The 55,218-nt window shown below is 63.4% G+C and carries 54 protein-coding genes and 3 pseudogenes (2 of these 57 cut by a window edge); 38 read left to right on the forward strand and 19 right to left on the reverse strand.

All coding sequences use genetic code 11. From position 1 onward, the window contains the following. From AC07FD_RS06475 to AC07FD_RS06500, 6 genes are all read left to right on the forward strand, one after another. Positions 1–231 carry the 3' end of a DUF2062 domain-containing protein gene (locus AC07FD_RS06475; RefSeq protein ID WP_478349171.1) on the forward strand. The gene continues 369 nt to the left of window position 1, outside the view, so only the last 231 of its 600 coding nucleotides appear in the window; its start codon lies beyond the left edge, outside the window; the stop codon is at positions 229–231. Further along, entirely contained in the window at positions 228–641 is a 414-nt protein-coding gene (acpS, locus tag AC07FD_RS06480) for a holo-ACP synthase (RefSeq protein ID WP_478349172.1), read from the forward strand. The genes AC07FD_RS06475 and acpS overlap by 4 nt, the downstream gene beginning before the upstream one ends. A gap of 77 nt (positions 642–718) precedes the next feature. After that, positions 719–1,468, forward strand: coding sequence for a signal peptidase I (gene lepB / locus AC07FD_RS06485; protein WP_095086791.1), 750 nt, complete (start codon positions 719–721; stop codon positions 1,466–1,468). Further along, entirely contained in the window at positions 1,468–2,214 is a 747-nt protein-coding gene (gene rnc / locus AC07FD_RS06490; RefSeq protein ID WP_478349318.1) for a ribonuclease III, read from the forward strand. The genes lepB and rnc overlap by 1 nt, the downstream gene beginning before the upstream one ends. A gap of 171 nt (positions 2,215–2,385) precedes the next feature. Further along, entirely contained in the window at positions 2,386–3,318 is a 933-nt protein-coding gene (gene era, locus AC07FD_RS06495; RefSeq protein WP_379026024.1) for a GTPase Era, read from the forward strand. A 101-nt stretch (positions 3,319–3,419) separates the two neighbouring features. Further along, positions 3,420–4,313: an aminoglycoside phosphotransferase family protein gene (locus AC07FD_RS06500; protein WP_478349173.1), complete on the forward strand. Its 894-nt coding sequence runs from the start codon at positions 3,420–3,422 to the stop codon at positions 4,311–4,313. 110 nt (positions 4,314–4,423) lie between these two features. Here the strand turns inward: AC07FD_RS06500 and AC07FD_RS06505 are convergent, their stop codons facing one another. After that, the gene (locus AC07FD_RS06505; protein ID WP_478349174.1) at positions 4,424–5,227 is read right to left on the reverse strand and encodes a CPBP family intramembrane glutamic endopeptidase; all 804 of its coding nucleotides are present in this window, start codon (positions 5,225–5,227) and stop codon (positions 4,424–4,426) included. 800 nt (positions 5,228–6,027) lie between these two features. On the opposite strand from AC07FD_RS06505, the pseudogene AC07FD_RS06510 reads away from it, so the two are divergent. The 11 genes and pseudogenes from AC07FD_RS06510 to AC07FD_RS06560 all read left to right on the forward strand — a co-directional run bounded on the left by AC07FD_RS06510 (position 6,028) and on the right by AC07FD_RS06560 (position 16,694). Further along, positions 6,028–7,195: pseudogene (locus AC07FD_RS06510) on the forward strand (porin). Between the two features lie 137 nt (positions 7,196–7,332). Next, positions 7,333–8,094, forward strand: a complete 762-nt coding sequence (gene recO, locus AC07FD_RS06515; protein WP_477226246.1) for a DNA repair protein RecO — start codon at positions 7,333–7,335, stop codon at positions 8,092–8,094. Then, complete coding sequence (locus tag AC07FD_RS06520; RefSeq protein WP_477287380.1) at positions 8,091–8,609, forward strand: PaaI family thioesterase; 519 nt, start codon at positions 8,091–8,093, stop codon at positions 8,607–8,609. The genes recO and AC07FD_RS06520 overlap by 4 nt, the downstream gene beginning before the upstream one ends. A gap of 82 nt (positions 8,610–8,691) precedes the next feature. Beyond that, positions 8,692–11,442, forward strand: coding sequence for a DUF2339 domain-containing protein (locus AC07FD_RS06525; protein ID WP_478349175.1), 2,751 nt, complete (start codon positions 8,692–8,694; stop codon positions 11,440–11,442). A 61-nt stretch (positions 11,443–11,503) separates the two neighbouring features. Next, positions 11,504–11,746, forward strand: coding sequence for a type II toxin-antitoxin system VapB family antitoxin (locus AC07FD_RS06530; RefSeq protein WP_478349176.1), 243 nt, complete (start codon positions 11,504–11,506; stop codon positions 11,744–11,746). Continuing rightward, the gene (locus AC07FD_RS06535) at positions 11,746–12,162 is read left to right on the forward strand and encodes a type II toxin-antitoxin system VapC family toxin (RefSeq protein WP_478349177.1); all 417 of its coding nucleotides are present in this window, start codon (positions 11,746–11,748) and stop codon (positions 12,160–12,162) included. Before AC07FD_RS06530 ends, AC07FD_RS06535 begins: the two co-directional genes overlap by 1 nt. A 162-nt stretch (positions 12,163–12,324) precedes the next feature. Then, the gene (locus tag AC07FD_RS06540) at positions 12,325–12,843 is read left to right on the forward strand and encodes a sigma-70 family RNA polymerase sigma factor (RefSeq protein ID WP_477399491.1); all 519 of its coding nucleotides are present in this window, start codon (positions 12,325–12,327) and stop codon (positions 12,841–12,843) included. Continuing rightward, positions 12,840–13,631, forward strand: coding sequence for an anti-sigma factor family protein (locus AC07FD_RS06545; protein WP_478349178.1), 792 nt, complete (start codon positions 12,840–12,842; stop codon positions 13,629–13,631). The genes AC07FD_RS06540 and AC07FD_RS06545 overlap by 4 nt, the downstream gene beginning before the upstream one ends. 206 nt (positions 13,632–13,837) lie before the next feature. Then, on the forward strand, positions 13,838–14,944 hold the full coding sequence (locus AC07FD_RS06550) for a peptidase C39 family protein (RefSeq protein ID WP_478349179.1): 1,107 nt from the start codon (positions 13,838–13,840) through the stop codon (positions 14,942–14,944). Next, positions 14,941–16,404 carry a RimK family protein gene (locus tag AC07FD_RS06555; RefSeq protein ID WP_477226250.1) on the forward strand — a complete coding sequence of 488 codons (1,464 nt, stop codon included), beginning with the start codon at positions 14,941–14,943 and terminating at the stop codon, positions 16,402–16,404. The genes AC07FD_RS06550 and AC07FD_RS06555 overlap by 4 nt, the downstream gene beginning before the upstream one ends. 17 nt (positions 16,405–16,421) lie before the next feature. After that, complete coding sequence (locus AC07FD_RS06560; RefSeq protein WP_095086548.1) at positions 16,422–16,694, forward strand: DUF3303 domain-containing protein; 273 nt, start codon at positions 16,422–16,424, stop codon at positions 16,692–16,694. A 10-nt stretch (positions 16,695–16,704) separates the two neighbouring features. Here the strand turns inward: AC07FD_RS06560 and AC07FD_RS06565 are convergent, their stop codons facing one another. Next, a complete protein-coding gene (locus tag AC07FD_RS06565; RefSeq protein WP_478349180.1) occupies positions 16,705–17,637 on the reverse strand; it encodes a LysR substrate-binding domain-containing protein in 933 nt (310 codons plus the stop codon). A 112-nt stretch (positions 17,638–17,749) separates the two neighbouring features. Here AC07FD_RS06565 and AC07FD_RS06570 point away from each other — a divergent pair, with 112 nt between their 5' ends. Continuing rightward, positions 17,750–18,640 (forward strand): fatty acid desaturase family protein, encoded by an 891-nt coding sequence (locus AC07FD_RS06570; RefSeq protein WP_478349181.1) that lies wholly within the window; start codon positions 17,750–17,752, stop codon positions 18,638–18,640. Positions 18,641–18,653: 13 nt separating this feature from the next. Here AC07FD_RS06570 and AC07FD_RS06575 read toward each other — a convergent pair whose 3' ends face one another. The 3 genes from AC07FD_RS06575 to ygfZ all read right to left on the reverse strand — a co-directional run bounded on the left by AC07FD_RS06575 (position 18,654) and on the right by ygfZ (position 22,351). Further along, entirely contained in the window at positions 18,654–20,792 is a 2,139-nt protein-coding gene (locus tag AC07FD_RS06575; protein ID WP_478349182.1) for a putative bifunctional diguanylate cyclase/phosphodiesterase, read from the reverse strand. A 66-nt stretch (positions 20,793–20,858) separates the two neighbouring features. Then, the gene (locus tag AC07FD_RS06580; RefSeq protein ID WP_478349183.1) at positions 20,859–21,494 is read right to left on the reverse strand and encodes an HD domain-containing protein; all 636 of its coding nucleotides are present in this window, start codon (positions 21,492–21,494) and stop codon (positions 20,859–20,861) included. Continuing rightward, positions 21,494–22,351, reverse strand: coding sequence for a CAF17-like 4Fe-4S cluster assembly/insertion protein YgfZ (gene ygfZ / locus AC07FD_RS06585; RefSeq protein WP_478349184.1), 858 nt, complete (start codon positions 22,349–22,351; stop codon positions 21,494–21,496). The genes AC07FD_RS06580 and ygfZ overlap by 1 nt, the downstream gene beginning before the upstream one ends. A 73-nt stretch (positions 22,352–22,424) precedes the next feature. Here ygfZ and AC07FD_RS06590 point away from each other — a divergent pair, with 73 nt between their 5' ends. Continuing rightward, the gene (locus AC07FD_RS06590) at positions 22,425–23,756 is read left to right on the forward strand and encodes a dihydroorotase (protein WP_478349185.1); all 1,332 of its coding nucleotides are present in this window, start codon (positions 22,425–22,427) and stop codon (positions 23,754–23,756) included. 34 nt (positions 23,757–23,790) lie between these two features. Here the strand turns inward: AC07FD_RS06590 and AC07FD_RS06595 are convergent, their stop codons facing one another. The 4 genes from AC07FD_RS06595 to AC07FD_RS06610 form a co-directional block, all read right to left on the reverse strand. Further along, positions 23,791–24,576, reverse strand: a complete 786-nt coding sequence (locus AC07FD_RS06595; RefSeq protein ID WP_478349186.1) for a hypothetical protein — start codon at positions 24,574–24,576, stop codon at positions 23,791–23,793. A gap of 70 nt (positions 24,577–24,646) precedes the next feature. Continuing rightward, positions 24,647–24,904, reverse strand: coding sequence for a hypothetical protein (locus AC07FD_RS06600; RefSeq protein ID WP_008874920.1), 258 nt, complete (start codon positions 24,902–24,904; stop codon positions 24,647–24,649). 361 nt (positions 24,905–25,265) lie between these two features. Further along, positions 25,266–25,643: a TIGR02301 family protein gene (locus tag AC07FD_RS06605; RefSeq protein WP_478349187.1), complete on the reverse strand. Its 378-nt coding sequence runs from the start codon at positions 25,641–25,643 to the stop codon at positions 25,266–25,268. 65 nt (positions 25,644–25,708) lie between these two features. After that, positions 25,709–26,140 carry an NUDIX hydrolase gene (locus AC07FD_RS06610; protein ID WP_478349188.1) on the reverse strand — a complete coding sequence of 144 codons (432 nt, stop codon included), beginning with the start codon at positions 26,138–26,140 and terminating at the stop codon, positions 25,709–25,711. Between the two features lie 143 nt (positions 26,141–26,283). Here AC07FD_RS06610 and AC07FD_RS06615 point away from each other — a divergent pair. The 10 genes and pseudogenes from AC07FD_RS06615 to AC07FD_RS06660 all read left to right on the forward strand — a co-directional run. Then, a pseudogene (locus tag AC07FD_RS06615) lies at positions 26,284–27,042 on the forward strand (SOS response-associated peptidase); the annotation flags it as partial. A gap of 623 nt (positions 27,043–27,665) precedes the next feature. Next, entirely contained in the window at positions 27,666–29,099 is a 1,434-nt protein-coding gene (cysS, locus tag AC07FD_RS06620) for a cysteine--tRNA ligase (protein ID WP_478349189.1), read from the forward strand. A 179-nt stretch (positions 29,100–29,278) separates the two neighbouring features. Then, positions 29,279–29,685, forward strand: a pseudogene (locus AC07FD_RS06625) (endonuclease domain-containing protein). Further along, the gene (locus AC07FD_RS06630) at positions 29,682–30,068 is read left to right on the forward strand and encodes a VOC family protein (protein ID WP_478349190.1); all 387 of its coding nucleotides are present in this window, start codon (positions 29,682–29,684) and stop codon (positions 30,066–30,068) included. Before AC07FD_RS06625 ends, AC07FD_RS06630 begins: the two are co-directional and overlap by 4 nt. Positions 30,069–30,074: 6 nt before the next feature. Further along, complete coding sequence (locus tag AC07FD_RS06635; RefSeq protein WP_478349191.1) at positions 30,075–30,566, forward strand: GFA family protein; 492 nt, start codon at positions 30,075–30,077, stop codon at positions 30,564–30,566. Then, positions 30,563–31,039 (forward strand): GFA family protein, encoded by a 477-nt coding sequence (locus AC07FD_RS06640; RefSeq protein WP_478349192.1) that lies wholly within the window; start codon positions 30,563–30,565, stop codon positions 31,037–31,039. Before AC07FD_RS06635 ends, AC07FD_RS06640 begins: the two co-directional genes overlap by 4 nt. After that, positions 31,036–31,992 (forward strand): prolyl aminopeptidase, encoded by a 957-nt coding sequence (gene pip, locus AC07FD_RS06645; protein WP_478349193.1) that lies wholly within the window; start codon positions 31,036–31,038, stop codon positions 31,990–31,992. Before AC07FD_RS06640 ends, pip begins: the two co-directional genes overlap by 4 nt. After that, positions 31,989–33,611 (forward strand): citramalate synthase, encoded by a 1,623-nt coding sequence (cimA, locus tag AC07FD_RS06650; protein WP_478349194.1) that lies wholly within the window; start codon positions 31,989–31,991, stop codon positions 33,609–33,611. The genes pip and cimA overlap by 4 nt, the downstream gene beginning before the upstream one ends. A gap of 83 nt (positions 33,612–33,694) precedes the next feature. Continuing rightward, entirely contained in the window at positions 33,695–34,612 is a 918-nt protein-coding gene (gene rarD, locus AC07FD_RS06655; RefSeq protein WP_478349195.1) for an EamA family transporter RarD, read from the forward strand. A gap of 9 nt (positions 34,613–34,621) precedes the next feature. After that, positions 34,622–35,323 carry a glutathione S-transferase family protein gene (locus AC07FD_RS06660; protein ID WP_478349196.1) on the forward strand — a complete coding sequence of 234 codons (702 nt, stop codon included), beginning with the start codon at positions 34,622–34,624 and terminating at the stop codon, positions 35,321–35,323. Positions 35,324–35,341: 18 nt separating this feature from the next. Here AC07FD_RS06660 and AC07FD_RS06665 read toward each other — a convergent pair whose 3' ends face one another. The 3 genes from AC07FD_RS06665 to AC07FD_RS06675 form a co-directional block, all read right to left on the reverse strand. Then, positions 35,342–36,340 carry a transporter gene (locus tag AC07FD_RS06665; RefSeq protein WP_478349197.1) on the reverse strand — a complete coding sequence of 333 codons (999 nt, stop codon included), beginning with the start codon at positions 36,338–36,340 and terminating at the stop codon, positions 35,342–35,344. Between the two features lie 150 nt (positions 36,341–36,490). After that, on the reverse strand, positions 36,491–38,800 hold the full coding sequence (locus AC07FD_RS06670) for a glycosyltransferase family 2 protein (RefSeq protein ID WP_478349198.1): 2,310 nt from the start codon (positions 38,798–38,800) through the stop codon (positions 36,491–36,493). Positions 38,801–38,953: 153 nt separating this feature from the next. Then, on the reverse strand, positions 38,954–39,244 hold the full coding sequence (locus tag AC07FD_RS06675; RefSeq protein WP_478349199.1) for a muconolactone Delta-isomerase family protein: 291 nt from the start codon (positions 39,242–39,244) through the stop codon (positions 38,954–38,956). 112 nt (positions 39,245–39,356) lie between these two features. Here AC07FD_RS06675 and AC07FD_RS06680 point away from each other — a divergent pair, with 112 nt between their 5' ends. Then, positions 39,357–40,262 (forward strand): LysR substrate-binding domain-containing protein, encoded by a 906-nt coding sequence (locus tag AC07FD_RS06680; protein ID WP_478349200.1) that lies wholly within the window; start codon positions 39,357–39,359, stop codon positions 40,260–40,262. 62 nt (positions 40,263–40,324) lie between these two features. On the opposite strand, the gene AC07FD_RS06685 is transcribed toward AC07FD_RS06680, so the two are convergent. After that, the gene (locus AC07FD_RS06685; protein WP_184871179.1) at positions 40,325–40,936 is read right to left on the reverse strand and encodes an LOG family protein; all 612 of its coding nucleotides are present in this window, start codon (positions 40,934–40,936) and stop codon (positions 40,325–40,327) included. 114 nt (positions 40,937–41,050) lie between these two features. Here AC07FD_RS06685 and AC07FD_RS06690 point away from each other — a divergent pair, with 114 nt between their 5' ends. The 4 genes from AC07FD_RS06690 to AC07FD_RS06705 all read left to right on the forward strand — a co-directional run bounded on the left by AC07FD_RS06690 (position 41,051) and on the right by AC07FD_RS06705 (position 45,368). Next, on the forward strand, positions 41,051–42,508 hold the full coding sequence (locus AC07FD_RS06690) for a LysM peptidoglycan-binding domain-containing protein (RefSeq protein ID WP_478349201.1): 1,458 nt from the start codon (positions 41,051–41,053) through the stop codon (positions 42,506–42,508). Positions 42,509–42,633: 125 nt separating this feature from the next. Continuing rightward, complete coding sequence (locus AC07FD_RS06695) at positions 42,634–42,993, forward strand: ArsR/SmtB family transcription factor (protein ID WP_478349202.1); 360 nt, start codon at positions 42,634–42,636, stop codon at positions 42,991–42,993. A 22-nt stretch (positions 42,994–43,015) separates the two neighbouring features. Next, positions 43,016–44,896, forward strand: a complete 1,881-nt coding sequence (locus tag AC07FD_RS06700; RefSeq protein WP_478349203.1) for an ABCB family ABC transporter ATP-binding protein/permease — start codon at positions 43,016–43,018, stop codon at positions 44,894–44,896. A 124-nt stretch (positions 44,897–45,020) separates the two neighbouring features. Next, positions 45,021–45,368, forward strand: a complete 348-nt coding sequence (locus AC07FD_RS06705; RefSeq protein WP_478349204.1) for an antibiotic biosynthesis monooxygenase — start codon at positions 45,021–45,023, stop codon at positions 45,366–45,368. 187 nt (positions 45,369–45,555) lie between these two features. Here AC07FD_RS06705 and AC07FD_RS06710 read toward each other — a convergent pair whose 3' ends face one another. Both AC07FD_RS06710 and AC07FD_RS06715 read right to left on the reverse strand, forming a co-directional pair. Next, positions 45,556–46,239 (reverse strand): SMP-30/gluconolactonase/LRE family protein, encoded by a 684-nt coding sequence (locus AC07FD_RS06710; protein ID WP_478349205.1) that lies wholly within the window; start codon positions 46,237–46,239, stop codon positions 45,556–45,558. A gap of 98 nt (positions 46,240–46,337) precedes the next feature. After that, positions 46,338–47,018: a lysozyme inhibitor LprI family protein gene (locus AC07FD_RS06715; RefSeq protein ID WP_478349206.1), complete on the reverse strand. Its 681-nt coding sequence runs from the start codon at positions 47,016–47,018 to the stop codon at positions 46,338–46,340. Positions 47,019–47,263: 245 nt separating this feature from the next. On the opposite strand from AC07FD_RS06715, the gene AC07FD_RS06720 reads away from it, so the two are divergent. Continuing rightward, complete coding sequence (locus AC07FD_RS06720) at positions 47,264–47,962, forward strand: phosphatidylserine decarboxylase (protein ID WP_477287304.1); 699 nt, start codon at positions 47,264–47,266, stop codon at positions 47,960–47,962. A gap of 3 nt (positions 47,963–47,965) precedes the next feature. Further along, the gene (locus AC07FD_RS06725; protein WP_095086458.1) at positions 47,966–48,784 is read left to right on the forward strand and encodes a CDP-alcohol phosphatidyltransferase family protein; all 819 of its coding nucleotides are present in this window, start codon (positions 47,966–47,968) and stop codon (positions 48,782–48,784) included. 43 nt (positions 48,785–48,827) lie between these two features. Here the strand turns inward: AC07FD_RS06725 and AC07FD_RS06730 are convergent, their stop codons facing one another. Both AC07FD_RS06730 and AC07FD_RS06735 read right to left on the reverse strand, forming a co-directional pair. After that, the gene (locus tag AC07FD_RS06730) at positions 48,828–51,050 is read right to left on the reverse strand and encodes an AMP-binding protein (RefSeq protein ID WP_478349207.1); all 2,223 of its coding nucleotides are present in this window, start codon (positions 51,048–51,050) and stop codon (positions 48,828–48,830) included. Positions 51,051–51,192: 142 nt separating this feature from the next. After that, complete coding sequence (locus tag AC07FD_RS06735; RefSeq protein WP_478349208.1) at positions 51,193–51,600, reverse strand: tautomerase family protein; 408 nt, start codon at positions 51,598–51,600, stop codon at positions 51,193–51,195. A gap of 112 nt (positions 51,601–51,712) precedes the next feature. Here AC07FD_RS06735 and AC07FD_RS06740 point away from each other — a divergent pair, with 112 nt between their 5' ends. Then, positions 51,713–52,576 carry a LysR substrate-binding domain-containing protein gene (locus tag AC07FD_RS06740; protein WP_478349209.1) on the forward strand — a complete coding sequence of 288 codons (864 nt, stop codon included), beginning with the start codon at positions 51,713–51,715 and terminating at the stop codon, positions 52,574–52,576. 163 nt (positions 52,577–52,739) lie between these two features. Here the strand turns inward: AC07FD_RS06740 and AC07FD_RS06745 are convergent, their stop codons facing one another. Together AC07FD_RS06745 and AC07FD_RS06750 are read right to left on the reverse strand one after the other, a co-directional pair. Next, complete coding sequence (locus AC07FD_RS06745) at positions 52,740–53,648, reverse strand: DMT family transporter (RefSeq protein ID WP_478349210.1); 909 nt, start codon at positions 53,646–53,648, stop codon at positions 52,740–52,742. Between the two features lie 60 nt (positions 53,649–53,708). After that, positions 53,709–54,596 (reverse strand): DMT family transporter, encoded by an 888-nt coding sequence (locus AC07FD_RS06750; RefSeq protein WP_478349211.1) that lies wholly within the window; start codon positions 54,594–54,596, stop codon positions 53,709–53,711. Positions 54,597–54,821: 225 nt separating this feature from the next. Between AC07FD_RS06750 and AC07FD_RS06755 the strand changes: the two genes are divergently transcribed. Then, positions 54,822–55,218 carry the 5' portion of an OsmC family protein gene (locus AC07FD_RS06755; protein ID WP_478349212.1) on the forward strand. The gene runs 110 nt beyond the window's last position, so 397 of the gene's 507 nt are visible here — the first part of the coding sequence; it begins with the start codon at positions 54,822–54,824; the stop codon falls past the right edge of the window.

Genomic DNA, 55,218 nt, shown 5'->3' on the forward strand with positions numbered 1-55,218 from the left:
GGCGAGATGCTGCACAAGCTTTCCTTCGCGCAATTGTGGAAGCCTGTGCTCGAGCCGATGCTGATCGGCGCGGTCCCGCTCGGGCTGGTGTTCGGTCTCTTGTTCTATGGCGTCACACGCTGGGGCATGAACGCTTTCCGTGAGCAACGGCGCAAGCGCCTTGCCGAGCGCGCAAGCCGGCATGGGCAATCGTCTCATCCCGGCGGAACCATCGGTTCCGCCGCACGATGATCATCGGCATCGGCAGTGACCTGATCGATATCAGACGCATCGAAAAGTCGCTGGAGCGTCACGGCCAGCGCTTCATCCAGAGAATCTACACCGACCTCGAGCAGGCCCGCTCCGAGAACCGCCGCGCGCGTGCTGCGTCCTACGCCAAGCGCTTCGCCGCCAAGGAAGCCTGCGCCAAGGCGCTGGGCACGGGTCTGGCGCAGGGCGTGTTCTGGCGCGACATGGGTGTCGTCAACCTGCCCAGCGGCGCGCCGACCATGGCGCTGACGGGAGGGGCACAGGCGCGGCTGAACAAAATCCTGCCTAAGGGCCATCGGGCGGCAATCCACCTCACCATCACCGATGATTTCCCGCTCGCTCAAGCCTTTGTGATCATCGAGGCGTTGCCCGTCGAAGAAGCGCCACATTGATTGCATCTGACGACCGGCACGACGTTGCCCAGCGCGCGCCGAGACTCTATACCATCCAACGCACAATCGAGGACGACATGAGCGTGGTTGATAAATCTGAGAAGAAATCCGGCGGCCTTGGCGAGACCGTCAGCGTCATAGTGCAGGCGCTTTTGCTCGCCCTGGTCATCCGCACGCTGTTGTTCCAGCCTTTTTCGATCCCATCGGGATCGATGCGCCCGACGCTTCTGGAAGGCGACTATCTGTTCGTCACCAAATGGTCCTACGGCTATTCCCGTTACTCGCTGCCTTTCGGGCCCGACATCTTTTCGGGCCGCATCTGGGGCTCCGAGCCGAAGCGCGGCGACGTGGTGGTGTTCAAGTTCCCACCTGATCCGTCCGTCGACTACATCAAGCGCGTCGTCGGCCTGCCCGGCGACAAGATCCAGGTCAAGGACGGCCAGCTGTTCATCAACGACGTCGGCGTACCGCGCGTGAAAACCGGCCAGATCGACAATCCCGACATCACCGAAGAGCCTCGGCCGATCGACGTCTACCGGGAAACGCTGCCCAACGGCGTCAGCTATGACACGCTGGACATCTCGCCCAATTCGATCGGTGACAACACCCGCGAATGGAACGTGCCGCCCGGCCACTATTTCATGATGGGCGACAACCGTGACAATTCCTCGGACAGCCGCTTCACCGTCGGCTTCGTCCCGGCGGAAAATCTGGTTGGCCGCGCCAATCTTGTTTTCTTCTCGATCGCCGGCAAGGCGAGCCCGCTCGAAATCTGGAAATGGCCGACGCTGATGCGCGCTTCGCGCCTGTTCCACTTCGTCAATTGATGGCTTTGAAGCGCCCGACAGGCGAAACACTGGCCGGTTTGGTGAAGGCCAAGACCGGCCATGTCTTCAAGGATCTCCGCTTGCTCGAGACTGCCTTGACGCACTCCAGTGCGGTCAAGGCGGCCAGCAACAATCAGCGTCTCGAATTCCTTGGCGACCGCGTGCTAGGGCTTGTCGTCGCCGATATGCTTTTCGAAAAGTTTCCCGACGCGCCGGAAGGTGAAATCGCGCCACGCTTCAATGCGCTGGTCGATGCGAAAACATGCTCCGAGATCGGCATCGAAATGCAGCTGGAGGATCTGGTTCGGGCCGACGCTGCCTTGAAGACGCGGTCGCGTGGCTCGGGCGGAAACTATCTGGCAGATGCGGTCGAAGCCCTGATCGCGGCGGTCTATGTTGACGGTGGCATCGACGCCGCGCGGCGCTTCGTCCTGCGCTACTGGGAGCCGCGCTCGCGCACGGTTGTGGCAAAGCCGCTCAATCCGAAATCCGATTTGCAGGAATGGATTGCCAAGACCAGCGATGCGCGCCCCGAATATGTGATCGAAAAGCGCGAAGGGCCCGACCATCAGCCGGTCTTCACGGTGTCCTTGCAGGTCAGCGGCTTTGCGCCTTCCACCGGCACCGGCGGCTCCCGCAGGGCAGCGGAAGAAGCGGCGGCTTCGGCATTTCTTTTGCGTGAAGGCGTCTGGGCCGACGCATCGGCCCAAAAACCGGAGCCGTTTTTTGGAAAGCACGATGCGTAGAGTCAAAGTTTCAGAGCGTCCTTTGTGCGTCCAAGTAGACGCGCGGCGCTCTGGAGCAATTCCGGGAAAAGTGTATAGCGCTTTCCCTCAGGGAATTGCGTCAAAACAAGGAGATAGAGCGGTTCGGCGTTTCCGTGAAACGATGAACCGCTCTGATGAAGGGAGCGCGGCATGACCGCCACCGAAGACACCTCTCCGGCAACGGAGGTCGCCGCCACGCACTCCGGCTTTGTCGCGCTGATCGGCGCGCCCAATGCGGGCAAGTCGACACTGGTCAACCAGCTGGTCGGCGCCAAGGTGTCGATCGTCACCCACAAGGTGCAGACCACCCGGGCCATCGTGCGCGGCATCGCCACGCATGACAATGCGCAGATCGTCTTCGTCGACACGCCCGGCATCTTCAAACCCAAGCGGCGGCTCGACACGGCAATGGTGACCACCGCCTGGGGCGGCGCCAAGGATGCCGATATCGTGCTGCTTTTGATCGACGCCGAGCGCGGCATCCGGGGCGATGCCGACGCCATCCTCGAACGGCTGAAGGATGTTCGCCAGCCGATGGTGCTCATCCTCAACAAGGTCGACCGGGTCAAGCATGAGGCGCTGCTGGCCCTGTCGGCGGCAGCGAACGAGAAAGTGCCGTTCAAGCGCACCTTCATGGTCTCGGCGCTGACCGGTTCCGGCTGCAAGGACCTGCTCGATTATCTCGCCGAAGCCCTGCCGGCCGGCCCCTGGTACTATCCGGAAGATCAGATTTCGGACCTGCCGATGCGCCAGCTGGCGGCCGAGATCACCCGCGAAAAGCTTTATCTGAGGCTGCATCAGGAACTGCCCTATTCCTCCCATATCGAGACCGAGAAATGGGAAGAGAAGCCGGACGGCTCGGTGCGCATCGACCAGACCATCTATGTCGAGCGCGACAGTCAGAAGAAGATCGTCCTCGGCCACAAGGGCGAAACCATCCGCGCCATCGGGCAGGCGGCGCGCATGGAGATCGCTGGCATCCTCGAACAGAAGGTGCACCTGTTCCTGTTCGTCAAGGTGCGCGAGAACTGGGGTGACGACCCCGAGCGCTATCGCGAGATGGGGCTCGAATTCCCGCGCTAATTCCAGGAAAAGCGCGAAACGGTTTTCCGTCCGGAATTGCGTCGAGACAAAGAGATAGGGCGGTTCTGCGTTTCCTCGAACGATGAACAGCACTTGGATCCATGGACAGCAAGCCCAACATCGACGCAGCACTTGTCGGCCGGTTGATCGCGACGCAATTTTGCCAGTGGAAGGATCTAGCGGTCAGGCCGGTCGAGTTTGGCGGCTGGGACAATAGGACCTTCCATCTGGGCGGTGAGATGACCGTGCGGCTGCCGAGCGCTGCCGCCTATTCCCTGCAAGTGGAAAAGGAGCATCGCTGGTTGCCGAGGCTTGCGCCGCTGTTGCCGTTGCCGATCCCGGCGCCACTGGCGATGGGGGTACCCGCCGAAAACTATCCCTGGCATTGGTCCGTCTATGGCTGGATCGAAGGCGAGACGGCGAAGCAGAAGCGTATCGCCAGCCTGTCGCAATTCGCATCGGACCTGGCCGCGTTCCTGGTTGCCTTGCAGCGGATCGATGCCACCGGCGGACCGCCGCCGGGGCAACACAACTTCTTTCGCGGCGGGCCGCTCAGCGTCTATGACGGTGAAGCCCGGGACGCAATTGCAGCTCTCGCCGGCAAGATCGATACCGACGCCGCAAGCGCGGTGTGGCAGGCAGCGCTGGCAGCCACTTGGCACGGCGCGCCGGTCTGGTTCCACGGTGACGTCAGTTGGGGAAACCTGTTGGTCAGGCAGGGTCGGTTGAGCGCCGTGATCGACTTCGGGACTTCGGGGGTGGGCGATCCCGCCTGCGATCTGGCGATTGCGTGGACGCTGTTCGAAGGCAAAAGCCGGGAGATCTTTCGCGCCGGCCTTCCGGCCGACGAGACCATGTGGGCGCGCGGTCGCGGCTGGACGCTGTGGAAGGCGTTGATCACGGTCGCCGGCCATATCGGCGTCAACCCGGTCGAGGTCGAAAAATCCCGGCATGTGATTGATGAAGTGCTTGCCGACTACGCCCGGCGGGCGTGAGGTCGCCTGTATGGCGGTGTTGCCACCGCTGTCCGAGCGCCGGCAATACGCATCCGCGCCGCCGACTAAAAGCGCGGTGCCGGGTTTCGGACACCGCGCTCATTGCGCGCCTAGACAGCGCCAGCCACGGCAAGCTGCGTCCTTGGCCGGCGAACGAAGCTCTCGGTGCCGTAGTAGGCGACGATGGCGACGGCGATGATCGCCCAGATGGCCACGCCGATCCACTGCTGCTGCACATAGTCGGCGCCGATGAAGACCTTGCCGAGGAAGCGCACGCTGTTCTGGTGCGTCACGTGCATGATGAAGGCGAGCAGCACGCTGCCGGTGTTCTGATAGAGCCATGTGAAGACGATTCCCGCCAGCACGACGTTGATGGCGCTGTAGTGGCTGAGGTCGCCGACCAGGCCGAGCGGGAAGTGCCAGATCGCCCAGATCACGCCGAGGATCAGGCTGCCGGTCAGTGCTGAATGGCTGGCGAGAAGACGTGGCGTCGCAAAGCCGCGCCAGCCAGGCTCTTCCCCGAACGGGCCGCTGAAGACTGCGTACAGCGCTATGATCGGCAGCATCTCGGAGAGGGCCGGAATATTGCGCCAGGCCGGTGCTGCCGCGCCAATCAGCGGATTGATCAGGATCGAGATCAACTGTGTTCCGAGGGGCAGGCCGAATGCCACCAGGTACCAGAACGGGTGAACCCGCCATTTGACCGTCGAGGCGAGGATGGCCTTGAGCGAACCCCAGCCGCCGGACAGGGCCGCGACGATGAAGCCGGCGGCCATCGGACCGAAGGTGAACCAGGGAATGCTGTCGCCATTCGACAGCCAGAATGGGATGAACGCCAGCCAGGTCAGGCCAAGCGCGAGCGAAAAGAAGGCGGTCAGCTGGTGCCTTCGCACCATGCTCGGGACGGAAGTCATGTCGGGTCCTCTCGGCGGGCAGATTGGTCACGAGAGGTCGCCGGGCTGCCCGATCGGTCGACATGCATCTGGAGACGAGCCAGCCGAATTGTTCGGCAGGCCGTGCCGACCGCATCGGCCAACCCGTGTCTATTGGCACCGGCGCGGCCAAAAATCCCGAGCGGTTTCTGAAAGATTTCCGATATTTCCGCCGGACAGACATCGCTCGGCTGTCTTGTCGCTACAGGACGATCCGCATCATTGGCGCGCGACCAACTCACACAGAATCGTCTTGATCGGTTGGCTGCCGTCACAATCAGCGACGCGACAGCGCTCCGGCGGGTTCGATCGCCTCGGCAAAGCAAAACTGGCCGGGCAGGCGTCGCCCTGCATTTCGGCGCAGCGCCAGAGCGCAAGTGGCGGACGGATGCCATCGGATGGTCGGTGGGTGAAGAAATATCCAGCCGGTTTTCGCCGAAAACAGGCGCATATTTCGCATACAGGCGGCAATTGTAGAAAGTTGATGTCTCGAATAGATAATTAGCCGCGAAATTATCTGAAAATATATTTAATATATGACGTTGTTCCAATTGTGCTAACTACCAATATGGCAAGTGTTATTTGTGCAACACAGCATTAATCTGTTGATGGAATCGGATTTATTTCCGTAATCGTCATTGAAGGCAGGAGGTCGATGGGTATGTCCGCTGCGGAAAAGGGCGAGCGGTGCGCGCCTTTTTCGTTGTGGGGGTGAGGCGGGAAAACATTGCCGCCAGCCACAAATCCGAAGCCATTTAAAACTATGACTGGAGAGTCAGAAAATGAACATCAAGAGCCTCCTTCTCGGCTCAGCCGCGGCACTGATCGCGGTCAGTGGCGCGCGCGGCTGACGCTGTCGTCGTCGCCGAACCGGAACCGGCCGAATACGTCAAGATCTGCGACGTCTACGGCGCCGGCTACTTCTACATCCCGGGCACCGAAACCTGCCTGCGCATCGGCGGCTATGTCCGTTATGACATCGGCGTCGGCGATGCCGGCACGTTCGATGGCGTCAACCACGTTCCGGACCACCAGAGCGCCGGCGACACGCACTCGACCTACTACAAGAACACCCGCTTCACCCTGAAGACCTGGACCGGTCAGGAGACCGAGCTCGGTACCCTCAAGACCTACACCGAGACCCGCTTCAACTACGGCAACAGCAGCGGCGACTATCTCAACCAGGTCGCCTCCAATGCGGACGACTGGCAAGGCCGCAACAAGTCTACCTCGCTGCGTTTCGCTTGGATTCAGCTCGGCGGCCTGCGCGTCGGCAAGGACGATACGGCTTTCGATACGTTCATCGGCTATGCCGGCAACGTCATCCAGGATATGCTGGTTCCGTATGGCGGGCAGGAGAGCAACGTCGTTCAGTACTACTTCGACGCAGGCAACGGCCTCACGGGATTGGTCTCTCTCGAAGAAGGCGCCGGCAAGGGCGGCACCATCGACAGCTATGTTCCGCATGTCGTCGGCGGCTTGAAGTACAAGGGCGACTGGGGTGCGATCACTGGCGTCGTCGCCTATGACAGCAATTACGAGGAAGTGGCCGGCAAGGTTCGTTTGGACGTGAATGTCACCAAGGAACTGTCGCTGTTCATCATCGGCGGTTATGGCACGGACGACAACCTCAACGATCCGACCAATGCGATCAATGCCAAAGGTCGCGGCTTCTACAAGCAGTGGGGCGGCAATTGGGCAGTCTGGGGCGGCGGCACCTACAAGTTCAACGACAAGACCGCGTTCAACGCCCAGATCTCTTATGACGACTGGAAGAACCTCGGCGTCGCCGCCAACGTTGCCTACACCGTTGTGCCCGGCTTTACGGTCACGGCCGAAGTCGATTACCTCAATGCTGGAAAATTCGACGACGCCGACTTCAGCAACTGGACCAAGGCCAACAAGAAGAGCAGCGTCGGCGGCATTCTCCGCTTCCAGCGCTCGTTCTAACGGATCGATTGATCTCACCACCCGCCCGCAGCGTTATCGCTGCGGGCGGTTTTTTGTGCACTGTGCTGTACCGATCTGTCAGTTGAGCCAAACTCCATACCTTGATTTCGCCATCCAACCGGTGAAAAGCTCTGGAAATGGAATGGCGCGACGAGGGAATCATTCTCGGCACCCGCAAGCATGGCGAAACCAGCGCCATTCTCGAGGTGATGACACGCGCGCATGGCCGTCACCTCGGCCTGGTGCGTGGCGGCCGTTCGCGCAAGCAGCAGCCCGTCCTCCAACCCGGCAATCGCGTCGACCTGTTGTGGCGGGCGCGGCTTGACGAGCATCTCGGCACGTTCCAGGCCGAGGCGATCGAGATGAACGCCGCCCGGCTGATGGACAGCGCGGTGGCCGTCTATGGGCTGCAGACCATGGCCGCGCATCTGCGCCTGTTGCCCGAGCGCGACGCTCATGAAGGTCTCTACGAAACGCTTGCCGTGATGATCGTTCATCTCGACGATGCCGACGCTGCCGGCGAACTGGTGGCGCGCTTCGAGCTTCTGGTGTTGGACGAACTCGGCTTTGGCCTCGATCTCAGTCAATGCGCCGCCACTGGCACGCGGCAGGACCTTGCTTATGTCTCACCCAAATCCGGTCGCGCCGTGTCTCGTGAAGCCGGTGCACCCTGGCGCGACAAGATGCTGGCGCTGCCGGCCTTCCTGCAGCGCGGCTCAGGCCAGCGCGGCGATCCGGCGGCGGTCGACGACGCCTTCCGGCTGACCGGCTTCTTCTTCACCCGCCACGTCTATGAGCCGCGCGGCATCGAACCGCCGGACGCCCGCGCCGGCTTCCTTGCCGCACTGCGCAAACACCACGCGCGCAGCAAGACCATAGCCGGAGAGAACGCAGCATGAGCGAGGTCGAATTGTATCCGGGCTGGGTCTCGCCGCTCGGCCTCGGCACGATTCCGCATGCCGACATCCTGGAATACACCGGCCTGGACCTGCTGCAGCGTATCATCGACGGCAAGTATCCGGCGCCGCCGATCTCCTTCCAGCTCAACTTCGCGCTGACCGAAGTGTCGGAAGGCCGTGCGGTGTTCCGTGGCGTGCCCAACGAGCGCCACCTCAACCCGCTGGGCAGCGTGCATGGCGGCTGGGCGGCGACGTTGCTCGATTCGGCATTGGGTTGCGCTGTGCAGACGCTGCTCGAAAAGGGTGAGGCCTATACGACCGCGGAGTTCAAGGTGAATTTGACGCGGCCCATTACACCGAAGACCGGCGAGGTGATCTGCGAGGGCAAGGTCGTCCACAAGGGGCGTACGCTGGCGGTGTCTGAAGCGACGCTGAAGGATGCCGGCGGCAAGCTGCTGGCTTTTGGCACCGAAACATGCTCGATCTTTCCCGCGGCCAATCTGGCGGCGCGTTGACTTTCAGGCCGTTTGGCCGCCGCATTTGAATGTCAGTGAGACTGAACGTCAGTGAAAACTGGCCTGGTTTGGGGGAACCGCCATGTTTGAAAGCCTGATCGGCCTTGTCGCCATCATAGCCTTGTTCGTCATCATTTCGCGCCAGCAGAGCCGCATCGGTCTGATCGAGCGAGAGCTTGGCGCGCTGCGCAGCTTTGTCCTTTCGGGCGCCGCGCCGCCCGCGGCCAAGCGGTCCGAGCAGGCAGCGGCCGACAGCGCGCCGCCCGCCGATGTGGCTCCGGCCGTTGCGGCAGCGGCCGATATCGTCTTGCCGGCGGCGAGCGAGGCGGTCGCCGCGCAGGCACCGGTTGCCGAGGCGGAAGTCCCAACCGGCGAGGCCGTGTCCGGGCCATGGGCGCCAAGTGATGCGGCGCCCAAGGCAGCAGAACCTGCCGAGCCCGCCGCGGCAGCGAAAGCCGCCCGCCAGTCAGATGTCGAAACGGCACTCGGCACCCGCTGGGCGGTCTGGGTCGGCGGCATCGCGCTGGCGCTGGGTGGCCTGTTCCTGATCCGCTACACCATCGAGGCCGGCATTTTCGGCCCCGGCGTGCGGCTGACCATGGCCGCTGTTCTCGGCCTGGTGCTGGTCGCCGGCGGCGAGTTCATCCGCCGCACCGGCTTCAAGGTGCCGGTGCAAGGCGTTGCCGGCGCCTATATTCCAGCGATCCTGACAGCAGCCGGTGCCTTCATCCTGTTCGGCACCGTCTATGCCGCACATGGCATTTACGGCTTCATCGGCCCGGCGCTCGCCTTCACGCTGCTCGGCGCCATCGGCGTGGCGACCATTGCGGCAGCCCTGGTCCATGGCCAGGCGCTGGCCGGCATTGGCCTCGTCGGCGCCATGGTGACGCCGATGCTGGTTGCCTCGCAGGCGCCCAATCCCTGGGCGCTGTTCGGCTATCTCGCGATCGTGCTTGCCGCCACCGGCGTCATCGCGCGCATGCGCGACTGGACGTTGCTGACGGCGGCCGCCTTTTTCGGCACCGGTGTCTGGACCATCCTCTATATGACCGATGCGCCGGGCGCGAACCTCTCCACCATCCTGTTCATCGACGCCGTCACGCTGGCCGTGCTTGCGTTTGTCTGGCTCGGCCGTCGTGGCGACGAGGCCGGACCAGCCAGGGCTTTCGACTGGCCGTCCATCGTGCCTGGCCTGTTCGTCGCATTCTCGGCGCTCGGCCTGTCAGTCGACCCGGTCTTCGCCGCAGCCGGCGATGCCTTGCCGGGCGCCGTGCTGATCGCCGCAATGGTGGCCGTCGCGCTCTATCGCCCACTGGCGCTGCCACTCCTCTATGCCGCAGGACTGGTGACGGTGATGATCTATCTCGGCATCATCCCGCCGACTTCGATCGCCTCCGACTTTTCGGCCGGTGCTTTGGGCGTCGATGGCTTGCCCGTGGCCACGTCCAACGCTCTGACATTGCGTATCGGCATCGCGCTTGGCCTGGTCTTCATAGGCGCCGGCTTCTGGGCCGGCCGCAGGTTCGCCGCCGCGACACAGATCCGCGCGGCCTCATGGGCGGCGTGGGGCGTCATCGTGCCGCTGGTCGTCCTGCTGGCGCTCTGGTTCACCTTCGGCAATCTCGACCGCGACTTGGTCTACGCCGCCGCCGCAGCATTGCTGGTCGTGGTTTTCGCGGCCGGCAGCGAGTGGATCGCACGCAGCGAAGAGCCGCCTCTCACGGGCGGCGTGGCTGTGTCGTTTGCCCTGGGCGGTGCGGCCGTCGCCGGCCTCCTGATGCTGCATATGGCGTTCAATTCCGGCTGGACCACCATCCTGCTCGGCGCGGCGGCGATCGTGCCGGCGCTGGCGACGCGCTGGCGTTCCTATCCGTTGCTCGGCTGGATTTCGGTTGGCGCGGTGATCGCCGTGCTTGGCCGCGTCGCCTTTGACCCGACCATTGTCGGCGCCGAGTTCCTGTCGACGACGCCGGTCTTCAACTGGCTGCTGCCGGGCTACGGCGTGCCGGCGCTCGCCTTCGGTTTCGCCGCCTGGCAGCTTGCCCGCACCACCAACGGCCGCCCACGCCTCGCCATGGAAGCGGCGGCGGCACTGTTTGCGCTGCTCACGCTCGCCATGCTGGTGCGCCATGCCATGCATGGCGGCGTCATCGACACGGGTGCGATGACGCTCGCCGAGCAGGCAATCTACACGCTGATCGCCATTGGCGCCGGCGCCATCCTGGTCGCCATCGACATGCGCTCGCCAAGCTCTGTGCTGCGCTATGGCTCGATGGCGGCGGGCGTGGTTTCGGTGGCCTTCATCCTTATCCGGCATTTCGTGGTGCTGAACCCGTTGTTCACCGACGAATCGACAGGCCAGATCCCGGTCTTCAACCTGTTGTTCCTCGCCTATCTCCTGCCGGCCATCGCTGCCGGCGGACTAGCGCTCTATGCCAGGGACAAGCGACCGAAATGGTATGCGCAGATGCTGGCGCTGGTGGCGGCCGTGCTTGCCTTCGCCTACGCCACCCTGTCGGTGCGGCGTCTGTTCAAGGGCGAGTTCATTGGCCTGTGGAGCGGCCTCGGCCAGCTGGAAACCTACACCTATTCGGCGCTGTGGCTGGTGATCGGCGTGGCGTTGCTCACCGCCGGCGTCTGGCTGAAATCGCAGGTGCTGCGCATTGCCTCGGCCGTGCTGATCTCGGTCGCCGTGCTGAAGGTCTTTGTCTTCGACATGTCGGAACTGGAAGGCGTGTTGCGGGCGTTGTCCTTCATCGGCCTTGGCGCCGTGCTGATCGGCATCGGCCTGTTCTATCAGCGGCTTTTGACGCGGGCGGCAAAAGGGACATGAAGATGCTCCTTGAAAGAATATGCAAGATGGAATATTTGCATATCGCTTGAGAGATATTCAAATGCCGCTCTATATCCGTGACGACGAAGTGGATGCGCTGGCCGCCAAATTGCAGCGCGAGACGAACGCTCCGAGCAAGACGGAGGCGGTTAGGACCGCACTTGTACATGAACTCGAGCGCAATCGCGCCAAGGTGCCGCTGCTCGACCGGCTCGCGAGGCTGCAGGCGGAGGCGACCAAGATAGGGCTGCCGAATCCCGACTTCGACATGAAGAAGTTCACCGACGAGATGTGGGGAGACTAATGTTTGTCGATGCGTCGGTGATTGTCGCCATTCTCAACCGGGAACCGGGTTGGGAGGAATTGATCAAGCGGCTTTCCGGTTTTTCCAGCCTGTCCTACGTTTCTCCATTGGTGCGTTTTGAAGCGACACAGGCGCTGGCGCGCGCAGCCTCCGGCTCCCGTAAACCGACGGCTGAGGCCCTCCTCAAGGCTCGCGATCTGGTCGATCAATTCACCTTGGAAATTGGCGGAGAAAATGTGGTGATCGGCGAAGAGATCGGTCTCCACGCCATCAATGCCAGCGCTCGCTATGGCAAGGCCATTGGGCATCAAGCCGATCTGAATTTCGGTGACTGTTTCGCTTATGCTTGTGCGAAGACCCTCAATGTTCCGCTGCTCTACAAGGGCAACGATTTCTTGCTGACGGATTTAGGATAATTCGGCTTCTCCCCTGATTGGTGGGAATAAAACAGCCGGTCATCTCGTTATCTCATTGCTTGGGTGACCGGGGCGGCGGACCGCTTCGCGCTGGCCGCTTGCGCCGCGCCGAGAAGGCGCGTTCAATATCGGATCAACAAGGGCGACCCAGAACCAGCGGTCATGCACGAAAAGAAGGCAGCAATCCTTGGCGAAATACCGCGACTGCGCCGCTACGCACGCTCGCTTTTGCGCGACCGCGATGCTGCCGACGATCTCGTTCAGGATTGTCTCGAGCGGGCGCTTGTCCGGCTCGACAACTGGCAGACGGGAGAAAGCCCCAGGAGGTGGCTGTTTACGATCATGCATCATTTGTTCATCGACCAGATGCGCAAGGTGAACCGTCGCGGCGAGGCGACGATGCTTCCGCTGGAAGCAGGTGAGGCGGTGGCCCAGCCGGCCGAGCAGGTGGAGAGCATCGCTTCGCGCGAGATCATCGACGCATTGCAGGCGATCAGCCCCGACCGCCGTGCGGCTCTTGTCATGGTCGCCATCGAAGGGTTTTCCTATGCCGAAGCCGCCAACATTCTGGGCGTCCCTGCAGGCACGCTGATGTCGCGCATTGCGCGCGGGCGTGAGGAATTGCGCGGGCTGCTGGACGACACGGCGCGCCGTCGCGCAATAAGGATCGTCGAGAAATGATCCGCCGCGACTTCTCCGAACGTGACATCCACATGGCGATCGATGGCGAGCTGCCGGCAGACGAGCGCGCCGCCTATGATGCCTGGCTCGACGCCAATCCCGAGATGAAGGCCAGGAGCGCCCGTTTCACCGCCGATCGGACGGCATTGCGCGCCGCCTTTGCCGGCGTGCTGGACGAACCCGTCCCAGTGCGGTTGCGCAAGGTCGTGTTCGGCGAGACGCCGGTCAAGGCTGCGGCCTCACGCTCGCGCTGGTGGCTTGCCGCCGCGGCGGCCGTGCTTGTGGTCGCCGGCGGGCTTGGCGGCTACCTTGCCGGCATCGACCGCATCGGACAGGAGAATCCGGCCGAAGATCGACTAGCCGAACAGGCAATTGCGGCCCACGTCGTCTTCGCCGCCGAAAAGCGGCATGCGGTCGAGGTGCCGGCCAGCGACAAGGATCATCTCCAGACCTGGCTGTCCAACCGGGTCGGGCTGAAGCTGGTGGCGCCCGACCTGACGGCGAACGGCTTCCAACTGGTCGGTGGCCGGTTGCTGCCAGCCGGAGAAAGCAAGGCCGCGATGCTGCTCTACGAGGACGACAAGGGCGAGCGCATATCTCTGTTCGTCACGGCGCAATCGGCGCAGAATGCCAAGGGAACCTATGCATCGGCCCAAGACGGTCCCCAGGCCGTCTACTGGCTGGACAAGGGCTATGGCTGCGCCGTCGTCGGTTCGCTGCCAAGCGAGCAATTGGCCGTCGTGGCAAAGAGCGCCTATGGCCAGCTTCTGGCTGGCCTGGCCAGTTGAAAAGGCGCCGTCTTGATGGCGACGCCAGTCCATAAATAGTGATCCTGTTCAAAGCGTTTTGCATCGCCAGGTTGCTGCCGAATCTGTCACAATTCGGCCCTATTCGAGGTGCGATAGCGCTTTGTGGTCATCAGTATTTCGACTGATGTCTTGAACGTTTTCCAGTAGGGCATTTCCCACCACCAATCGAGGTTTTCTCAACCCGCATGCCTGCCGAGATCCGCACGGCCCGCGCGTCTGACGTCGATGATCTCGCCGCCATCGAGAAAGCTGTTTTCCAAAGCGACCGTATTTCCCGCCGCTCCTTCCGCCTGTTCATCGAGCGCGAAACCGCCGAGACGCTGGTCGCTGAAGTCGATGGCCGCGTGGCCGGCTATGCCATCGTGCTGTTTCGCAAGGGTAGCGGGGTGGCACGTCTCTACTCGATCGCCACCGGTCCCTTCTTCGGGGGACTGGGTGTTGGCCGCATGCTGCTCGGATCAGCGGAAGACGCCGCCTTCGAGCACGGCCGCATGATGCTGCGTCTCGAGGTGCGCGAAGACAACAGCCGGGCCATCCGCATCTATGAGCAGGCCGGCTATCGCAAGATCGGCCGCGAATCCGGCTACTACGAGGACGGCGAGACAGCGCTTCGCTACGAAAAGACCTTGCGCGGTGACATTCCGATCGCCACCAAGGTGCCATTCTACCAGCAGACCTGCGAATTCACCTGCGGGCCATGCTGCCTGATGATGGCGATGGCCAATTTCGATCGCGGCTTCGTGCCGGATCCGGTCATGGAAATCCGACTGTGGCGCGAGGCGACGACTGTCTTCATGATGTCGGGACCCGGTGGCTGCGAACCGTTCGGCCTCGCTGTCTCGGGCTACGAAAGCGGGCTCGCGGCGGAGATCTATGTTTCGTTCTACGGCGCGCTGTTCCTGCAGTCGGTGCGCAGCGAGGACAAGCGCCGGGTGATGGAACTGGCCCAGGTCGACTTTCGCCGCCGCGCGGAACTTTACGGCATCCCGGTGAATTACCGTCCATTCACCATCGACGACATTCGCGCCGCGATCGCGGAGGGTAAACTGGTGCTGGTGCTGATCAGCGGTTTCCTTATGTTCGGCAAGAAGGTGCCGCACTGGGTGCTGGCGATCGGCGATGACGGCGATCATATCCTGATCCACGATCCATGGGTCGAGGACGAAAGACAGGAGACCATCCTTGATGCCGCCAACATTCCCGTGCCCTACGGCATCTTCATGAACATGGCGCAGTTCGGCCGCGACGGACTGCGTGCCTCCATCACTCTGGGAAAGCGCGACAGACAATGACCTGGGTCATCCTTACCGGCCGGCAGAGCGATCTCGACCAGGTGGCGACACCGCACAAGATCATCACCAACCGTGACTATCTTGCGCATCCGTCGCTGTTTCGCGGCCAGCGGCCGAAGGTAATCAACCTGTCGAACAATTACGGCTACCAGAGCCGCGGCTACTACGCCTCGCTGCTGGCGGGCTCACGCGGCCACAAGGTCATTCCGACCGTCGAGACGATGATCGACCTGTCGGAGCGCAAGCTCTACGAACATGCGTTGCCGGAACTGGAACTGGCACTCAACAAATGCCGCAAGGATCTCGGCGGCGCCTTTCCAACCAAGGTCTGCATCTTCTTCGGCATCGGCCCGTCGAAAATCTGGGACCGGTTCGCCAAGCTGTTGTTCGACTGGTTCCGCGCACCGGCACTCGAAGTCCACATCAAGGACAGCGCCGAATGGGCTTCGATCCGCAAGATCGGCTTCCATCCGCTGGCGCGGATGACCGAGGACGAAGAAAAAAGCTTCATCCAGTGCCTGGAGACCTACACCAACCGCGAGTGGCGCGACACCAAGGGCCGCACGCCGGCGCGCTACACCTTCGCCACGCTGGTCGATCCGCATGAGGAATTGCCGCCGTCGGAGATCTCGTCGCTGCGCTACTGGGCCAAGATCGCCGAAAAGATGGGCGTCGAAATCGAGCCGATCACCAAGCGGGACCTCGCCAAGCTCGCCAACTACGACGCGCTGTTCATCCGCGAGACCACCTCGATCTCCAACCACACCTATCGTTTCGCCCGCCGTGCCCAGCAGGAAGGCATGCCGGTGATCGACGATCCACTGTCGATGATCCGCTGCACCAACAAGGTCTATCTCAACGAGCTGATGGCCTACAACAAGGTGCCGGTGCCGCCGACGGTGATGATCGCCGGCAGCTCGGATCTCGAACTGGCGGCGCAGACGCTCGGCTTTCCGCTGGTGTTGAAGATCCCTGATTCGTCGTTCTCGCGCGGCGTCAAGAAATGCGCTGACTTCGAGGAGTTGAAGACGCTTGCCACGGAATGGCTTGAGGATTCCGATCTTTTGATCGCGCAGAAATTCATTCCGACCGAATATGACTGGCGTGTCGGCGTGCTCGGCGGCCAGCCCCTGTTTGCCGTCCACTATCTGATGGCCAAGAAGCACTGGCAGATCGTCAACCACAAGGCCAACGGCAAACCCGACCAGGGTGGCATCAAGACCTTCACGCTGAAGGAAACCCCGGCGCATGTCGTCGAGACGGCGGTGAAGGCGGCGCGCTGCATCGGTGACGGGCTCTATGGCGTCGACCTCAAGGAAACCAAAGATGGCGTCTTCGTCATCGAGGTCAACGACAATCCGAACCTCGACCATGGCTGGGAAGATTCCGGCGAAAAGGACGAGGTCTGGGTGCGGCTGACGCAGTGGTTCCTGGAGCGGCTGGACCGGCCGGGGCGCTAATTTGATCGGGGGTGGATATGCTGTTCGTCGTGATCGAGGACTTTCGCGGTTGCGATCGCAAGGATATCTACCGTCGCTTCAGCGATCGCGGCCGTCTGAAGCCGGACCAGTTGCTCGTGCACCATAGCTGGATCGCGGCGGATATGAGCCGCTGCTTCCTGCTGGTGGAGGCCGATGACGTCACGCTGCTGCAGCGCTGGGTCATCGAATGGGCGGATCTGGTGGAGTTCGAGATCGTTCCCGTGGCGACGAACAAGGACATGGTGGAGGCACTGAGCGGGCACCTCTGAGCGGCGGCCGTCAACGGCCCTCGGTCAGCGCTGGCGATTTGACCGTGCGCACGCATTCCTCGATCAGCCACTGGCGAAATGCCGCCACCACATCGCGTCTTGCGCTGCGTTCCGGGATTGTCATGCAATAAGGCTGGCGCAGCTCCAGCGCCTGGGCCAGCGGCCTGACCAGCCGGCCGTCTTCCAGCGCTTCGGCACAGTAGACCCCTTGTGCCAGCGCCACGCCAAGGCCGGAAATCGCAAGATCAAGGGCGGCCCGTGACGAATTCGCCGAAAGGCCGCGTTGCGCTGCCCGGCCAGGCTCGATGCCCATCGCTTCGAACCAGTTGCGCCAGGACGGGAACGACGCGCCCGTTGGGCCCCAGTCGGTGTGGATCAGCGGCAGACCGGTGAGGGCGGTACCGTCCAGAGATCTGTTCGTCGCGACGAGATCAGGGGCGCAAACGGGGTAGACGGCATCCCTGGCGATGTCTTCCGTTGCCTGGTCGCGATAGTGCGAACGGCCATAGGAAAGGCGGATGTCGATCAGGTCGCGGTCGAACGATACCGGGTCGTCTTCGCCTCTGAGCGATATGTCGACAGCGCCGTGGGCCGCGACAAAGCCCGCCAGACGCGACGACAACCAGCCCATCGCCATGGATGGCGGGACTGACACGACAAGCCGGGAGCGGAACTCGGCGCCGCCCAGTTCGCGTGACACGCTGCCGATCTCACCGAATGCCGTTGTCAGCCGAGGCAGTATTTCCCTGCCGGCGTCGGTGAGGACGACGCGGCGGTTGACCCGGTTGAACAGCTTGCGGCCCATCTGGTCTTCGATGGTCCGGATCAACTGGCTGACCGCGGCAGCCGAGATGGACAGCTCCTGGGCTGCCGCGGCAAAGCTGCCGGAACGCGCCGCCGCTTCGAAAGCCTGGAGTCCGCGCAAGGATGGAAAAGCGATCATGCTGCCCGATAGATAAGATGACCTTATCTAAATCGCATAATTCCTCGTTTTCAGAAAGCTTTCTTGTTGAATACGATGGGCGTCGACATTTTTCGAACTCCGGATGACGCCAGTGGACCATCGCGACGTAATTGCATCGTTGACGCAGCAAGAGCGCAATCGCCTGACCGCCAAATCCGACGTCGCGGGTCTTGTCCAGCTTGGTGCTCATTGGGGTGCGATCATCATCATCGGATCGCTGATCGCCGCCAGGGTTCCGTTCTGGCCGCTGCTGATGCTGCCGCAAGGCATCCTGATCGTCTTCCTGTTCACGCTGCTGCACGAGACGGTGCATCGCACGGCCTTCGAAACGCAGTGGCTGAACGATGCCGTGGCGCGGGTGTGCAGCCTGGCGATCGGGCTGCCTGCGGACTGGTTCCGCTATTTCCATTTCGCCCACCATCGATACACCCAGGACCCGGACAATGATCCGGAACTGGCTTTCCCCAAACCGGAGACATGGAGGCAATACCTAGTCCATCTCACCGGCATCCCGGTGTGGTGGGGGCACCTCAAGACGCTTTGTGGCAATGCGATGGGCCGCGGCCGGGAAGGCTATGTACCGCCAAAAGGCTACACCAAGGTGCGCGTCGAGGCGCGAGCCATGCTTGCCTTCTATGCCGTGGTCATTCTGCTGGCCGTCTATTTCCGGCTTACGGTGCTTCTCTTCGTCTGGATCGTGCCGGCCCTGCTCGGGCAGCCGTTTCTGCGCCTCTATCTCCTGGCCGAGCATGGCCGTTGTCCATTCGTCGCCAACATGCTGGAGAACACCAGGACCACGCTGACCAACTGGCTGGTGCGCAAGCTGGCGTGGAACATGCCGTTCCATGCAGAGCATCATGCCTATCCCGGCGTGCCGTTTCATCAACTGCCGAAGTTTCATGCGCTGATCGAGCGGCATCTGAAGATTGTCGAACCGGGCTATGTCAGCTTCCACGAAAAATACGTCGAGACATTGCGCTGACGGTTGGCCGACCTCAGCCGGTCTGGCTGTGCAACGCGCGCGATGTCAGCAGGCGCTCAATATCCGCCGCCCTTGACGGCACCCCGATCAGATAGCCCTGCGCTTCGACACAGCCATTGGCGCGCAGAATGTCGAGCTGCGTCTCGGTCTCGACACCCTCGGCGGTGACCGTGATGCCGAGCTCGGCGCCCAGCCCGATGATGGTGCGAACGATCGCCGCTGTGTCGCGATTGCCGATGTCGCGGATAAACGAACGGTCGATCTTGATCTTGTCGACGGGAAAACGCCGGAGATAGCCGAGCGAGGAATAGCCGGTACCGAAATCGTCGAGCGCAATGCGGATGCCCAGCTCGCGCAATTGGCGCAGCGTCTTCAGCACGGTCTCGCTCTCGTCCATCAGCACGGTTTCGGTGATTTCCAGTTCCAGCCGGTTGGCTTGCACGCCGGAGAAGGCCAGCGCCGAGATGACGCTACGGGCAAAGCCGCCGCTTTTGAGCTGTACGGCCGAGACATTGACCGCGATGCGCAGGAGGGAAGGCCAACTCGCCGCCGCCGCGCAGGCTTTCCTCAATGCCCACTCGCCAAGTGGCACGATCAGCCCGGTTTCTTCGGCGACCGGAATGAAGTTGTCCGGCGCCACCGTGCCGCGTGTCGGCGAATGCCAGCGCATCAAGGCTTCCGCGCCGACGATCTCGCCGGAGTCTATGTTCATGATGGGCTGGAAATCGAGATCGAATTCCTGGTGCGGCAGCGCTGTCTCGAGGTCGACCCCAAGTGCCCGGCACGCTTGTACCGTGGCGTCCATTGCTGGCTCGAAGAAGCGGTACAGGTTGCGCCCTTCGCTCTTCGCCCGGTAGAGCGCCGTGTCGGCGTTCTTCAGCAGCGTGTCGGCATCCCTGCCGTCGTTGGGGGAAACGGCGATGCCAAGGCTGATGCCGACATGCATCTCCCGGCTCTTGTCGCGAAACGGTTTTGCGATCACCTCGACGATGCGTTTCGCCAGTTTTTCCGCATCGGCAAGGTCTTTGAAGTTGGACTGGATTATGACGAACTCGTCGCCGCCGAAACGGGCGACGATATCTGTTTCATCGCGCAGGCAACGCCGCAACCTCTCGGCCACGCTTTTCAGCAGCCAGTCGCCGGCCGGATGCCCCATCGTGTCGTTGATCGCCTTGAAGCGGTCGAGATCGAGAGAGAAGATTGCCAGCGGTGCAGCAGCGTCCTCCAACGCATGGTCGAGCCGTTCGCGAAACATCGAGCGGTTGGGCAGTCCCGTCAGCGTGTCGTGATGCGCAAGATGGGTCATGCGCTCTTCAGTGCGGCGACGTTCGGTGACATCGTCGAAGGTCACCACCCAGCCACCGCCGCTCATCGGCCGGCGTGTGACCAGAACCGTCCTGCCGTCGGTAAGATGCCGATAGGCCGAATGCATTTTTGCCGCGACCAGGCAGGCTTCGATTTTGGCGACTTCACTGTCGACGTCGATCTTCGCATAGATGCCGAGTTCGAGCAGTCGCTCGAGCGCGTCGCGGTGCGTCGTTCCAAGCGGGAAGTCCGCAGCGGTAACGTCGTAGAGCTCCAGAAAACGCCGGTTGCGCACGATCATCTTGCCATCGGCGTCGTACATCAGCAGGCCTTGCGACATGTTGGCAAGTGCTGCGTCGAAGCGGCGGTGCTGCTCCTTGAGATCCTGTTCGGCGCGCCGCTGTTCGGTGATGTCCTCGTAGATCGAGACCCAGCCGCCTGAAGCCAGCGGGCGATGCGAAATGTTGATGATGCGGCCGTCCGACAGTGTCTCCTCGTAGGTCGAGGCTTTCGCCTGGTCGATATAGGGCTTGCGGATGGCATAGAGTTCGTCGGCACTCTGCGAGGCGATACCGATGTCGACGCTGTGGCGCAGGATATCGAGGAACCGGATGCCGGGCCGGGTCACCTTGGGGTCGAGGCAGAAGATGTTGATGTAGTTGCGATTGCAGATGATCATGCGCTCGTCGGCGTCGAACATGCACAAACCATGCGACATGTTCTCGACCGCGGCCGAAAAACGTTCGTTCTGTTCGCGTAACTCGTCTTCCATGTGGCGCGACCGATCCATGCCTTCGGCCCCCGGTTCCGGGACGGACGAACCACCCTTGGCATCTGCGACGGGCATGAAGGCGCGCCTGCGGATCGTGATCGAACGGGTTAGTGTGGTCGCCGCCGGTTAATTTAGCGTTTTTCAGCCGATAACGGGTGCCGGAACCTGGTGACGCGACTTCTCGATTGCCGAAAAGCGCTTCAGGAACGCATTTTGCGCTGAGGTCACGGAGCGTGGCGTGAAATCGAAGCGATCGGCATTGAAGCCGCGCGGACGGCCGAAGAACTCGGTCGCCTCGGCGGTCGAAAAACCGGCAAGCAGCGTTGCCTCGAAATAGGCGGCGATCTGGTCGGCGCGCTTGATCTCCTTGCGCAGCGCCGCGGCTGGTTTCGGCGGCAGCGAGAAGCGCAGATGGATGGCACGCTGCAATCGCAATTCACAGTCCTTGTAGCTACCGCCCATCACCGATTTGAACGGCGAGATCATGTCGCCGATGACATATTCGGGGGCATCGTGCAGCAGGGCCGCCAGCCGGGCGTCGGCCGAAGCCTCAGGCACCAGGTCGCAAAACAGGGCCTCGACAAGCAGCGAGTGCTGGGCGACCGAAAAGGCGTGCTCGCCTCTGGTCTGGCCGTTCCAGCGGGCAACGCGGGCGAGCCCATGCGCAATGTCCGAAATCTCGATGTCGAGCGGCGAGGGGTCGAGCAGGTCGAGCCGACGGCCGGACAGCATGCGCTGCCAGGCGCGTGGCGGCGCGCCGACGCGATCGGCCGCCATCAGGCCTCCTCCGCGCTGACGACTTCCCGCGGAAAGCTGAACTTCGCCCAGGCGGGGATGGCCACGGTAACCGGCACGTCGCCCGCCATGATCGGCTGGCCGGCGTCGAGCGCCGCCTTGACCCTGTCGATGCGGGCAATGGCGAGCCCGGTCGTGCCGGCGTTCGAGCCAAGCGTGCCGACGGGCCGCCCCTCGACGGTCAGTTCGGTGCCCGTGGCGGGCAGGGGAAGTCCAGCCTGGACGATCAGCACACGCCGCCTGGCCGTGCCGCGATGCTGCATGCGCGAGACAACCTCCTGGCCGACATAGCAGCCCTTCTTGAAACCGATACCGCCGGTCTCGTCCAGCAGCACGTCGTGCGGGAAGGCGTCTCCAGGTTGGTAGTCGCTGCCGCTTTCGGCAATGCCGCTGGCGATGCGGAAGGCTTGCCATGCGGCAAGGTCGCTCCGCTCATCCGCTTGGCCATAGGAACGCGTGACCGCGCCGTTCGCAAAGCGCGTGTCGGCCGCCGTTGAATCAGATTGCGAGGTGGTTGACTGATCTCCCCATGCGACGGTGACAAGCGCCTGATCCGCCTTGGCAATCTCGACCTTGGCGCGCAGCTTGTAGAGCGTCAGCCGGCGTACGAAATCATCTGAAATGTCGGCACGGCATTCGAGCCTGAATGCATTCTCGCCGGCACGCGAGATCAGGAAATCGAACAGGATCTTGCCTTGCGGCGAAAGCAGCGCGCCCGGTTTTGCTCGGCCGGGTATCAATACGTCGAGATCGGTGGTCAGGATGTTCTGCAAGAAATGCTCGGCATCGGGGCCCGAGACGGAGATGAGTGCGCGGTCTTTGAGTTGGGCGAAGGGCATTGGCGAAAGCAGCCTGATCTTGCAAAACGGTCGGCCTTTACGTAAGCCGCTGGCACTCCCCCCGCAAGAGAGAATGGCCATGACCTACGACCTCATCCTGACAGGCGGCACTGTGGTCAACCATGACGGCGAAGGGGCTCGCGACGTCGGTGTGAAGGACGGCCGCATCGCCGCCATCGGCGAACTCGGCCAGGCCTCGGCCGGCGAGACGATCGACTGCCGCGGCCTGCACATCCTGCCCGGTGTCGTCGACAGCCAGGTGCATTTCCGGGAACCAGGACTAGAGCACAAGGAAGATCTGGAGACGGGTTCGCGGGCGGCGGTGCTGGGCGGCGTCACCGCCGTGTTCGAGATGCCCAACACCAATCCGCTGACCACCAGCGAGGCAGCGCTTGCCGACAAGGTCCGCCGCGGCAACGGTCGCATGCACTGCGATTTTGCCTTCTGGGTTGGCGGCACCCGCGAGAATGCGAAAGACGTCGGCGAGCTCGAGCGGCTGCCGGGGGCGGCCGGAATCAAGGTTTTCATGGGTTCGTCCACCGGTGACCTCCTGGTCGAGGACGATGAAGGCGTCGCCTCGATCCTGAGGAATACGCGCCGCCGTGCAGCCTTTCACTCCGAGGACGAATTCCGCCTGCGCGAGCGTCAGGGCGAACGCATCGAAGGCGACCCGTCATCGCACCCGATCTGGCGCGACGAGATCGCCGCCTTGCGCTGCACCGAACGGCTGGTGCGCATCGCGCGCAATGTTCGCGCCCGCATCCATGTCCTGCACATCTCGACGGCCGAGGAGATTCTGTTCCTCCAGCAGCACAAGGATGTCGCGACCTGCGAGGCGACGCCGCATCACCTGACCCTGTCGGCTGACGATTACGCGCGGCTCGGCACGCTGATCCAGATGAATCCGCCGGTGCGCGACATCAGACACCGCGACGGCGTCTGGCATGGCATTGCGCAAGGCATCGTTGACGTGCTCGGCTCCGACCACGCCCCGCACACGCTGGCCGAGAAAGCCAAACCGTATCCGGCCTCGCCGTCGGGGATGACCGGTGTGCAGACGCTGGTGCCGATCATGCTCGACCATGTTAACGCCGGCCGGCTGACGCTGCAGCGTTTTGTCGACCTGTCCAGTCACGGTCCGCAGCGCATTTTCGGCATGGCGAGAAAAGGCCGCATCGCGGCGGGCTACGACGCCGATTTCACCATTGTCGACATGAAGCGGCAGGAATTCATCGCCAATGCGCAGGCCGGCTCGAAAGCCGGCTGGACGCCTTATGACGGCAAGCAGGTCACCGGCTGGCCGGTCGGCACGGTCATTCGCGGCCGCCGCGTCATGTGGGAAGGCGAGATCGTCGCGCCGGGCCAGGGCAGGGCGGTGGAGTTTTCCGAGGCATTGCCTCGCTAAGCTCCCACATCCCGCAAGGCGGGCCAAAAAGAGCTCAATCGCCGGCGACGAAGAACGTCCATTGCCCGGTGGGCGTGATGCCGACGCGGTAGAAGATGTAGGCGCCGAACTGCTTCATGTCGTCGAAATCGCCGGCGGTGACGATCTTGAACAGTTCGACCCGCTGCTTGGCGTCGAGCTTGTCCAGCGGCAGCGCGAAGAAATATGGCCACACATAGAGTTCTTCCGGCTTGCCAGCATCGAGGTGGACGTAGCCGGCGCTCAGCACCTCTTCCAGGATGGCCAGGATCTCCTGGCCATCGGGATCGCCGGAGAGACCCTTGAGGAAGGCGATGGCGTCGCCGTCTATATCGGTCAGCGACAATTGTGTGGTGTTGTCGCCCGTACCGATCAAAGGCCGCAGCTTTTCGATGTCGCCGCCTTTGCAGGCTTCGACGATCAGGTCGTGCATGCGCCGTACCGGTTCCGGCAGCTTGCCGAGATCGTAGACGACCTCGGGCACCGGCGTTTCCGGATCGACGCGCGGCCGGGTCACGCCGCCGCCGCTCGGCGGGCTGTCCGGCTCGGCTTCGTCAGACCCAGCCGGCTTGCTGGTTGGAGGCGGCGTTCCGACGGGGTCGGGCATTGGCACGGTGCTTCCCGGCGGCGACATGTCGTCGTCCGCCGGCGGCGTGACGGGGGCGGGGAGCTCTTCGCGCTTGATCTCGCTCAGCGCATAAGCGGGGCTGCTGACGAGAACCAGGGGAATCGCGGCACAGCCAGCGGCGAAGCAGATGTAGAGGACCAAGCCAACCGGCTTGCCTGACATCGAAAAACTCACTGCCCGTTTCTCCCTGCTTCCGGGCATGACGCCCGAGCGGCATTCTGCTGTCAAAGAACAGGGTGTCGGTTCAGTGCCGCAGCCGTTCAGGTTCGAAGGCGCCAGCAATCACCTTTTCACGCATACGGTCGAGCAGGGCAAGGGCCGAGGTCTCGCCGTTGGCACGCAACATCTCGCCGAACGCCGTCTCGAGCGCTGCCTCGGCAATGATCTCGGGTTCTATGCCGGCGGAGAGACCTTCCGCCCAGGCTTCGCTGTGGCTTTCCACGGCGGTCAGGCGCTTCTCTTCCCTGACCAGCGCGTCGATGTCGTTGACACCATGTTCCATATGCGATGTCCACCCTTTCAAGCGGCGATCCGTCGATGTGGATCAGGCTTGATCTGTTCATTTCACACGCAGGGTCAATTAAGTATCTGTAAATACGACATTTTTTTGGTCGTCTTTTACAAAGACCGATTGCCTTGCGCGAAGCTGCGTTCAACTCGGGCCAAACTTAGCCGATTAGGGCGGCCTGCGGGGCGAAAACCTTCAGTTTGAGTTAATTCCGCATTCGCGGAGTAAGGTTTCGTTAAGACTGTTGCAGAAGTGCCACATGAGGATTGCACCAAGACGTCACTTGGCACAAGCCGGATATTTCGGCCGCCACCGGTGATGGTCCGGATATCTGTGGATGGGCAGGTCGGAATGCCTAGTTGCCATAACGCGAGGCGATGTCGCGCGACAGCGTCTCGCCTTCCTTCATATAACGGCTGATGGCTTCGGTGGCCGAGGGGGTGCACTGCGTGTAGGCGCCGCCGAATGAGCGGTAGCCGCGATTGAAGCTGGCGATGAAGCGGGCGCGCCGCTCGGCGTCCGGATTTTCCGAATCGAGCAGCTTCTGCATCTCGATACGCCACTGGTCGCCTTTCTCACCGCACAAATTGCGCAGGAAATGCAGCGATCCCAGAACTTCCGCCAGCCTCATCAGCCCGGGTTCGAACGGCGATTCGGCACTGAGCGCCGGCCGCGTCGAGATGGCCGCGCTGACGGCCAGACATACGGCGAGAAGCAGGGATGGACGGTTCATAAGTTCTCTTGGCCAAACGGCATAAGCCTTTGTGGCGAAACAATCTGTCGCCCGCAAGGCGATTTTCAGGGCAGCCCGGCGTTTGCGCCAAGGCCCAGCAAGTCTTCGGCGACGGCAAGGACCGAGCCGGCAAGTGGCAGCCGCGCCATCTCGCTGAGCGTATAAAAGGCGGCTGTCTCGGCGTCGTCGCTGGCCACCGCCTCGCCGCCGGCATAGGCGGCTCCGAACACTGTCAGAAGGTAATCGACCGGGTGGCCGTCATCCCTGCTGTCGATGTGGATTTCCCGAAGCGGGCGGTAGTCGGTGGCGTGCAAGCCGGTTTCTTCCAGCAATTCGCGCTTTGCCGCGGCCTCCAGCGTCTCGCCGGTCTCGACCTTGCCGCCTGGAAAGGCATAGAGCCCTTGCGATGGCTGCCGCGCCCGCTTGACCAAGAGCACGGTGTCGCCGCGCACGACGGCCACCGAGACGGCCGGAAGTGTCTTGCGCGCTTCGTTCATGGATTCCCGATCAGGCTCGTTTGAAGGCAGGTCTGTTGTGGACCGTCCAGCATGGGGAAGCTTTAGCGATTGCGCAACGCCGGTTCCATCGCCACTTTCAAGCTGAACCATTCGGCCGAACCATTCGAAGGCACCAGTCGACCATGTGCGGACGTTTTGCCTTGACCGCGACACCGGATCGGACCGCCGCCTTTCTGGGCGTGGCGGGGCTTGAGGATTTCCCGGCGCGCTACAACATCGCGCCGACGCAGCCGATCCTGGTGGCGATCGCCGGTGCTCCGCGGGCGCCGGGCTCCAATCTGCCGGACCGCCAGCCGATGCTGGTGCGCTGGGGGCTGATCCCGACCTGGGTGAAGGACACCAGGGAGTTTCCGCTGCTGTTCAACGCACGCTCCGAAGCGGCCGCCGAAAAGGCTTCGTTCAAGGCCGCCATGCGCCATCGTCGTGCGCTGGTGCCGGCATCCGGCTTTTACGAGTGGCGGCAAACCGGGGGCAAGAAGGGGCAACCTTACTGGATACGGCCCAGGCATGGCGGGGTGGTCGCCTTTGCCGGACTGATCGAGACCTATGCCGAGCCGGGCGGTTCGGAAATGGACACCGGCGCCATCCTGACCGTCAATGCCAATGCCGACATCGCCCATATTCACGACCGTATGCCGGTGGTGATCGATGCCAGCGACTTTGCCCGTTGGCTGGATTGCCGCACGCTTGAGCCACGCGATGTCGCCGACCTGTTGCGGCCGGCGCAGCCTGATTTCTTCGAAGCAATTCCCGTGTCCGACCTCGTCAACAAGGTCGTCAACACCGGACCGGAGATTCAGGAGAGGGGCGAGATCGGGCCGGAGCCCGAGAAGGTCAGGCGCCAGAAGCCCGGCGCGGACGATAGTCAGATGACACTGTTTTTGAGGCGCATGTCGGCTTTAGAGGCACATGTCAGCGCTATGTCGCCGGCGCCTTCGGGGTCGGTCGGGCACCAGTTCAGGCAGCGCGAGGCGAGACGATCTTCTGCGCCGGCTTTTTCTTCTTCGCGGTATGGAGAAGGGCGGCGACGATCGCGGCCGGGCCGATGGCGCGGTAGTGGTTGGCCAGCGCCGGTTGCTTGGCGCGGTTGGATTCCTGCTTGGTTCGGGGCATGTCTCTCTTCCCAGGTAACATTTTCGTGTCTGCCGTTTGATGGCCGATTCTGACCAAATCGTGACGCCTGCTGAACTAGTCGACGAATGTTTCATCACTGTGCCGACATGTTTAATAAAATGTTTCGGCGCGCCTTTACCTGTGATCCAACGACGTTTTTGTCGAAAGTAGCGACTTGACGGCAACACCTGCCAAGGCGATAAAGCCGCCCATGAAAACGTCTTTCGCCATTTGTGGCATTTGCATTATTGGCTAGCCTCGCGCTGGTCCGGACGTTTTCGCCTCATCTTCCCCAGATTGGACAAACGCCCCGGCCAGCAGGCTGGAGTCTGTTTTGCGCCTCGGCGGGCGCCCGGCTTCAGTCAAAACATAACGAACCGGGAAGGCACGAATGTCTGACGCATCGCATGGCCTGCGCCTCTACAACACGCTGACGCGAACGAAAGAGGATTTCGTCCCGATCGATCCGCGCAATGTGCGCATGTATGTCTGCGGCCCGACGGTCTACGACTTTGCCCACATCGGCAACGCCAGGCCGGTGATCGTCTTCGACGTGCTGTTCCGCTTGCTGCGCCATCTCTATGGCGAGGCGCACGTCACCTATGTGCGCAACATCACCGACGTCGACGACAAGATCAACGCGCGCGCCCTGCGGGACTTCGGCGGCGAGATCGCTTCCGGCGCGCTCTCGCTCAATGAGGCGATCCGGCGGGTCACCGAAAAGACGGCAGACCAGTTCCACAAGGATGTGGCCGTTCTCGGCTGCCTGGAGCCGACGGTCGAGCCGCGCGCCACCGAATTCGTCGAGCCCCGCGCTGACGGCAAGGCCGACATGATCACCTTGATTCAAAGCCTGATCGGACGCGGCCATGCCTATGTCGCGGCGGGTGAAGTGCTGTTCGACACCGCCTCGATGCCGGACTATGGACAATTGTCGAAGCGCAATCTCGACGAGCAGCAGGCCGGCGCTCGCGTCGCCGTCGACGCGCACAAGAAAAGCCCACAAGATTTCGTGCTGTGGAAGTTGTCGTCACCGGAGGAGCCGGGCTGGAACAGCCCGTGGGGCAGGGGCCGGCCGGGCTGGCACATCGAATGCTCGGCGATGTCGGCCGCCTATCTCGGCGAGGTCTTCGACATCCATGGCGGCGGCCTCGACCTGATCTTCCCGCACCATGAGAACGAGATCGCCCAGTCGCGTTGCGCCCATGGCACCGACGTCATGGCCAATATCTGGATGCACAACGGCTTCCTGCAGGTCGAAGGCCAGAAGATGTCGAAGAGCCTCGGCAATTTCTATTCGATCAACGAGTTGCTGGAGACGGATATCTTTGGCGGCCGCAAATGGCCGGGCGAGGTGCTGCGGCTGGCAATGCTGATGACGCATTATCGCGAACCGATCGACTTTTCCGTACGCAAGCTGGAGGAGGCAGAGAACATGCTGCGCAAATGGAAGCGGGCGGCGGATCTTGCGCCGGCCGCAGGGCAATTGCCGGTGGAGGTCATCGAAGCGTTGTCGGACGATCTCGCCACCTACGCCGCCTTCCAGGTCCTGACGCAGTTGGCCGGCGAGGCCGTGGACGGCAACGAAGCGGCGGCTTCGCTGAAGGCGTCGCTGCTGTTCCTCGGCTTCGATGTCGCCTCGGCCGACATTGATGAAGGTGGTGTTGCCGAGGCGATCGCCAATCGCCTCGCGCTCATCGCGGCGAAGAACTGGGCCGACGCCGACCGCATCCGCGACGAATTGCTGGCACAAGGCGTACAATTGAAGGACGGCAAGGACCCCGTCACCGGAGAGCGCGTGACAACGTGGGAGGTGAAGCGGTGAGGGTGGCGCGAAACACCCCCCTCTGTCCTGCCGGACATCTCCCCCTCAAGGGGGGAGATTGGATGTCACATTGGCTTTCGCCAATCGTCTCCGTTGATTGTCGGGCGTTTCCGGTGAAGCTGCCGATCTCCCCCCTTGAGGGGGAGAGGTCCGGCAGGGCAGAGGGGGGGCGAACCGCGATGACGCATTATCGAGTGCCCGTCGGCAACCGCAACAATGCACGCAAGATGCGCAAGGCTATGACCGATGCCGAGCTGAAACTCTGGAATGAGATTCGCGCACATCGGCTCATGGGGCTGGCGTTTCGACGCCAGATGCCGATCGCCGGCTACATCGTCGATTTTGCCTGCTCTAGCAAGAAGCTGATCGTCGAGTTGGATGGTTCTCAGCATGCTCAGCTGAAGCGTCGGCATCCGACGCCATGAGAACTGTCAAGCTCGAAGCCCTCGGCTGGACCATCCTGCGGTTCTGGAACGACGACGTCATTCGCGATATCGACAATGTCTGCCAGCACATCGTGATCGAAGCCGGCCTGGCCGGCGCTGAAATTCTGGCGAGCGAACCAGCAAGGGAGTCCGTACCATGATCGACCATCTCGGTATCACCGTTGCCGATTTCGATGCTTCGAAGGCTTTCTACGACAAGGCGATGGCGCCGTTGGGCGCTGCGCTGCTGTATATGGTGCCGCCGGAATACACCGGCGTCGCCAAGGTCGGCGGCTATGGCCGCGACCGGCCGGTGTTCTGGCTGAGTTCCGGCAAGGACAGGCCGAAAGACCACCAGCACGTCGCCTTCACCGCGCGCAGCCGCGCCGAGGTCGATGCCTTCCATGCCGCGGCACTTGCCGCCGGCGGCAAGGACAATGGCGGGCCGGGCCTGCGTCCGCACTATCACCCGAATTATTACGGCGCCTTCGTCTTCGATCCCGACGGCAACAATGTCGAAGCCGTCTGCCATGCCCCGGAGTGAACCGCGATGAGCCTCGACAACCGACCGATCTATACCGGCGGCTGCCAGTGCGGCGCGGTGCGCTTTCGCGTCGAGGGCGCGCTTGGCGACGCTTCGATCTGTCATTGCCGCATGTGCCAGAAGGCGTTCGGCTCGTTCTACGCGCCGCTGGTTTCGGTGCGCGGCGCAACGCTCGACTGGACGCGCGGTGAGCCCAAATATTTCCGCTCGTCCAGCCATGTCGATCGTGGCTTTTGCGCCAATTGCGGCACGCCGCTAACCTTCACCGCGCCGGACGGCGTTGGCCTCGCCATCGGCGCGTTCGACAATCCGGCGGAGATCGTGCCGCTGATCCAGTGGGGCACCAAGGCAAAGCTGCCCTATGTCGACACGATCCCGCACTTGCCGGGCGAGGAGACGATGGCGGACATGTCGTCGGCCCCCTATCTGGCCGATCTCGTCTCCTACCAGCACCCGGACCACGACACCGAACAATGGCCGCCGAAGGAAAGATCATGACCGAGACAATACGAACCGGCGGCTGCCAGTGCGGCGCGGTGCGCTTCCGCATCAAGGGGGCGCTCGGCCGGCCGTCGATTTGCCATTGCCGCATGTGCCAGAAGCAGTTCGGCTCGTTCTTCGGTGCGCTGGTGACGGTGCCCAAGGATGGCGTCGAATGGACCCATGAGGAGCCAAGCTATTTCCAGTCGTCGGTCAATATCGATCGTGGCTTCTGCGCCCGCTGCGGCACGCCGCTGACCTATCGGCAGCCCGGTGGACTGGAGATCGCCATCGGCGCCTTCGACGACCGCTCCGATCTCGCCCCGCAAATCCAGGTCAACTACGCGGCGCGGCTGCCCTGGGTGGAGACGATCTTCGACCAGCCCGTCCACCAGGACCCCGACTACTACGCCCGGCAGGAGCAGATCATCTCGTTCCAGCATCCCGACCACGAAACGGCGGACTGGCCGACCAAAGGTTTGCAGCTATGAGCAGTCGACTGCGCACCCTCTATCCCGAGATCGAGGCGTTCGAGTCCGGCATGCTCGATGTCGGCGACGGCCATCAGGTCTATTGGGAACGCTCCGGCACCAGGGGCGCCAAGCCGGCGGTGTTCCTGCATGGCGGGCCAGGCGGCACCATCTCGCCAAAACACGGGCGGCTGTTCGACCCAAAACTTTACGACGTCATCCTGTTCGACCAGCGCGGCTGTGGAAAATCGACGCCCAACGCCTCCCTGGAAGGCAACACGACCTGGCATCTGGTCGCCGACATCGAACGCCTGCGCGAGATGGCCGGCTTCGACAAATGGCTGGTGTTCGGCGGTTCCTGGGGCTCGACCCTGGCGCTTGCCTATGCCGAGACCCACCCTGATCGCGTCAGCGAACTGGTGGTGCGTGGCATCTACACGCTGACGCGTGCGGAGCTCGAATGGTATTACCAGTTCGGTGTCTCGGAAATGTTCCCGGACAAATGGGAGCGGTTCCTGGCGCCGATCCCGGAGGCCGAGCGCGGCGACATGATGGCGGCCTACCGCAAGCGGCTGGTGGGCAGCGACCGCAAGGCGCAGATCGAGGCAGCCCGGGCCTGGAGCCTGTGGGAAGGCGAGACGATCACGCTTTTGCCCGACCCCGAAACCAGCGGGCCTTTTGGACAGGACGACTATGCCGTCGCCTTTGCCCGTATCGAAAACCATTATTTCGTCCATGCCGGCTGGCTGGAAGAGGGGCAGTTGCTGCGCGATGCCTGGAAACTGAGGGATATTCCCGGCACCATCGTCCATGGCCGCTACGACATGCCGTGCCCGGCGCGCTATGCCTGGGCGCTGCACAAGGCCTGGCCGAAGGCGGATTTTCACCTGATCGAGGGCGCCGGTCATGCCTATTCGGAGCCGGGCATCCTGGGTCAGCTGATCCGGGCGACGGACAGGTTTGCGGGCAAATGACCATGACCCGCGAGCGCCTCTATCTCTTCGACACCACCTTGCGCGACGGCCAGCAGACGCCGGGCATCGACTTTTCCGTCGAAGACAAGATCGCCATCGCAAAACTGCTCGACGCTTTCGGCCTCGACTATGTCGAGGGCGGCTATCCCGGCGCCAATCCGACAGACACCGCCTTCTTCCAGGAGAAGCGCACGGCGCGCGCCAAATTCGTCGCCTTCGGCATGACCAAACGGGCAGGGGTGTCGGCGTCCAACGATCCCGGCCTTGCAGCCCTTGTGCAATCGAAGTCGGACGCCATCTGCTTCGTCGCCAAGAGCTGGGACTACCACGTCCGCGTCGCGCTCGGCTGCACCAACGAGGAAAACCTCGACGCCATCAAGGCCTCCGTCGAGGCGGCGACAGCCGCCGGCAAGGAGGCGATGGTCGATTGCGAGCATTTCTTCGATGGCTTCAAGGCCAATCCCGACTACGCCCTGGCCTGTGCCAGGACGGCCTTTGATGCCGGCGCGCGGTGGGTGGTGCTGTGCGACACCAATGGCGGCACGCAGCCGTCGGAAGTCTGCGCCATTGTCGAGAAGGTCATCGGCTCCGGTATTCCCGGCGGCAATCTCGGCATCCATGCGCATGACGACACCGGCCAGGCGGTCGCCAATTCGCTGGCCGCGGTCGAGGCCGGCGTGCGCCAGATCCAGGGCACGCTCAACGGCATCGGCGAGCGCTGCGGCAACGCCAACCTGATCTCGATCGTGCCGACCTTGGCGCTGAAGCCGGCCTTCTCCACCCGCTTCGTGACAGGTATTTCGGCGGAAGCCCTGACCGGCGTGTCCAGGCTTTCCCGCGCTTTCGACGAGCTCCTGAACCGCGCTCCGGAAGCGCAGGCGCCCTATGTCGGCGCCTCGGCGTTCGCCACCAAGGCCGGCATCCATGCCTCCGCACTGGCCAAGGAGCCGGCGACCTATGAGCACGTACCGCCGGAAGCGGTCGGCAACCGCCGCCGCGTCATGGTCTCCGACCAGGGCGGCAAGGCCAATTTCCTCGCCGAGCTGAAGCGGCGCGGCATCGATGTGCCGAAGGACGACCACCGGCTCGATGCGCTGATTGCCGTGGTCAAGGAACGCGAGGCCGAGGGCTATGCCTATGAAGGCGCCGATGCCAGCTTCGAACTTCTGGCGCGCAAGATGCTGCACGGCCTGCCGGAGTTCTTCAACGTCACCTCGTTCCGCTGCATGGTCGAGCGCCGCTTCGACGCCAACGGCCAGTTGAAGACGGTGTCCGAAGCGATCGTCAAAGTGCTGGTCGACGGCGAGGAGAAGATGTCGGTGGCCGAGGGGCATGGCCCGGTCAACGCGCTCGACATTGCCCTGCGCAAGGACCTCGGCAAATTCCAGAACGAGATCGCCGACATGGAGCTTGCCGACTTCAAGGTACGTATCCTCAATGGCGGCACGGAGGCGATCACCCGCGTGCTGATCGAATCGCATGACGGCACCGGCGCGCGCTGGTGGACGGTCGGCGTTTCCGAAAACATTATCGACGCTTCGTTCCAGGCGCTGATGGACTCCATCGTCTACAAGCTGATGAAGAACCGCGAGATGGCCGGGCTGGTGGCGGCGGAGTAGGGTTGAACCATCAACGAAAGTCCGTTGATCCATCAGAACTTTGTGATGGTCTTGGCAAGGCGGCTGGGCCATAGCGTTGGCCCATGGCCCCTGAAGCAACTGCCCTGGTCACCGATTCAAAGGCCCGCCGCGGTTTTCTTTTGGCGCTGGGCGCCTATCTGCTGTGGGGATTGCTGCCCTTCTATATGAAGGCGGTCGCCCACCTGCCGCTCGCCGAAGTCATTGCCCACCGTATCGTCTGGTCGGTGCCGATCGCCGCGGCTGTGCTGGTCTGGGCCGGCCGCACGGCGGATTTCAAGGCGGCACTTCGCTCACCCCGAACCATCGCCATGGCCGCGCTGACAGCGGCGCTGATTTCGGTCAACTGGGGCATCTATGTCTGGGCGATAGCCGTCGACCGCACCGTCGAGACCGCGCTCGGCTATTACATCAACCCGCTGGTCAACGTCGTCGTCGGCGCGCTGCTCTTGGGCGAGCGTCTCGACCGATTGCAGATCGCGGCGGTGGTGCTGGCGGCAGTCGCCGTCACGGTGCTGACCATCGAGGGCGGCAAGCTGCCCTGGGTGTCGCTGGCGCTGGCGTTTTCCTTCGCCGCCTACGGCTTCTTCCGCAAGACGCTGCCGATCGGCCCGAGCCAGGGCTTCCTGCTCGAAGTGCTCTTGCTGTCGGTGCCGGCCCTCGGTTACATCGCCTACCTGATCGCGACCGGGCAGGACCACATCGTGTCCGGCAGCGGTGCTGATACGGCATTGCTGATCGGCTGCGGTCCGGTCACATCTGTGCCGCTGCTGCTGTTCGCCTTCGGTGCCAAGCTGCTGCGCCTCTCGACCATCGGCATCATGCAATACATCGCGCCGACCATGGTGTTCCTGATCGCGGTCCTGATCTTCAACGAGCCTTTCGGCACCACCCAGGCCGTCGCCTTTGCTCTCATCTGGGCGGCATTGGCGATCTATTCCTGGTCGATGCTGACGAACGCGCGCAAGGCTTCTATCCGGTAAGGAGTTTCGATGTACCTGCTGCACATCGCCAACAAGAACTATTCCTCATGGTCGCTGCGGCCATGGGTGCTCATGCGCGAGCTGGATATTCCGTTCGAGGAGCGGCTGACGCCATTTCCGACCGGATCGAGCTGGGATCTCTACCGGCCGTTCTCACCCAGCGGCCGGGTGCCCTGCTTGATAGACAACAGCCTGATCGACGATGGCTGGGCGGTCTGGGATTCGCTCGCCATCGTCGAGTATCTGGCCGAGCGTCACCATGGCGTCTGGCCCGTCGAGGCCAAGGCGCGCGCCTGGGCGCGCTCGGCCGCCGCCGAAATGCATTCGAGTTTCACCGCACTGCGCGGCGCATGCCCGATGAGTTGCGGCGTGCGCGTCAAACCGTTCCCGATGTCCGATGCGCTGAAGCAGGATCTCTTCCGCCTCGGCGATCTCTGGAACGATGGCCTTGCCCGTTTCGGCGGGCCGTTTCTCGCCGGCGCGCATTTTACCGCCGTCGACGCCTTCTTTGCCCCGGTGGCGTTTCGGGCGCAGTCCTATGGGCTCGCCTTCGAGGGGGCGGCTGCGGCCTATCCGGCACAGCTGCTCAATCTGTCGGCGATGCGGGAATGGTATGCGGCCGGCCTTGCCGAGACCTGGCGCGACCCGGACCACGAGGCGGAAATCCGTGCCGCCGGCACTATTGTCGAGGATCTCCGCGCTTCGGCATAAACAGTCACCCGGCTGCTGTTACAACCCCCGGCCAAGCCGCCTGACGAACAGATAGGTGGCGGCCGCCATAAACACCGAGACCGCGGTCACCACCCAGAAACCCATGGGCGTGTCGACCAACGGCAGCCCGCCGACATTCATGCCGAACAGTCCCGAGATGATGGTCATCGGCAGCAGCACCGCGGTCATGACAGAGAGAACATAGAGCAGCTGGTTCGACTGCATGGTCAGCTTGGCCATCAACTCGTCCTGCAACAGCCTTGTGCGCGCCTGCAACTGCTCGCCGTCATGATAGAGCGTATGCGCCCGCTGCGAGAGCCTGGCCGCCATGTCGTTGATCGGGTCAGGCAGCTCGTTGCGATGCGAATGGTCGAGATGCCGGAACAGATTGGTGATCGTCGCCATCTGCCGATGGATCACCACCAATTGCCGGCGCGCCTCGACCAGCGCCTGTCGCTCATTGTGCCATGCATCGCGCACGACGCGATCCTCGATGCCGTCGAGCGTGTCGCCCAGCTTGCCGAGCTCGACCGACATGCCATCGAGCGACTGGCCCGTGACCGCCTCGATCAGCTCCGCCGGCGAGCGGAATTTCCGCGATCCATTCTCAACCGCCTTGCGGACGGCATCGACCGATTCCAGCGGCTGCTTGCGCGCGCCGACCAGCATCGTCTCGTTGAAGGCAAAGCGGAAATGGACAAGCCCGCGCGCTTCCGAAAAGTCGTGTTTGAGATCCGGCAGATCGCCATAGAGCCAGCCATCCTCGAAGTCGATGTGACAGCCATGGCTAGGGGCAAGGAAGGCGTCCCGCACCGGCCCCGGCAAAGCTTTTTCAGCGCCGATCTCCTGACGTGCATGCAGGTCGGTGATCTGATAGCTGCGCCAGGTCCAGCACGCCTGTGCCGGGTCCTTGGTGCGCAGGCCATTGGCGGTGAAATGATAGATGAAGAACAGCCCGTGCTCGTCGGGCAGGTAAGGCGACAGGTCGGTGCCTTCCGGGGCAAGAGCGACATCCATGGGCAGTACCAGATGCAGTTTTCGGACATGGCGCCGCGTGGCGGCAGCCTGACCGCGATTTCTAGCACGGACGAGTACGCTTGCGTGTGACGGTTTCTTGACGGTCGATCACAGTCTGCCGATCACCGGCGTCGCTTTCGATCTTGCCCGTCATCTTCGGCGCACGAACGGGCCTCGCGCCCAACGCAATGGTGCGGTCAGCCGCCAACTGCGTGACGCGAGGATCGCGTCGCGTTCTGCGCGGAGAGCGTCTCGGTCGCGGACGAGCATGTCGCGTTCGAGGCTGAGATCGTGGTTGGTGCGAACAAGTGCGTCGTGCTCGAGTGTGAGGTCACGCGTCGTGACCGTCGGCTGCGGGTGTTCCTGCAGCGGCAGCCGGGCCAGGAGCCATTCGGAAATTGCTGCCGGGAGGGCCAGCGTTCCGTCCAATATCGGATTTGCCTCTGCCGATCCGGCGCTGAACAGGTGATGATAGTGGATGTGGACCAATCGCGCCGCGTCGGGTGCCGGCAACCCAGCCAGGTTGTTGAGAGGAAAATTGTGCGTATCCGGCAAAAGTCGCACGGAGTGGTTTCCCGCGACTGCCGCCAGCGAGAAGGCGGCCTGGCTTGTACCCCAATAGGCGGTGGCCTCTGCTTGCAGAACCCCGGTCCCGGTGTTGTACGTTGGCCCGTCGGCCCACGACTTCATATCCGCGGCCACCAACTGTCTGAAAATGTCTTCGGTGCGCTGGAAAAGCCCGCATGCCCTTTTTGCTACAAAAAGCCCGCCATTGTAGCTCGCCCGCACCGCCTGGCCACCGACCGTTGTGTGCACGATTGGCAGACGTTCATAGTCGACGCCGACAAGGGCGCACAACTTTCTCCAGTAGCTGTCGAAGGGGTCGCCAGGACCCGTCGTGCACATTCCCTTGACGTCTACAGGGCGCGCGGCGGCCGAACTGGCGCCCAACGATAAATCGGGCTCGGCGACAAAGATCGTATCGCTGTCGAGCTGCACTATGATTGGCGGCCCCAGCCGACGTTCGACGTGAGCAAGCGCGTGAATGCGATACGACGTGCCATATTGCGGGTAGTAACTCTCGATCTCGATCGGCAGATATTCGACGCCCATCTGCTCAAGTTTGCGCAGCGTCGACACGGATGGGCGACGGCTGCTCCTTGGCGACACGACCGTTATCGGGCACCGCGAATAGGCACCGGCGAAACATCGTATGCTCTCGCACAGCAACAGTGCTTGCGCTTCGAGAATGCCCGCCTCGGCAATCAGGACAAATTCGACACTCTTTTCGGCGATGTCGCGGGCCTGGCCAGTCTCCCGCGGCAGGGCCGGCACGCCCGGCGAGGGCGCCGGTGAAGGCTCTATTTTCGCGGCTTCGCCGAGCCATTTCCCGGTCGCGCGCAACCCGGCCTGCAGGCCAGCCGCCAGCCGCTTCATTGCCGCTCTGGTCGCGGCACGCCGGTCGGGCGGCCAACACAGGGAACAGACCCTCAGCATCTCGTGTATCCGCAACGGCGGACTGGCCAGCATGCGGGCAACGAGGCCATGTGCCAGTTGCCTGGCGGCATCCGCATCCTCGGCCCGCTCGAACGGCCGGGCGGCGGCGAGGAAGACGCGAAGCACGGCAAGCAGCTTGCAGTAGGCGGCTGCGCGCCGCTCGACGGCGATCTCATGCCCACGGATGAATTCGGTCATATCGCGCGCGAAGGCGTCGTCATAAAGATCGTAGGTCAGGCCGAGCTTGGCCCAGAGCGCCTCGCGGATCGGATGCGTTCGGTTGCGCGCGTTCTTCGAGTGCTTCGTGCTCAGCCCTTGCGTGTTCAGCCGGTAGCGCGTCAGCGGCTCGGCAAGGTTTCGCGCCCGGCACAAAGGCAGCAGGGCAAAACACAGATAGTGATCATGCGATATCCACTGATCGGCCTTGTAACCCCCGACGGCCTCGAAGCCGCTACGGCGATAGGCCATGGATGAATGATAGAATGGATTGTGGAACAGGATGGTCCACCGGATCGCAAGATCCGTTTCGGGCATTAGCTGCCCGCCGACGACGCGGTCGGCTTCGTCGATCAGCGTTACCGCGTTTCCGACGAGGCCAAGGTCGGAGTCCTCGTCCAGCGCCGCGACCAGCCGCCCGACATGCGTCGGCTCGGCGATGTCATCGCAATCCAGACGCAGGATGATGTCGCCGCGGGCCGCCTCGATGCCGCGGTTGGCGGCGGCGGCTGGGCCAAGATTGGTGGGATTGGTCACGATCCGTATGCGCGGATCACGGCGTGCCAGTGCCTCGAAGACCGCGGCTTCGCCGGTCGCGTCATCGACGATCACAAGCTCAAGATCGCGGAACTCCTGGGTTAGGATGCTGTCGACCGCCGCGTCGAGGAAGCGCTGGTCGGTGTAGACGGTCATGACGACGGAGGCGCGGGGAGCGAGATCTGTCTCCGTCTCGGGTCTGTTCTCCAAAGTTTGTCCCCCTGCAGATGTTCCCGGATAGCCAACTCGCTCGCGAGCCGCAAACGGAAATCGCTACAGGACGAGTTTGCTCACCGTATCCGGCGAAAGTCTTGGAGGGAGAGGAGGCGGCAAGCTTTGCCGACCGCCGCCCTCTTGCGCCTGTCAGCGCTTCGGGCCGAAGCCTGGATAGGGGTTGAGCGGGACGATGGTGGCAATGTCCATCATGCCCGCCTTGACCAGCGGCAAGGTGGCGAGATGGTGGCGCACATCGGCGTCGCTGCCGACCTCGAACATCATGCCGCTGCCCGGGATGTCGCCACGGTTCCACACCTGGCGCACCGCGCCTTCGGCATAGAGCGTGCGCCGTTGCTCGGCCTCGCCGGGTAGCAGGGGCGCGAAATCGGCATCGGTGAACTTTTCTGTGTTGCGGGTGAGAAGGGCAAAGAACTGCATGGCGGTCTCCTTTGGTTGGGATGACCCAACTATCGCCGCGCCTAGCCCGACTGTCCAAGACTGAATAGGATAAAGTTGAGACCGCGAAGGACTTAAAAGCTTCGGAGAGAAAATGTTCGACCTGCGCCAGCTTCGCTATTTCGTCACGGTCGCCGAAACCGGCAATGTCGGCCGCGCCGCCGAGATGCTGCATATTTCGCAATCGCCGCTCAGCCGGCAGATCATGCAGATCGAGGAGCAGCTTGGCGTTCCCCTGTTTGAAAGAGCCAAGCAACGGGTCCATCTCAACGCCGAGGGCCGCGCCTTCCTCGCCGAGGCCCGCTCGCTGCTGTCCAACGCGCGACGATTGGAGGAGTTCGGCCGCAACCTGGCCAGCGGCGCCGTCGGCCGTCTCGCCATCGGCTATGTCGAAGGCGCCGTGCATGCCGGGCTTGTCGCAGGGATGCTGCGTCAGTTCCGCCGCGAACGGCCGGATTTTCACCTTCAGTTGCGAAGCCTGCGGTCGGCGGCGCAACTGGAGGGGCTGCGGCAGCGCTCGCTCGATCTGGGCTTCGTCTATTCGCCGCCGGCTGACGATGACCCGGACATCGCCACGGTCGCGCTGCGCCATGAACCGCTGGTGCTGGCGGTCCCCGAAGATGACCCACTTGTCGGGTTGTCGGACATCAGGCCGCACCACCTCGACGGCCGCACCTGGATCACCGTCGTGCGCCAACCTGACGACACCAACCGTGGCCAGTTCCTGGCCGCCTGCGCCAAGGCCGGCTTTCTGCCCGACATCGCTTATGAGACGGCCGATCCGTTGACCTCGCTCGGTCTGGTCAGCGCCGGTCTTGGCCTGGCCACGGTGCAGGCCAGCCTGCGTGCCGCCGCACCGTCGCGGATCGTGTTTCGCGACCTGCCATGGTTCGAGCGAACGGTTTCCATCCATCTTGCCTGGCGGCGCCACGACCGCCGCGCGGTGATCGCCGGCTTGCGGGAGGCGGCCGGGGAAGAGGGTAGGGCAGTAGGGCAGTAGGGCAGTAGGGCTTCACCTCAGGCAATCTACATACTGCCTTACTGCCCTACTCCCTTATTCCCCTACATCTTGTCGATAACCGACTGCATTCCCTCGGTCGGGGCGTCGACCGAGGAGCCGGCCACCATGATGGCGGCGACGATTGCCTCGGGGTCGTTGACGACCAGCGGCTTGACCCGTTGCGCGGTGTGGATGAAGCCTTCTGCGGCCATGTGGTCGAGCAAGGCCAGCATCGGATCCCAGAATCCGCCGATATTGCCGAACACGATCGGCTTACGGTGATGGCCGAGCTGCCCCCAGGTCATGACCTCGACGATCTCCTCGACCGTGCCGATGCCGCCCGGCAGGGCCACAAAGGCGTCGGATTTTTCGAACATCCTGTGTTTGCGCTCGTGCATGTTGTCGGTGATTACGAGTTCGTCGAGCCGGTCAAGCGCGGTTTCGGTCGCCTCCTTGTTGATCAGGAAGCGCGGAATGATGCCCGTCACCTTGCCGCCGGCACGCAAGGCGCCCTCGGCGACTGCGCCCATGATGCCTTTGGTGCCGCCGCCGTAAATCAGCCTGAGGCCGGAGCGCGCAATCGAGCGCCCAAGCAGGTGACCGGCCTTGGCATAGGTTTCATCGCGGCCCGGAGACGAGCCGCAATAGACGCAGACGGATCGAATCGTGTTCATACCGATGATTGGTGATTGGGTCTGAAAGCGGGGTCAAGCCCGGGGCGGGCTTTTTCTTGTCGGCTTTGGCAAAACAGGCTAGACCGGCATTAGGTGGCTAAGGGGTAGGGAAATATGGCAATTAATCCACTGAAGGCGTTCTTGTTCGCAGCGGGTGGGACCGTTGCGGCCGCAGGAACCGCCTATGTATCGGGCGCACTCGACCCATATCTCATTCGTACGCCGCCGGCGGAAGTGGCAGCACTGACGCCGCCCGCGGCGCCGAAACCAGCCGATCCCGGCACGGAAGCGCGGCTGCCGCCAGCGGCGGTGCCGGCCGCTCCCGCCGCGGCGCCTCAGGCGACGGCCCCGGCCGCGCCGGCAACGGATGCGGCGGCGCCCGCTGCGGCCGGTCCGATCGTGCCGTCCTTCGATGTGGTGCGCGTCGAGAGCAATGGCTCGATCGTCATTGCCGGCAATGCGGCGCCCAACTCCAAGGTCGAGATCCTCAACGGCACCACCGTGCTCGGCTCGACGGTCGCCGGCCCCGATGGCGCCTTTGTCATCGTGCTCGACGATCCGCTGAAACCCGGCGACTATACAATCGCATTGCGCGCCACCACCGGCGATGTCGTGACCGCCTCGGCGCAAACCGCAGTCGTCTCGGTTCCCAAGGATGCGGCGGGCCAGGTGCTGGCCATGGTCGAAGAGCCAGGCAAGCCGGCCGAACTGCTCACCGTTCCGGCGCCCGAGACAAAGCCGGCCGCACCGGCTGCCGGCGACCAGGCTGCCGCCCCGGCGGCTCCTGCGCCAGCCGTGGTTGCAGCAGCACCCGCTCCGGCGGCACCAGCTACGCCGCCCGCCGGATCAGTGGCCGAACCGAAGATCGTCGTCGAAGCGGTCGAGATCGACGGCAACAAGATCTTTGTCGCCGGTCTCGCCGATGCCGGCCGCAAGGTGCGCGCCTATGCCAATGACATCCTGCTCGGCGACGCGAAGACGTCGCCGGACGGCCATTTCCTGGTCGAGGCGACGCGTGACATTCCGGTCGGCAGCTACACCATCCATGTCGATGGCCTCGATGCTGATGGGGTGACAGTTGTGGCCCGCGCCGCCGTACCGTTCGAGCGCGAGCCGGGTGATTCTGTCGCCGCCGTGGCGCCCGCCGAAGCAAAGCCGGCCGTGCCTGCCGTCGCAGGCGCCGCTCCGGCGGAATCCGCATCGGCTCCTGCTGCACCGGCCGCCGAGGCTCCGGCCACGACGCCCGCTCCCGCCACCGACGCTGCAGGAGTTGTGGCTGCGGCAACGCCGCCAGGCGATGTGCCCGAGACGGTGGCGCCCAAGCTCGAGCATGCCGGCAGCGCCGTCATCATCCGCCGCAACGATACGCTGTGGCGGATTTCGCGGCGCGTCTACGGCCATGGGGTGCGTTATTCGACCATCTACCTCGCCAACCAGGATCAGATCAGCGATCCCGACCGCATCTGGCCGGGGCAGGTGTTCAAGGTCCCGGAAAAATCGAAGGAAGGCGAAGCCGCCGACCTCAAGGCGATGGGCGAGCAAGCGACGACGGCTCCGCCCAAGACCAAGTAGGGCCAATAGGGCCAAGGCGTTTGAGGCGTCGATCTCCCCCTCGAGGGGGAAGATCGGCAGCGTCGCCGATCTACCCATCGGGATAGCTTGCCCCATATGCGTTGATCGTCTATCGCCGATGGACGATGACCGAATCCCTGGCCGAAACAGACAACCGTCGCATTGCGGAAAACAGTGCACCGCCGGAATGCGCGTCGGATAGCCATGCAATCGCTTCGCGCTTGGCAGCTCTCTCGCACCCGGCACGCATCGAAATCATAAAACACCTGTCGGCCAGCAACTCCTGTTGCTGCCGCGAAGTCGTCGATCGTTTCGATCTGGCGCAATCCACCGTGTCACAGCACCTGAAGATACTGGTCGAAGCCGGGCTGGTCCGGTTCGAGCCCGACCGCCAGCGCTCGCGCTATGCAGTCGACCGCGCGGCGCTCGCCGACGTCTCGGCGTCGCTGAGCGCACTCGTCAATTCCTGCTGCTCCGGCCGCTGAAAATAAGAAGAAGGCACCAAGAATGGCCGAAAAAACCGTCTCCGACTCCTCGACCTTCAAGACGCTGCTCAATCTGTGGCCTTACATGTGGCCCGCCGACCGCGCCGATCTCAGGGCGCGGGTCACCTGGGCGACGCTTCTCCTGGTCGTCGCCAAGCTGACGCTGGTCGCCGGTCCCTATTTCTTCAAATGGGCGACCGACGCGCTGGCCGGTGACGCCAAGTCCGTGCCGCCGCTGCCAACCTTTCTGCTGGCGCCGGTCATGCTGGTCGTCGCCTACAACGTCGTGCGACTGGTGCAGCTTGGTTTCAACCAGCTGCGCGACGCACTGTTTGCCCGCGTCGGCCAGTACGCGGTGCGCCAGCTCGCCTTCCGCACCTTCGTCCATATGCATGAACTGTCGCTGCGCTTTCATCTCGAGCGACACACCGGCGGCCTGTCGCGCATCATCGAGCGCGGCACCAAGGGCATCGAGACGATCGTCCGTTTCATCATGCTCAACACGGCGCCGACCATCCTCGAATTCGCGCTGACCACCGGCATCTTCGCCTACACCTATGGCTGGAAATACGTCGTCGTCGTCGCGGTCACCGTCTGGGTCTATGTCTGGTTCACGGTGCGGGCGAGCGACTGGCGCATCGGCATCCGCCGCGACATGAACGACAGCGACACCGACGCCAACACCAAGGCGATCGACTCGCTGCTCAACTACGAGACGGTTAAATATTTCAACAATGAAGGCATGGAGGCCGAGCGCTTCGACCGCTCGATGGCGCGCTACGAGATCGCCGCGACCCGCATCTGGACTTCGCTTGGCTGGCTGAACTTTGGCCAGGGCATCATCTTCGGCCTTGGCACCGTCATCGTCATGTGCATGTCGGCGCTCGAAGTGCAGGCGGGCACGCAGACGGTCGGCGACTTCGTCTTCATCAACGCGATGCTGATGCAGCTGTCGGTGCCGCTCAATTTCATCGGCTTCATCTATCGCGAAATCCGCCAGGGGCTGACCGATATCGAGCAGATGTTCGACCTTTTGGATGTTCCGCAGGAGATCGTCGACAAGCCGGATGCCAGGCCACTCGCCGTCAGCGCAGGGAAGGTCGAGTTTCGCGACGTGCATTTCTCCTATGATCCGAACCGCAAGATCCTGAAGGGCATCAGCTTCGCGGTGCCGGCCGGCAAGACGGTGGCCATCGTCGGGCCATCGGGCGCCGGCAAGTCGACCATCTCCAGGCTGCTGTTCCGCTTCTACGACGTCCAGGACGGCCAGGTGCTGATCGATGGCCAGGATATCAGGGACGTGACGCAGGAGAGCCTGCGCGGGGCGATCGGCATGGTGCCGCAGGACACGGTGCTGTTCAACGACACCATCGCCTACAACATCCGCTATGGCCGCATCGGCGCCAGCGAGGAGGACATGCGCAAGGCGGCCGAACTCGCCCAGATCGGCCCGTTCATCGAGCGGCTGCCCGATGGCTACAAGTCGATGGTTGGCGAGCGCGGGCTGAAACTCTCCGGCGGCGAGAAGCAGCGCGTGGCGATCGCCCGCACCATTTTGAAAGCGCCGCCGATCCTGATGCTGGACGAGGCGACTTCGGCGCTCGACAGCCACACCGAGCAAGAGATCCAGGCCGCGCTCGATCTGGTCAGCCGTGGCCGCACCACCATCGTCATCGCCCACCGGCTGTCGACGGTGATTTCCGCCGACGAAATCATCGTGCTGCAGGATGGCCAGATCGCCGAGCGCGGCACCCATGCCGAGCTGATGCGCAAGCACGGCCTCTACGCCTCGATGTGGGACCGCCAGCGCGAAGCGACCGAAGCCGAGGAGCGGCTGCGCATCGCCCGCGAAGGCGACGAGCTTGGCGTCATCGTCCGCCGCCGCACGTCGGAGGTGTCATAGCGGCGGCTCTTCTTCTCCCCCTTGTGGAAGAAGGGAAAGAATCCGCTTGACCTCAACTTTAGTTGAGATTGTAGGCCGTTCTTGGAGCCCGCAAACACCAAGATCCAGGAACGGAACAATCGAAATGAGCAAGATAAATCAGAGTGCTGATGGCGGCAGCGTGTTCAGGGTGGACAAGTTCGTCGTCCCGGCCGCCGCCCGCGAAGAGATACTCGCCAAGGTCAAGGCAACGCATGAGGTGCTGCGCCGGCAGGATGGCTTCGTGCAGGATTTCCTGCTCGAGCAATTCTCGGGCCGGGGCGAATTCAACCTGGTCACGATCGTCGAATGGGAGAGTCAGTCGGTCGTCGACCGGGTCGTGCCGATCGTCACGGCCGAGCATGCGCGTGCCGGTTTCAATCCGCAGGAGACGATCGCCCGGCTCGGCGTGCGAGCCGACATCGCCAACTATCAGCGGATCCCCGGGTTGTAAGGCCTCTACGGCCAGCCGACGCCAGGTGCCGGCGCTTTCAACGCTGAGCACCTGGCCGGTGCGGGCATCGCTGATCATGTGCTCGAAGCCGCGCCATTCGGCGGCGGCGATGAACAGCGTTTTCAGGTCCGCGCCGCCCAGCATGCAGGCAAAGCAGCCGCGATCGACATTGACGGTCTGCAGCACCTCACCGCCTTCGAGCACCCGCACGCAGTGCTTGTTGGGAACGTCCGCGTACCAGGCCGCCCCCTTCGGCATCGAGGCAGATGCCGTCGGGAAAACCATCGAGGTCGGCCCAGACGCGGCGGTTGGCGAGGCTGCCGTCCGCGGCGATGTCGAAGGCGGTCAGCCGGTTGGCGTGCGATTCGGCGACGATCAGCGTCTTGTTGTCTGGGGTCACCGCCATGCCGTTGGCAAAGGCAATATCTTCCGCCACTTGCCGGACCGCGCCGTCTGGCGTGACCAGCACGACGGTACCTGGGCCGAAATACTGGCCGGGAGCCGGCGCCGGGCCGCCGCCATTGACATAGATGTTGCCGCGCCCGTCGACGACGATCTCGTTCCACGGGCTTTTAGACAGGCCGCGCAAATCGGCGTGGGTAGCCAGTGAACCGTCCGTTTCCCTGCGCAACAGCAACCCCTCGCGACCGGAGACGACGAGCAGGCGGCCGTCCGGCAGCCAGTCTATGGAGTAGGGCAGCACAGCCGGCACGGTGAGCACGATCTCGCGTCTGCCGTCGGCATCGACGGCGATGATCTCGCCGGTCCCCCAGTTGCAGAGCCACAGGCGTCCGTCACGCCAGCGCGGCGATTCCCCGAAGGCGAGGCCTTCCGTCACGACACGAGCTTTGTTGCCAGATGATGCCTGCATGATCGGGAGCGTCCGTTGCACGCGTCGTCGGCCTTGCGGGCGCAATGAAGCGCTGTCTCACCAAGGACGGGCGAGGGGGCGCATCCCCGACAGCAGCCCTACTGTTTTTCGCTCAGGAAGAACGTTCCATCGGCATGACCGTTGGCGCCGCATGATGGCGGTTCCGAAATGCCGTCCTTGCCGGTGCCGCTCTGCTCGACGACGAGCGCATCGCCATCGCGGCGCAAGATGAAAACAAAGCCGGTCGGCCTGTCGTTGTCGTCGGTATCGACAAGCCGCAAGTCCTTGCGGACCTTGACCGTGCCGCCGATTTCGCACGAACCACTGCCGGAGACAGGATTGGCGACCTCTTCCGACACGTCGAGCTTGCCGGCGCCAGCGGCCTTGATCTCGACCGTGCCGCGAACGCTGCTCCATGTGCCGGTGAAACCGGTATCCCTAGGCTTGCGGATGCCGGCGAGGAAGGCCACGCGGTCGCGCAGGAATTCGCCGAGATCGAAATTCTGCCGATCCTTGGGTGTGTTCTCGTTGAAGCCGGCGATCTGGTCGCGATACGCAATGAAATCGCTTTGGTCGTCCCGCAACGCCGTGCCGGCGTGAGGATCGAGCGTCTTCAGCACCGCCGCGTAGGTTTTCGCCACGTCTGCATCGGCCTGCGCCAGGGCAGGGTCGGCGCAGATGGCCTTTTCCGCCGCGCTGGCGGCCTTGGCGCAGTCGAAGGATGGCCTGGCTCGCGCCATGGCGCTCCCGCTCGACGCCAGCAGGGCGACCAGAACCACACCGATTTCCGCCCATCGCCTGGAATCAAGGTTGGCCCCGTTCAGGTGTTGGATCATGGGCAGTCGGTCTTTCTCTGGGCTGCGAACCGGCGGTGTCCTGAATTCTGGCGGCAAGGATGCCGACAGGCAAGCGCATGACGGCTCCTGCCAGTTGCGGCCAATGCGGCCTTGCCGATTGTTGCGTTGCGGTGAATTGGGCTTTCGGCTATTGAGGCCGGACTTGAAACGGAGCCTGCCCAAGCCCGATGAGCCTTGTCGATACGGTCAAGAACGCGTTCGTACCGATCCATCGCGAAGGCTATCCCTTTATCGCGGCCTTCGGTGCAGCGACGCTTTTCCTCGGCTACTTCTCGTCGATCCTGTTCTGGATCGGCCTTATCCTGACCGCCTGGTGCGTTTATTTCTTCCGCGATCCCGAGCGCGTCACGCCGGTTGACGATCGCCTTGTGGTGAGCCCCGCTGACGGCATCATCTCGGCGGTTGGGCCGGCCGTGCCGCCGCGCGAACTTGGCCTCGGCAATGTCGAGATGACCCGCATCTCAGTGTTCATGAACGTGTTTTCCTGCCATGTGAACCGCGCCCCGGTGCGCGGCCGTATTGCCAAGATCGAGCACCGGCCGGGCAAATTCCTCAATGCCGAACTCGACAAGGCGAGCACCGAGAATGAGCGCAACGGCCTGGTCATCGACAGCCCCAACGGCACAGTCGCGGCTGTCCAGATCGCCGGCCTGGTGGCGCGCCGTATCGTCTGCTGGGCCGAGGCCGGCGGCTCGATCGCCATCGGCGAGCGTTTCGGCCTGATCCGCTTCGGCTCCCGCGTCGACGTGTTCCTGCCGCTCACCGCCACGCCGCGCGTTGCCGTCGGCCAGACGGCCGTCGGCGGCGAAACCGTGCTGGCCGAATTCGGCGGTGTCGCCGGCACTCCCCTCGTGCGGATTTCCTGACCGGTGGGCACGCAATACAAAAAGTTCGAAGCCCATGCCAGCGGCGGCCCGCGCATCCGCGAAATCCCGATGCGCATGGTGCTGCCCAACCTCGTCACCGTGCTGGCCATCTGTGCCGGCCTGTCCGGCATCCGTTTCGGCTTTGAGGGCCGTTTTGAACCGGCAGTGGTGATGGTGCTGCTCGCGGCCTTCCTCGACGGCATTGACGGCCGGCTGGCGCGGATGCTGAAGGCGACCTCCAAATTCGGCGCGCAGATGGATTCGCTGGCCGACATCGTCAACTTCGGTGTTGCGCCCGCCCTGGTGCTCTATGCCTTCCTGCTCGACCGCGCCGGATCGCCGGGCTGGATCGCAGCACTTCTGTTCGCCATCGCCTGCGGGCTCAGGCTTGCCCGCTTCAACGTGCTCGACGACGAGAAGGCCGAGCGCCCCGTGTGGCAGTCTGAATATTTCGTCGGCGTGCCGGCGCCGGCGGGCGCCGTGCTGGTGATGCTGCCGCTCTACCTGTATTTCCTGCGCACAGGTTTGGAGCCCAGTCGCCCGGCTGCCTTCGTCGCCACCGGCTTCACCATCCTGGTTGCCTTCCTGCTGGTCAGCCGGCTGCCGGTCTATTCCGGCAAGAGCCTGAGGGTGCCAGGCGACAAGGTGCTGCCGATCATCCTTGGCGTCGTGCTCTACGTGCTGCTGCTGATGACCTATCCCTGGTACACGCTGACCGCCTCGGTCGCCGGCTATCTGCTCTTCCTGCCGTTTAGCGTGCGCGCCTATTCGAAGCGCGCCAAGCAGGAGGGCGAGAAAGTGCCGCCTTCGGACATCGGGTAGGGTTTCTCGAAGCCCGGTCCCTGCGCTCCGCTTCGCGTCGGCTTCAGGCTGCTACACCCAGCCCCAGCCTGTCGATCGCCAGCTTCCTGGTCGACACATAGTCGGTCTTGCCGGAACCCAGCACCGGGATTTCCTGGACCTTGATGATGTCGTTCGGCACCATCAATTCGGCGGCGCCCGCCTGCTTGCCGAATTTGCGCAACTCGTCGGGATTGGCATCGTCGGCGGTGGTGACCAGCACGATGCGCTCGCCGCGTCTCTTGTCCGGCACCGCCACCGCCGCATGGCGTTCTTCAGGCCACAGCGACTGCACCAGCATCTCGACAGCGCCCAGCGACACCATCTCGCCGGCGATCTTGGCGAAGCGCTTGGCGCGGCCGCGAATGGTGATGAAGCCTTCGCGGTCGACGGCGACGATGTCGCCGGTGTCGTGCCAGCCGGTCAGCGGCTGCAGCTCACCGGGGCGATCGGCAGTCATGTAGCCCATCATCAGGTTCGGTCCGTCGAGCCACAACTGGCCGGCGTCGGATATGCCTTCGACCGGCTCCAGCTTCATGCGCATCGCCGGCAGCAGCCGGCCGACCGTGCCGTCGCGGCCATGGATCGCGGTGTTGACGGCAACCACAGGTGCGGCTTCCGTCAGCCCAAAACCTTCGATGATCTCGGCCTGGAAGCGTTCGCGATAGACGCGGCGGGTTTCCGGTTTCACAGCCTCGGCGCCGGCGACGACGAAGCGCAGGCTGGAAAAATCGCCGTCCTTGGCGGTGCGCGCATAGTTGGCGAGGAACGTGTCGGTGCCGAACATGATGGTCGGTTTCACCTTGCGCGCGATCTCGGGGATGATCTTGTAGTGCAGCGGCGAGGGGTAGAGGAACAGCTTTACCCCGGTGACCAGCGGCAGGATGGTGCCGCCCGTCAGGCCGAAGGAATGGAACACCGGCAGCACGTTGAGCAGGATGTCGGCCGGCGAGATGGTGATGCGCGCCTCGGCCTGCATGGCGTTGGCAAGCAGGTTCTTGTGCGACAGCACCACTGCCTTGGGTGTGCCTTCCGAACCCGAGGTGAACAGGATCACCGCAGGCTTGGCCGCATCCTGCCGCTGCAGCGGCCAGCGCCACAGCAAGGCCGCGGCAAGCTTGTCGAGCGCGGTGACGTCTTCCCGCACATCCTCCAGCCAAAGCAGCTTGGCGCCGCCGTTCTCGACCGCCGCGACGATATCGGCGAGGTCGGCCTTCTCGACGAAGGCACGGGAGGAGACAACCGTGCGGATCACCGCCGTGCGCACCGCCGCGGTTACGCTGGCCGGGCCGGAGGTGTAGTTGATCATTGCCGCCACCCGGCCGCCAGACAGCAGGCCGACAAACGACAACACCACGCCATTGGCGTTGGGCAGAAGCAGGCCGACCGCTTCGCCCGGCGCCGTCACCGCCTCGAACCGGCGGCCCAGGACACGGGCGCCGATGAACATCTTGCGGAAGCTCAGCGCGCCGGAGATGACGTCCTCGATGATCGGGTGCGAGGCGCCGACACGGGCAGCGGCGTCGCGCATGGCCAGGAACAGGCCACGATCGAGGTCGGCGCCGAAAAGCCGGGCCTCGGCGACACGGTCGAACAGCGCGTTGGTGTTCGAGGCCTGGTCCGGGTTGCGCGCTGCCAGTTCGGCGATGGTCATCGGTTCCAGCACGCTGATCGACAGTTGCGGAAACCAGTGCCGCGGCGCCTTGTCCGCCGGCGTCAGCGACACCGGCAGGCTGCGCGCGCCGGCGACGAAGATCGGCACGATCTTGGCGTCGGCCTGCATGGCGATGCGGGTGACGGCGCGAAACAGGCGAAACGCCTTGACGTCGGGCTCGACCGCGTCCGGCAGATAGACGGCGAGCCGCCCCTTGCCCTTCAGCACGCGCACCAGCCTGCGGCTGACGAAGAGATGTTCGGCGTTGAAGGCGATGGTGCGGCCAAGCTCGCGCCACGGTTCGAGCCATGGCGACCGCGCCGAGACCTCGTCGAGTATATGCAGCGTGTCGTCCGGCAGCAGCGACAGCATCAGCGCCGGCTCGAAACGCGATTGATGCGAGATGACGTAGATGACGGGGGCCTGCGCCTTGCGGGCGATCCTGACGCGGTTGTCGCTGATCCGGTAGGCAAGCTTGAACGGCACATAGAGCAGTGCCTGTGTGAAACGCAGGCCGAGGCGGAATTTCTCCACCACGCCGATCAGCAGCCAGGCCAGGACAAGACCCGCAAGCAGCGCCAGTGTCAGGATCATGCCGCTTCTCTCCCAACGATCTTAGCATCGCGGCTCTTTGCGACCGCTTCGGGGCAGAGCGTAGCGGAATGGAGGGCAAGGTCAATGTGGAGGCGCAGCGCTCTCTTCCTTCCCCCTTTTGGAAGAGAAGGGAAGGCGCAGCTCACGCCGCCTTCAACCGCCCGCTGATGAAACGGAACTCCTGCGTCTTGCCGCCATAGCCATAGGCGGCGGCCGGCACTTCATGCACGAAGGCATAGCTTTCCTCATGCACACCGCCCAAAAGGCGGCCGAAGGCGTCGAAAATCGCCTTCAGATAGGCCTCCAGTTCGAGCTTGGTGTTGGTGCCGTCGACCACCTTGATATCGAGCCAGAACGTGTTGGTGCCATGCTCGGCCAGTGACTTGCCGCCGGCGAACCAGTGCTGCGGATCGATATAGGAAACGGCAACCGCGGTGATCGTCGGATCCTTGCGCAGCTGCGTGGCGGTGACCTCGGTGATTTCTCCGGCGATCCTGGCGGACAGCGCGGCATCAGGCTTGCCGGTGACGCTGACGTTGATGATGGGCATTCTTCTTCTCCTGGTTTGAGCGGCGTCGGATCGCCGTTGGAAGGACCATGCCACTGTCATCGAGTCAAAAAAATCGAATTGTCTTCAATTGAAGGTTCGGTATTATCGAACTATGAAAACGCTCGATCCCGACCTGCTCAGGACTTTTATCGCTTTCGTCGACAGCGGCTCGCTGGCGCAGGCGGCGTTGAGCGTCGGCCGTTCACCCTCGGCGGTCACCACGCAGATGCAGCGGCTCGAGGAAATCATCGGCGAAGCGCTTTTGGCGCCGCAGGGCCGGGGCCGAGGCCTGACGCCGGCCGGCGAGGATCTCGTCGGCCATGCAAGGCGCATCCTTGCCGCTCACCGCGAGGCGTGGCTGGCGTTGAAGGGCGCGCGTGCTGCCGGGCGCGTTGCCATCGGGACGACGCAGGATTTTGCCGACAGCGGTCTGCCCGATCTGCTGCGCGCCTTCGCCGTCAGCCATCCGCGCGTCAGGATCGAATTGCGTGTCGGCCGCTCCGCCGAACTGGCGCAAGCGATGCAGTCCGGCGGGCTCGACCTGGCAATCGTCATGCGCCAGGTGGCAACGCCGGACGAAGTCGGCGTGCTGCGCGAACCGATGATATGGCTGTGTTCGCAAAAGGGGCTGGCTTCGCGCCAGGAAGAATTGCCGCTGGCGTTGCTCGATCCCTATTGCGGCTTTCGCGAAGCCGCACTTGCCGCACTCGATGCGGCCGGCCGCCGCTATCGCATCGCCGCCGGCAGCGCCAGCCTGGCCGGCTTGCGCACGGCGGTGAATGCGGGTGTCGCGCTGACGCTGCGCACCGCGCGCTTTGCCCATTCCGGCATTGTCGAAGCGCCGCGCGAACTTGGTCTGCCGCAGGTTCCGATAGCTGAATTTGCCGTTCGGCTGCGCGCCGGTGCGGATGGTCCGGCAGCTGATCTGGCGGCACTGCTCAGTGGCAATTTGGCTGTGCCCGGCCTCCTTGGCTGATCGACAAGATCCGATCTCTCTGCGGATCAAACGCCCAAGAAAAAGCCGACCTTGCGGTCGGCTTCGAAGTAGGACGGGCCGAGGGGTTTGGGGGGACTTGGGGGTGGCCCGTCACACCAACAATGCATGAGCCGGACGATGGTTCCGTGACTGTGTAACTTTTTTACGAAATATTTGACGCCAGCCGTTGCGAGCGGGCCATCAGCCAATCCCGCCCCGCATGGGCAAACACCGCGCACAACACGATGGCGCCGCCGATCATGCTGGCGGCTGGTGCGATCTCGCCCAGGAAAAGGAAGGCAAACAGGATCGCGAACGGCACTTCGGCCGAGCCGAGCAGCCCGGATTCGGCCGCCGGAATGAGCCGCGCGCCTTCCGTCCACAGGATCGAGGACAGCGCAAAGCATGAGCCGAAGGTGGCAAGCAGCACCGCGTCGCGTGGCGTGACCGCCAGCGGATCGGTGACGAACCAGCCGAGCACGAACAAGAGGAAGGCCGAAACCGCGCCGGCCCACACCACCGGCGTCTCGCGGAAGGCACGCACCATGATCATGTAGAGCGCGCTGCCGATGGTCATCAGCAGCGCCAGACCGTCACCGAACAGATGACCGGTGCCGAAGCCGGACCAGACCATGATTGCCACGCCGCACAGCGAGACGGCGGCGGCGACCATCGTCTGCAATCGGAACGGCTCGCGCGTCAGAACCCAGGCCAGCAGCGCGGTGACGAAAGGCGCGGTGGCATAGATGATCGCGACATTGGCGACGAAGGTGAACTTGAACGCCGAGATGAAGGCGATGCTGGCCAGCGCCCCTTCCACCGCCAGCAGCCAGCCGCGCCAGCCAAGGCGCAACGTTTCGCGGTTGCCGGAGCTATGGCGGCGCCACAGCACATAGAGGCTGATCAGGATCGAGCCGACAAAGCCGCGCCAGCAGGTGATGGTCAGTGGATCGGCATGGATCGACTTGGTCAGCACCCCGGTCAGGCCGAACACCGCCGCCGATGACGACACCAGCAGGATACCCAGCGTGCGCTCAGTGGTGCTGTCCCTCGTGGCTGCAATGTCACTCATGCCGCCAGCCTACGCCGTTGCGTCCCGACATAGTAGCGTCAGCAGTGATGGCGATCCACATCATAGCCGCTTGCGGAAATGCTCAGTGCCGACGATCAGCAGCCCGGCGGCGATGATAAGGGCGGCGCCGAAGAACACTTCACGGCGCGGCACGTCGCCCCAGATCGCAAAGCCGAGCGCGAACGCCCACAACAGCGAGGTGTATTCGAGGGGTGCGAGGATCGAAGCCGGCGTTCGCTTCATGCCTTCGAACAGAAGATATTGCGCAAACCCGCCGAGCGCGCCGACGCTGGCAAGGAGCAGCAACTGGGTCCAGTCCGGGGTCTGCCACCAGAGCAGCGCAGGTCCCGCCGAAAAGAGCAGGAAATAGAAGTTGTTGAGGAGAAGCTGGATCATCGAGCGCTCGGCAAGCGCCGTCTTGCGCAGAAGCACGATGGCTATGCCCCACAAAAAGGCCGCCGCCAGCACCAGCAGCACCGGCACGGACAGGCCGAGATGGGTCGGGTCGCAAGCGATGAAGACGCCGGCAAAGCCGATCAGCACCACAAACCAGCGCAGCATCGGCACCTTTTCGCCGAGCATCACCACCGAAAGCACGGTGACGATGATCGGCGCCGCGTAATAGACGGTGGTCAGTTCTGCAAGCTGCAGGCTGCGCGCGGCGTTGTAGTAGCAAAGCCAGGCGGCGAGCGTGAAGGCGCTGCGCACGAGCATCGGCCGCACGATCGGCGAGCGCACCGTGTCCGCAAACAGCCGTTGGCCGCCGATCGCTGCGCAGGCGCCCAGAATGGTGATGCTGCGGAAGAACATGATCTGCCAGACCGTCATGCCGGTGACCAGCAACTTGATCGAGGCATCCTGTGTCGAAAACAGGAAATAGGCCGCACCCGTCAGCAGGATTCCGGCGAGAACCCTTTCGCGTGTTTCGAGAATGGCGACATCGGCCATAAGGCGCGGGACCAGTGTTGCAGGAGGCGACAAAATGCTGTGTGGCGCGACGCGAGAGGAAGTCTCCCGTACCAAAGCTATACGGACGAAAGTCGGCACAGCGCTACGCCAGCCCTAAGCTTGCGTTGGGGCAGGGGATGGCGACCTTGCTTCCAGAAGGCAAAATCGGCACTTATATCTGACAAAGCCACGCCGCTGGCCGGCCAGGAGAGCGAAGGAACGGAAATGGATGCGACCGAACTGAAGGCCGTGCAGGCGCCACTGAAGCAGGCCTATCGCGACGACGCTGCGCAGGCACTGATCACGCTTCGCGCCAAAGGGTCGATCGACGACCAGTCGGTTGCCTGCAAGGTGGAGACGGGCAGGGCGATTGCAATCGCCGGACTGCATCCGGCAACCGGTGGCTCAGGGCTCGAGCTCTGCTCTGGCGACATGCTGCTGGAGGCACTGGTGGCCTGCGCCGGGGTGACGCTGAAGGCGGTGGCGACGGCGCTCGAATTCAAGCTGGGTGCTGCCACGGTGGAGGCCGAAGGCGATCTTGATTTTCGCGGCACGCTCGGTGTCGCCCGGGATGTGCCGGTCGGCTTTCGCGCCATCCGGCTCAATTTCGATCTCGATACCG

It is taken from the genome of Mesorhizobium waitakense (assembly GCF_056431085.1).

Bases quoted from the DNA above. Each gene is read 5' to 3' on its own strand.
- AC07FD_RS06640 (WP_478349192.1), top strand. From the start codon at position 30,563: ATGACCGAGACAATACGAACCGGCGGCTGCCAGTGCGGCGCGGTGCGC.
- AC07FD_RS06575 (WP_478349182.1), bottom strand. From the start codon at position 20,792: ATGCCCGTCGCAGATGCCAAGGGTGGTTCGTCCGTCCCGGAACCGGGG.
- ygfZ (WP_478349184.1), bottom strand. From the start codon at position 22,351: ATGCCCTTCGCCCAACTCAAAGACCGCGCACTCATCTCCGTCTCGGGC.
- cysS (WP_478349189.1), top strand. From the start codon at position 27,666: ATGTCTGACGCATCGCATGGCCTGCGCCTCTACAACACGCTGACGCGA.
- acpS (WP_478349172.1), top strand. From the start codon at position 228: ATGATCATCGGCATCGGCAGTGACCTGATCGATATCAGACGCATCGAA.
- AC07FD_RS06705 (WP_478349204.1), top strand. From the start codon at position 45,021: ATGAGCAAGATAAATCAGAGTGCTGATGGCGGCAGCGTGTTCAGGGTG.
- era (WP_379026024.1), top strand. From the start codon at position 2,386: ATGACCGCCACCGAAGACACCTCTCCGGCAACGGAGGTCGCCGCCACG.
- AC07FD_RS06590 (WP_478349185.1), top strand. From the start codon at position 22,425: ATGGCCATGACCTACGACCTCATCCTGACAGGCGGCACTGTGGTCAAC.
- AC07FD_RS06560 (WP_095086548.1), top strand. From the start codon at position 16,422: ATGCTGTTCGTCGTGATCGAGGACTTTCGCGGTTGCGATCGCAAGGAT.
- AC07FD_RS06745 (WP_478349210.1), bottom strand. From the start codon at position 53,648: ATGAGTGACATTGCAGCCACGAGGGACAGCACCACTGAGCGCACGCTG.
- AC07FD_RS06505 (WP_478349174.1), bottom strand. From the start codon at position 5,227: ATGACTTCCGTCCCGAGCATGGTGCGAAGGCACCAGCTGACCGCCTTC.
- AC07FD_RS06525 (WP_478349175.1), top strand. From the start codon at position 8,692: ATGTTTGAAAGCCTGATCGGCCTTGTCGCCATCATAGCCTTGTTCGTC.
- AC07FD_RS06690 (WP_478349201.1), top strand. From the start codon at position 41,051: ATGGCAATTAATCCACTGAAGGCGTTCTTGTTCGCAGCGGGTGGGACC.
- AC07FD_RS06710 (WP_478349205.1), bottom strand. From the start codon at position 46,239: ATGCAGGCATCATCTGGCAACAAAGCTCGTGTCGTGACGGAAGGCCTC.
- AC07FD_RS06535 (WP_478349177.1), top strand. From the start codon at position 11,746: ATGTTTGTCGATGCGTCGGTGATTGTCGCCATTCTCAACCGGGAACCG.
- AC07FD_RS06695 (WP_478349202.1), top strand. From the start codon at position 42,634: ATGACCGAATCCCTGGCCGAAACAGACAACCGTCGCATTGCGGAAAAC.
- AC07FD_RS06660 (WP_478349196.1), top strand. From the start codon at position 34,622: ATGTACCTGCTGCACATCGCCAACAAGAACTATTCCTCATGGTCGCTG.
- AC07FD_RS06735 (WP_478349208.1), bottom strand. From the start codon at position 51,600: ATGCCCATCATCAACGTCAGCGTCACCGGCAAGCCTGATGCCGCGCTG.
- AC07FD_RS06565 (WP_478349180.1), bottom strand. From the start codon at position 17,637: ATGATCGCTTTTCCATCCTTGCGCGGACTCCAGGCTTTCGAAGCGGCG.
- AC07FD_RS06740 (WP_478349209.1), top strand. From the start codon at position 51,713: ATGAAAACGCTCGATCCCGACCTGCTCAGGACTTTTATCGCTTTCGTC.
- AC07FD_RS06550 (WP_478349179.1), top strand. From the start codon at position 13,838: ATGCCTGCCGAGATCCGCACGGCCCGCGCGTCTGACGTCGATGATCTC.
- AC07FD_RS06685 (WP_184871179.1), bottom strand. From the start codon at position 40,936: ATGAACACGATTCGATCCGTCTGCGTCTATTGCGGCTCGTCTCCGGGC.
- AC07FD_RS06680 (WP_478349200.1), top strand. From the start codon at position 39,357: ATGTTCGACCTGCGCCAGCTTCGCTATTTCGTCACGGTCGCCGAAACC.
- AC07FD_RS06675 (WP_478349199.1), bottom strand. From the start codon at position 39,244: ATGCAGTTCTTTGCCCTTCTCACCCGCAACACAGAAAAGTTCACCGAT.
- AC07FD_RS06635 (WP_478349191.1), top strand. From the start codon at position 30,075: ATGAGCCTCGACAACCGACCGATCTATACCGGCGGCTGCCAGTGCGGC.
- AC07FD_RS06540 (WP_477399491.1), top strand. From the start codon at position 12,325: ATGCACGAAAAGAAGGCAGCAATCCTTGGCGAAATACCGCGACTGCGC.
- AC07FD_RS06730 (WP_478349207.1), bottom strand. From the start codon at position 51,050: ATGATCCTGACACTGGCGCTGCTTGCGGGTCTTGTCCTGGCCTGGCTG.
- AC07FD_RS06555 (WP_477226250.1), top strand. From the start codon at position 14,941: ATGACCTGGGTCATCCTTACCGGCCGGCAGAGCGATCTCGACCAGGTG.
- AC07FD_RS06580 (WP_478349183.1), bottom strand. From the start codon at position 21,494: ATGGCGGCCGATCGCGTCGGCGCGCCGCCACGCGCCTGGCAGCGCATG.
- lepB (WP_095086791.1), top strand. From the start codon at position 719: ATGAGCGTGGTTGATAAATCTGAGAAGAAATCCGGCGGCCTTGGCGAG.
- AC07FD_RS06605 (WP_478349187.1), bottom strand. From the start codon at position 25,643: ATGAACCGTCCATCCCTGCTTCTCGCCGTATGTCTGGCCGTCAGCGCG.
- pip (WP_478349193.1), top strand. From the start codon at position 31,036: ATGAGCAGTCGACTGCGCACCCTCTATCCCGAGATCGAGGCGTTCGAG.
- AC07FD_RS06630 (WP_478349190.1), top strand. From the start codon at position 29,682: ATGATCGACCATCTCGGTATCACCGTTGCCGATTTCGATGCTTCGAAG.
- AC07FD_RS06610 (WP_478349188.1), bottom strand. From the start codon at position 26,140: ATGAACGAAGCGCGCAAGACACTTCCGGCCGTCTCGGTGGCCGTCGTG.
- AC07FD_RS06520 (WP_477287380.1), top strand. From the start codon at position 8,091: ATGAGCGAGGTCGAATTGTATCCGGGCTGGGTCTCGCCGCTCGGCCTC.
- rnc (WP_478349318.1), top strand. From the start codon at position 1,468: ATGGCTTTGAAGCGCCCGACAGGCGAAACACTGGCCGGTTTGGTGAAG.
- AC07FD_RS06545 (WP_478349178.1), top strand. From the start codon at position 12,840: ATGATCCGCCGCGACTTCTCCGAACGTGACATCCACATGGCGATCGAT.
- AC07FD_RS06530 (WP_478349176.1), top strand. From the start codon at position 11,504: ATGCCGCTCTATATCCGTGACGACGAAGTGGATGCGCTGGCCGCCAAA.
- rarD (WP_478349195.1), top strand. From the start codon at position 33,695: ATGGCCCCTGAAGCAACTGCCCTGGTCACCGATTCAAAGGCCCGCCGC.
- AC07FD_RS06600 (WP_008874920.1), bottom strand. From the start codon at position 24,904: ATGGAACATGGTGTCAACGACATCGACGCGCTGGTCAGGGAAGAGAAG.
- AC07FD_RS06720 (WP_477287304.1), top strand. From the start codon at position 47,264: ATGAGCCTTGTCGATACGGTCAAGAACGCGTTCGTACCGATCCATCGC.
- AC07FD_RS06750 (WP_478349211.1), bottom strand. From the start codon at position 54,596: ATGGCCGATGTCGCCATTCTCGAAACACGCGAAAGGGTTCTCGCCGGA.
- AC07FD_RS06500 (WP_478349173.1), top strand. From the start codon at position 3,420: ATGGACAGCAAGCCCAACATCGACGCAGCACTTGTCGGCCGGTTGATC.
- AC07FD_RS06700 (WP_478349203.1), top strand. From the start codon at position 43,016: ATGGCCGAAAAAACCGTCTCCGACTCCTCGACCTTCAAGACGCTGCTC.
- AC07FD_RS06665 (WP_478349197.1), bottom strand. From the start codon at position 36,340: ATGGATGTCGCTCTTGCCCCGGAAGGCACCGACCTGTCGCCTTACCTG.
- recO (WP_477226246.1), top strand. From the start codon at position 7,333: ATGGAATGGCGCGACGAGGGAATCATTCTCGGCACCCGCAAGCATGGC.
- cimA (WP_478349194.1), top strand. From the start codon at position 31,989: ATGACCATGACCCGCGAGCGCCTCTATCTCTTCGACACCACCTTGCGC.